Source organism: Mesorhizobium sp. B2-7-2, from assembly GCF_006440775.1.
In the GTDB taxonomy this organism is placed as follows: domain Bacteria; phylum Pseudomonadota; class Alphaproteobacteria; order Rhizobiales; family Rhizobiaceae; genus Mesorhizobium.
Window position 1 is genome coordinate 224,719 of sequence record NZ_VFTZ01000008.1, and the last position, 40,650, is coordinate 265,368.

The following is a 40,650-nucleotide window of genomic DNA, read 5'->3' on the forward strand; positions in this document are numbered from 1 at the left end:
CGCCGGACGCGGTCCTCCCGCACCTCGGCCGCCAGCACCGCGATCTCGAGAATGTCGGGCTCGGGCGTCCCGTCCGCCTTGGTCGCCAGTCCGCAGGCAAGCGCCACGGGCGCAAGGCACCTGATGTCGAGAGACCGGTCGCCGGCTATCGCCGGCCCTGTGCCGATCTCGCCAGGCTGGACAGGACGGTGGTTGAGGCATTCGACGAGCAGAGCCGCGCAGGCCGCCGCGACCTGGTCCGTCGATGCCGCGTCCGCCGTCGCGCCAGCCAGGAGATCCGCGTAGCGCTTGCGCATCGCGACATGCACGGCGGAAAAGCTCGCTTCGTGGACGCGCGGATTATCGATGCCGTAGCCGGCAAGGACCGCGCGGGTCAGATAGTACATGTCGCGCCTGAACTGACGCTCGCCGCCGATCTGCCGGTCTTCATCGCCATGCGGGAAATAGGCCCGCAGGCTTTTGACGGTCGTGCCGTCGACCTTGAGCGGCCGGGAATGCGGCACGAAGGATTCCGCGATCGTCAGCGCCTCGTCGACGGCGCTCGCGGCGTGGCCAAGCAGGCTGCGGCCAGGGAAGGGAGGCAAATTGCCGGCGATATCGTGCGAGGGGTCGCCGGCGCTGTCGTGGCGGTTCTGGCGGATGGCATCGCGCAGCTCCCGAAGCCGGTCCTTCAGGTTGGCGCGGACATCCTCGGAAATTTGTCGCAGCATTGCCAATTGCCTCGAAATGCTGAAGCCGGTCACGGCTTGGGCGCCAGTCGCCCTCTCTAGATTGTTCGTCTCGCTTGGTAGATCAATAGACGATATTTAACCAGCATGCAGAATCGGCGGGGCGGTGTCACCGCCGGGGTTGGAGGGGAAATTGGGCAGGCGACGGCAGGGCGAACCAGAAAACGGCAGGGCGGCGGCCGAGGCATCCGAGCAGGTCGTCAGCGAAAGCCGGACCGACCGCCTCAGGATCCGCGCCGCCTGGATGTATTTCGTCGAGCAGATGACGCAAAACGAGATCGCCGACGTGCTCGGCGTCGGCCGCGTCACCATCGTGCGCATGCTGGCGGAGGCGAGGGCACGCAACGAGGTGAAGATCTCCATCGAGAGCGAGCTTTTGGAGATCGTGCGGCTGGAGCGCGCGCTGGAAAGGACTTTCGGGCTGCAGCAGGCGCTGGTGGCGCCGCTCACCGACCCCAACGCCGATCCGATCCCGGCGATCGCCGCCAAGACCGGCATGTTCCTGTCCGATGCGATGAAATCCGGCATGCGGGTCGGCGTCGGCTGGGGCGTCACGCTGTTCAACACCTTGCCCTTCATCAGCGCCAAATCGCTCACCGATTTCAGCGTGATCTCGCTGCTCGGCGGCGTCGGCGTCGCGCGCCGGGTCAACCCGGCCGAGTTCGCCTGGCGCTTCGCCCAGATCTTCCAGGGCGACGGCTATCTGATGCCGACGCCTGCGGTCGTCGACAGCGTCGAGACAAAAATCGCGCTGGTCGAACGCTGCGGCCTGCAGGAGATTTTCGAGATGGCCGATGCGCTCGACGCCGTGCTGCTCAGCGTCGGCGGCATCGCTTCGGCCACCACCTTCTCGCGCGGCGGCTTCCTCAAGGAAGCCGACCGCGAGGCCTTGCTTGCGCGCGGCGCCGTCGGCGATCTCCTGTTTCATTTCTATGACCGCAACGGCGATCTGGTCGACCATCCCGTCAACAGCCATGTGATGTCGGTGGATGTCGACCGCCTGCGCAAGGCGCCGATCCGCATTCTCACCTCCGGCGGCGCGGAAAAGACCGAGGCGCTGCTCGGCGCCATGAACCTGATCGCGCCGACCATCCTGATCACCGACGAGGAAAGCGCGCGGCGCATGCTCTCGGCGCATGGCGTTTGAATCATGCGACGGAAGGGCTCGCTCGCTGCGGAATTGAGGAGCGCAGGTGCTTGCGGGCAGGTTCCTCCACCAGAATGAAGACGACGAGCGAGACGATGATCAGCAAAGGCTGATACAAAAGGCTCCCGACCCAATCCCATTCTCCAGTAAATATTATCGGAACCCACTTCCGGACCGGAATTTGCAGGATGTAGAGGGCATAGCTTGCATTGCCCAGCAGCACGAGCGGCTTGTACGACAGTGCGCGTCGGGTCTTGCCGTCATTCACGGCGCAGGTCGCAATCAACGCAACAAAGCCGATCACCGCGAACCCTCCTGTCACCGTGTATGTCGAGACAACCGTGGTGAGCGTAAACGCCATGGCCATCAAGGCGGCCAGGTCGCTGCGGAAGCGATCGAACGCGCCTGCCCTAAACAGCAGAGCGCAGACGATGCCGGTCATGAATTCGGGCAGCCTCAGCAGCGGGAGAGGCACCAGCTTCATCCAGTCGAACGCAAGGTAGCCGGTCGGTCCGAGACTCGGCAGACACATAACCATGAAAATCAGCACTGCGATTGCCAGGCTGATCCACAGGGCTCCAGTTGTAAGCCTCGAAAGCGCGGGAAGCAGCAACGGGAACATGAGATAGAAAAAGAACTCGATCGAAAGTGTCCAACCCGGAGAATTCCAGAAGAATCCGAGCATTGACGTCGGTGCGCCCCAGGCTTGAATAAGGCCAAGTGTCGCAAGCGACGCAAGCGGGAGATCGAAAGGCAGGCTTGACAGCGGCAAAGCCACGACAAGAGCAAGGATATAAACCGGATAAATTCTGGCAAATCTCGCTACGGCAAACCGTCGGACGTCGTCCCAATCGGACATCTTGTCGATGTAGGAATGGGTGAGGATGAACCCAGAAAGCAGGAAGAAGAACGAGACGCCGAGGTAGCCATTCTGCACGAAACTAGCGACGAGGTGTGGCGCTCCGTCGATGTTTGCCGAATGATAGGCAAGCACATAGAGAGCGGCGAAAAATCGCAAGCTGGTCAGCTGCGCCAGGTTCGATCCGGCTGAAGAAGGCTTCGGTTTCATACAGGGTGCCGTGGCTGTGAGCGCGAAGCGGTGCTCAGAACTGTCGATATTGCTTGGAATCCTATACGCCGAGCCGCATTAACAAACCCATTAACGCTCCACGCCGGTGTCAGCACTCGGCGCCATGGGGGAGAACCGAGGCGCTGCTCGGCGCCATGCACCTGACTGCGTCGACGATTCTGATCGCCGACGAAGAAGCGCACCGCATGCTCTACTGGCGGACGGACAACGATCTTCGGCCTCCTGGCCAGATAGATCTTCCGCTCGCGTGACAGCCCCCAAGCTTCTGCCGATAAGTCGCGGAACCACTCTAAAATCAACGAGAAGCTGTTTTTGGACCAAACGGTTGCCCAAAGAGCGGAAGCCATCGGCTCAACCTAAGAACTTGGGGGGAAGTTCTCTTTCAAATGGTCGGAGTGGCCGGATTCGAACCGACGACCCCTTGACCCCCAGTCAAGTGCGCTACCGGGCTGCGCTACACTCCGGACCGGGTGGCGATGTATCGTGATAAGGCGGTGCGGGTCAACCGAATTCGAAGCCCGGCCGACCAGCCGGGCCTGCTCTGTTGTGCGCCGACAGAAATCGCTAATGTCTCGCGAGCTACCCGGGGATCAGGAGATAGTGTCGTTGGCGAATGGCACGGTGCCAGGAACTCCTTATCACGCGGAGGGTGCCCGTAGCGCGATTGCCCGGATTCGCCCGCACTGGGCGCGGATGGGCATCACCAGGGTCGCCAATGTCACCGGGCTCGATCGCATAGGCATACCGGTGGTGATGGTATGTCGCCCCAACGCCCGGTCCCTGGCTGTTTCGCAAGGCAAGGGCATCGACCTGGAATCAGCCACGGCTTCGGGCCTTTTGGAAGCGGCGGAACTTTATCACGCCGAGCACATCGAGCGCCCGCTGAAGCTCGGCAGTATGGCTGAACTCTCCCGGTCGCACCGATTCGCTGAGATCGGCAGGCTGCCTCGCGTCACGGGCAAGGCATTCACTAAGGATATCGTGACGCTATGGATAGAAGGCCGGGAGATGATCTCCGGCGAGTCGCGCTGGTTGCCGTTCGAATCGGTGCGAGCCAACTTCACCGTCCCGCCGCCGCCTGGAAGCGGCTTCTTTGACTGCAGCAGCAACGGGCTCGCCTCTGGGAATACGGTCGACGAGGCGATTCATCATGGAATTTGCGAGATCGTCGAACGCGACGCGACTGCTCTGTGGAACCAACTGTCGTCGGCTCGGCGCCGGCGCACCAGTGTCGACCTCGGCAGCGCGCCGGACGGCCCGAGCCGTGAAGTGTTGAAGAAGCTGGAAAATGCAGACTTCGACGTTGCAGCGTGGGAAACGACCACTGACCTCGGCGTGCCGGCCTTTTTCTGCCTGATTGCCGATCGCCGGAACAGAAACGGCCACTACGGCATAGGGGCGGCAGCGCACCCGGTGCCGGAAACGGCCTTGCTGAAGGCGATCATCGAAGCCGCCCAGGTGCGTACGACCTACGTGTCCGCGGCAAGGGACGATCTGTCTATCGAGGAATATGGCGAAGAATATCGGGAGAAACGGCGCCGTCGCGCGGAGAGACTCCTAGCCGAGCGCTCCGCCACCAGGCAAATCGCCTCTGCCGAGGAAAGGGCAACACAGGACGTTGCGCAGAATGTGGCCTGGCTGATCGGAAGGTTGCAGGCGGCAGGTGCAAGCGAGGTCATCGCCGTCGATCTGGCCAAGGAGGATATCGGCCTGCCCGTAGTTCGCGTTGTGATACCTGGCCTTGAAGGGCCGGACGATCATGACGCCTATGTGCCGGGCGAGAGAGCTCGCCGTATGGCGGAAGAGGGACAATGAATCCCATCGTCTTCTGCGGGCCGAGTCTGCGCGCGCAAGACATTGTGCCTTACAATGGATTCGAATTCCGTCCGCCAGTGCGCCAAGGCGATCTTTATGCCGCCACCCGCGGTGGCCCGAGAGCGATCGGCGTCATCGACGGCTATTTCGATGGTCAGCCGGCGGTCTTGCACAAGGAAATACTCTGGGCCCTGACGCGCGGGATCGCGGTATTTGGCGCGTCAAGCATGGGAGCACTGCGCGCCGCGGAGTTGCACTCGTTCGGCATGCGCGGCGTCGGGCGCATCTTCGAAGCCTATCGCGACGGCGAGTTCACCGACGACGACGAGGTCGCGCTTATCCATGGCCCGCCGGAGACGGGATACATGCATCTGAGCGAACCGATGGTCAACATCCGCGCGACGCTCGATCAGGCGGTGGCGCAAAAGGTGATAGACATGTCAACAGGCGCGCGCTTGGCGACGTCGTCCAAGGCCAGGTTCTATTGGGATAGAACGTGGCTCAGCCTCCTGGCAGACGTCGGCGATCCCAAAAAGGCGGAGGAACTGGCGCTCTGGCTGCGAACAGGCAAGGTCGACAGGAAGCGCGAAGACGCGTTGGAACTGCTGAAGGAGATAGATGCGTTTGTCCGCAGCGGTGCCGCACAAGCGCCTCCTGACTTCCATTTCGAATGGACGGAAAACTGGCACAACGCGCCTTGGCGAAACCAAACAGCGTCGATAGATGCGAAAGCCACCGCGGAAGAGGATGCCATTCTCGACGAGCTCCGGCTGCGCGGCGACTATGCCCGGTTGCGCCGTGACGCGCTGCTTCGTCTGCTTGCCCGCGGCGAGCAAGCTGCTCCGGATCGCCAGGCCATCAAACGCGCCATGGGCGAGTTTCGCTCGCGGCGCAGGCTTATGCGGCAAGCGGACGTCGTCGATTGGGCGCGCGAGAACGGAACGGATATCGCGGCGATCGAGCGCATGATCGGGGATGATGCGGTTGTCGAGACGCTCGCGCGAGAGCGCGATGCCGAACTGCATCGAGCCATACTCGACCGATTGCGCGAACTCGGTCTCTACCCAGGCTACCGGGACAAGGCTCTGGTCAGGCAGCGATCACCGTCGCTTTCCGCGCCGGTGCCGCGTGCCCTGATCGCAGTCTGGTTTTTCGAGAGACGACTCGGCCGCGCCGTTCCTCGAGACATTGACGACTATGCCATCTCCATCGGATTGCCCGGCATCGACAGATTCTACGACCTGCTGGCTCATGAATATGCTTTCACGGCCGGCCGCAGCACGTCCGATGACTCTGGCCTGACCGGCGAAAACGGGCTAACTTGAAACCGCGTTCGCCGACGATATTGCAGCCAGTTTGACGTGCATGTCTTTGTCCGTCCGAGGGGGGCAAGCGTGACATCTGGAGAGGAAGGCTCTGCATTCAGGAATGGGACGCGCTTCCGGCTTTTCGCCCAAGCGCCGTTCCTCAAGGCTTTTCGTCGTCCTGAAATCGTGCTCGTGTCTTCGCCTGCGGGATCGGTCGGCCCTGGCCCGGGCGACGGGCGCATGTATGTCGTCGACCCCATTGGCAAGGCGTTTGCCTACGGTCTTGCGGAAAATGTCCGCGGCGACCCACTCTACTTGATGCCACCTTGGCGCGGCGACGTCTTTCCCCCGGCGTTTCCCGATCTCGATGGGCATTTCGATCACATCGGTTCGGACGATCCGACATTCGAGGCTGCGCATCTGTTCGGCTCGGTACGTTTCACGCTGGACGTGTGGGAGAAATATTTCGGCCATCCCATCGCCTGGCATTTCCAGCGCGACCTCGACCGCCTGGAACTGGTGATACAGCGCAATCTGCACGAAAACGCATTCATGGGTTACGGCTTTCTGGAGGTTGGCATCCACGAGACGACGGATGGCGAGATCGAGCCGTTCACCCTCAATTTCGACGTTGTCGCCCATGAGGTCGGCCACTGCGTCATCTATTCCACCATCGGCGTGCCCGACCCGGGGACGGCCAGCGCGGAATATTACGGCTTCCACGAATCCTCGGCCGACCTCGCCGCCCTTATCGCCGGCCTGCATTTCGAGTCCGTCATAGATGAGCTGCTGGAAACCAGTCACGGCAATCTCTACACACACAATCTCGTCAACCGCATCGCCGAGCTATCCTCCAACAGCCAGATCAGGCTCGCGGCCAACCCGCTGTCGATGCTGGATTTCGTCCAGGGCTGGAGCGACGAGCATGCGCTTGCCCAGCCGCTGACCGGCGCGATGTTCGACATCTTCGTCGACCTCTTCCATGAGGAGCTCGTGGCGCGCGGCCTGATCACCCAAAGCCAGGAAGACCTGTCCGACAGGCTGGAGGACAGCCTCGACTATTTCCGCGTCATCCAGCCGATGTTCGACGAAGCCTATGCCGCGTCGCCTTTGGCGTTTCGCGAGGCACTCGTCGCCTCGCGCGACGAGCTCGGCATGCTTCTCGCCGAAACCTGGCGGCGGCTTTCGCCGGACGATCTCAGCTATGCCAAGGTGGGGAACACGTTGCGCGCCGTCGACAGGCTGATGACGGGCGGACGCTGGCGTACAATCATCGACGTCAACCTAAACCGCCGCGCGATCGGTTTTGTGAGCGCCGGCCCCAAGATCAAGCCGTTCGGGCCCAAAAGCCACTTCGGTTTGCCGAGGGTATTCGTGCCGGCTCGTCATGGCGCTTGTTGTGCACGGCATCTGCGCGTTGCGAGACAGATGGGAACGCGAGACAGACTGGCCAGAAGCAGGGCCGGCGTTCTTTGAGTCAGATGAGGAGGAATGTCCAATGCCTTACGTCGTGACCGAAATCATGGACGACATTGAATTGTTGCAAGCCCATGTAGACAACATCTCCAAAAAACCAGGTAAGGTCGTAAGCGTATTATGGCGTGAAAGTGATCGCGCTTATGTTGTGACGCATGAGGTGGAAGCGGCTGAGAATAAAACAGAAGCCAGAAGGCCGCGCGATGCCAAGAAATAATGCTGTTTGATGTTAGACATATGATCCAGGAACCGGAGGGTTGCGGCTATGGTAGAGAGCCTTCTTAGCGTGTCGGGTGTTAATCTATTCGGCCATTTTGTAATCGATCTGCAGGTGGTGAACCCACTTCTAAATCCTATCGTCGCGCAGGTCGCGACTGCCAAGAACATACCGGCATTGACTGGCAACAAGGTCGTGAATGGTGTGCGTCTGGCGGATAAGAGCAAGATCGTTGTTTGGAAACAGAAGGTTCTGGACCAGATTGGCGTGTACACGGTCGGCGGCGCGGACGGTCGGTGGACCAAGGATGACACGCCTCCCGGTGCAATAATCCAGGTGACCGGCGGGAATAGCTTCGTCGGCTATTTCATGAAGCTCGAGGGCGGATTCGAATTCATCGGGCGCCGCCCGGGCGCGGCAAATCGAAGCGGCAAGAACAGACTGCTTGAGGACCAACTGCAAAACGGCAGGTTTGCGAGGATATATGGCTTCAGTTTTGAGGGAAGCTACTACGACCTCCCAAGGCCCATAATATTCCTTGTGCACGGTGATGGGGAGCTTGTCGCGGAGGATCTAGGCACGTTCAGTCCCGCCCGTTCGCCCAGTCCGACCGGACTGACAGGCCTTGCGGCAGCCGACTTCGACTTTGCCGATGGCTTGCGCGTCTGGTCCTACGACAAAGCCGACTACACAGTACGCATGGATGTCGAGACAGGCATGTTCGAGGATGTGTTGCTTGCAGCGATAATGGGCGGCGGCGGGCCGGGCGGCATGGACAGTGCCGGCATGAGCGCGCGCGGGATGAGTGCGAGGGGGATGAGCGCGCGTGGCATGAGCGCAAGGGGAATGAGCGCGCGCGGCATGAACGCCCGCGGCGGCGGCAATAGCGATTGACCTGCATGCGACGCGCCCCTGACGGGGCGCGTGCTCACGAGCCGAGGATTGGCCGCGGCTAGCGAGCGACCATGCGGAGCCTTGCCGCTCCCAGATCGCGCAGGCGTTGCATTAGAAGAAGCTAATTCCTTTAAATCTCAGCAATATTCCTTTGAGCACGTCTTTCTTTCCAGGATGCTGTTGGCGATTTCTGCGTGCTATGCTGCACTGCCCGGTGGTTGTTGGGAACACCGGCGGGAAGAGCAATGGTCACTAGCCGCTACGAGATGCTTAATCGAAAGCTGTCCGCGATCGTCTACGCGGACGTGCACGGCTACAGCAGACTCATGGACCAGGATGAGGCCGGAACGGTTGTCCGCCTGACCCGATCGCTCAGCTTCATACGCGGCCTTGTCGGCGACTATGGCGGTTCAGTTGTCGACACCGCCGGCGACGGCCTGGTGGCGCTGTTTCCTGGTGCAGCTTTGGCTTTGCGTTTCGCGATCGAGATGCAGCGGGAAATGTCCAACGAGGCGGTATGGTCGGGCGCCCAGGAACCTGTCGCATATCGAATCGGCATCACCGTTGGAGATACGATCGCCAGCGACGGTGAGATCTATGGCCACGGCATTAATTTGGCTGCGCGGATACAATCGCTGGCGCCGCCGCGCGGCATCTGCATCGCTGAATCCGTTCGCCAGATTGTTCGCAGTGATAGCGAGTGCTCGTTCCGCTCGCTGGGCAAGCAAAAGCTGAAAAACATTGCTGACGAGGTAGAGGTCTTCGCAGTCGATTTCGAATTGTCGCATGCCGAGCCCAGCGTCTCGGCTCTGCCATTCGCGCCTGCGCCCGAGCGCTTCGCCCCGGAGAGTTCGCTGGCAGTCCTGCCGCTCGAGAACGTTTCGGGCGATCCGGCGGACCTTCACTTGTGCCAAGGTGTCGTAGCCGACCTGATTTCCAATCTGTGCCGGTTCCGCAACCTCATGGTGATCGCGCGGCACTCGACACTGGCCGTTGCCGCGCGGACGCAATCGCTGCGCGAGATCGCCAATCAGCTCGGCGTTCGCTATCTCCTGTCGGGAAGCTTGCGTCGTGCGGGCAACCGTCTTCGGATTGCCATGGACCTGATTGAGGCGCAGACCGAGAATACGATCTGGTCGGAACGCTACGACGGCGGCATCGAGGACATCTTTGCCTTCCAGGACGACGTGACTGCGACGACCGCGTCGCGGCTGGCCGTGCATATCGACATGGCCGAGAAGCGACGATTGATATCGCAAAACCATCCCAATATTCATGCCTACGGCATGATCTTGCGCGGGCAGGATCTCAGCTTCCGCTTCCGTCCGGAGAGCAATTCACATGCCCGGCGGCTTTATGAGCAGGCACGCAATCTCGATCCTCGCTATGCCCGCAGCTATGCGGCCCTGTCGCGGACGTTCAACGTCGAATGGCGTTATGCCTGGACCAAGGATCCGGAAGGAGCGCTGAACGAGGCGTTGAACCTGGCAAATCTGGCCGTCCTGCATGACGATCTCGATGCGCGCGGCTATTCAGAGATGGGTTTGGCCCATCTCTACAAAAAGGAACATGATCCAGCGATCGCCGCCTATGAACGCGCTTTGCAACTCAATCCCAACGACGCCGATCTGCTGGCCGAAATGGGCGACTGCCTTGTCTATGTTCGCCAGGCGGAACGCTCCGTGCAACTACTCGAGCGGGCGATGCGGCTGAACCCCTACTATCCCGATGCTTATCTTTGGTATCTCGGCGACGCCTATTTCCAATTGGGCGAATATGAAAAGACCATAGAAACGTTGCAAAAGATGCGGGACGGCTCCGAGGGCCATCGGCTTATGGCAGCGAGCCATGCCCATCTCGGCAATGCCCGGGAAGCGGAAAGACATGCTCATGCGTTGTTGCAGGTGCACCCGAATTTTACCACCGAGCAGTGGCGTAAAGTGCCCCCGCACAAATATCCAGAGGACACTGAGCTGCTTGTCGATGGCCTGCTAAAAGCCGGGTTAAGGTAACACGGCCGCACGGCTCTTGCCCGAGACAGGTGGCGCGGTCACTGCCGGAACCAGCGCTTGCGCCAGCCGCAATTCCCGCTGGTGCCGGTACTCCAGCGCGATCGCGCCCCAGATCAGACCGAGCAGCAGGTAGAGATGGCGCCAGTGGTCGATGTCGATGAAGGTGCCGAGCCCGATATTGCCGAGATAGGCGACATAGGCGCAAAGCAGATAAGGCTGCCACGGCCGGTCGCGCAGAAGGATGCGGAAGCCGGCGCCGATCGTCCATAGCGTCAGCGTCAGGAACGAGACGAAGCCGAGCCAGCCATAATCCATCAACGCCTTCAGCCAGATGTCGTGCGTGTCCTCGCCATAGATCGTGCCGAAGACCAGCGGGCCGATGCCGAACGGGTGCTCCATCGCCAGCTGGAAGCCGATCGAATAGCGGGCGAAGCGGCCGAGCCGCGCCGAATCGTAGCTCTGCTCAAGCTGCGCGCGCTGTGTGAACATGTCCGACACGCCGGGTAACTGCAGGATGACGATGAGGGCGATGACCAGCAGCGCCGCGGCAGCGATCGTCATCACCACCACGCGCAGCCGGAACTTGCCGCTGGCGCTCTGCAGGAAGAGGCAGGCGGTGAGCAGCACCGCCGACACGGCGAACATGCCCCAGGCGCCGCGCGAGAACGAGAAGAAGATGCCGGCGGTGATGATGAGCAGCGGCACCGCCAGAAGCGGCATCCGCGACACCGGACCGGTCAAGAGCAGATAGAGCAGGTAGGTGCCGGGCAGCACCAGGAACGGCCCGAACACGTTCGGATCCTGGAAGGCACCGGCGGCGCGGTCGTATTTGGTGAACATTTCCGCGCCCGGAAACGCATGAAAGTAACCGGCGATGCCGAGCAGCGACGTCGCCACCGCCGACACGACATAGGCGATGAAGATCAATCGGTAGAGGCTCGGCTGGACCGAGGTCACCGAGGCGAAGAACACTGCGCTGAAGGCCAGAAACAGCGAGACGGAGAGATAGAGCGGCGTGTTGGCGAGGTCCGCCATCTGCGTCATCGCGATCATGCCGCCGATGTTCATTGCCACCAGAAGCACCAGCAGGGGCACGATCGCGCGCGAGATCCGAAGCCCGAACAGCGCCCAGACCGCGATCAGCCCGGCCATGTAGATTTCATAGGGCGCCGGCTCGCTGATGACGAAGCCGGAAAGCAGGATGCCGACGCCGATCGCCGCCGACGCAATCAGCGAGATCAGCTTGGCGTTGACCGACCACGGCGGCAACTGGTTGACAGCCTGCGGCTGCAACTGGTTGACCGCCTGTGGCGGCAACTGGTTGACAGCCTGTGGCTGCAACTGGCTGACAGCCTGCGGCTGCAACTCATGGGCGACGGCGCTCAATAGGCGTTTTCCGTGTTGAGCAGGCGGATCGGCGTCAGGAACAGGATGCGCAGGTCGAACAGCATCGACCAGTTCTCGATGTAATAGAGGTCGTATTCGGTGCGCATGCGGATCTTTTCGTTGGTGTCCATCTCGCCGCGCCATCCATTGATCTGCGCCCAGCCGGTGACGCCGGGCTTGACCTTGTGGCGGGCGAAGTAGCCGTCGACCACCTCGTTGTAGAGAAGGTTGTGCGACTGCGCGGCGATGGCATGCGGGCGCGGCCCGACCAGCGAAAGCGAGCCGAGCAGCGAGTTGAAGAACTGCGGCAGCTCGTCGATCGAGGTCTTGCGGATGAAGCGGCCGACGCGGGTGACGCGCGGATCGTTCTTGGTCACCGTCTGCTTGGCGGTCGGATCGGACCGGTCGGTGAACATCGAGCGGAACTTGTAGACTTCGATGATCTCGTTGTTGAAGCCGTGCCGCTTCTGCTTGAACAGCACCGGACCGTTGCTGTCGAGTTTGATGGCGATCGCGGTGGCGAGCATCACCGGCGAGAAGACAATGATCCCGATGAGCGAGAAGACGATATCGAAGGCGCGCTTGGCGACCGAATCCCAGTCGTTGATCGGCTTGTCGAAGATGTCGAGCATCGGCACCGAGCCGATATAGGAATAGGCGCGCGGCCGGAACTGCAGCGCGTTGGAATGCGCGGAGAGCCGGATATCGACCGGCAAAACCCAGAGTTTCTTCAGAAGCTGCAGCACGCGCGATTCGGCGGTCAGCGGCAGCGACACGATCAGCATGTCGATACGCGCGATGCGGGCGAATTCGATGAGCTCGGAGATGGTGCCGAGCTTCGGGTAGCCGGCGACGATCGGCGGCGAGCGCTTGTCGTTGCGGTCGTCGAAGATGCCGCAGATGCGGATGTCGTTATAGGGCTGCTTCTCGACCGAGCGGATCAGCTGCTCGGCCGCCTTGCCGCCGCCGACAATGAGCGCGCGGCGCTCCATGCGGCCGTCGCGCGCCCAGCGCCGGATGAGGCTCGACATCACCAGTCTCAGGCCGAAGATCAGCGCGAAGCCGGCCACGAACCAGGTGCCGAACAACAGGCGCGAATAGTCTTCCGACGCTTTGATGGCGAAGGCGGTGAGCGCCATCAGCGCGAAGCTGCCGGCCCAGACCAGCAGCACCCGGCCGAAATTCGCGAGGGGGCGCATCAGCGCCGCGACCTGGTAGCAATCGGTCACGTCGAGCAGCACCACGGCCAGGAACGACGTCGCCGCGATCGCCAGCGGATACTGCCAGGCCAGATAGCTGAAGAAGCCGACATAGTAGAAATAGACGCCGAGCCCAGACAGGAACAGCATCGCGAACTCGACCATGCGCAGCACGCCGCTGACCATGATCGGCGACATCGTATCGCGCCGGTACTGCGAAGCGACCTGGCGCGCCACATCGTTGATGCCGCCAGGCTTTTCGCCGTCGGCGGGAGCATCGTAGTTGCGCACCGCATCCATGGAAAAGCGGTGCGCGGGGTCGATCTCATTCATGGGAACTGTCCGCGAGCTTCGCGCAACTGCATAGCAAAAGAGAGCTAAGAAAGCCTTGAAACAACCGGTGGTTTTGGAGTTGTTGTGGCTCGCGGCCTATTTGTTCAGTGCCGCGAAATAGGCCTTCTCGATATCGGCGGCCATGACGTCCGCGCCGAATCGGGCCTTCAGCTCATCGGCTTGCGGCATCAGTTTTCGATAGCCGTCGAAGTCGCTGAGCGCCGAGCCCATTTTGGCGGCGAGCTGGGATGCGTCGGGGCGGATCAGGGCAGGGGAGCCTTCGCCGAAGATTTCCGGAATGCCGCCGACAGCGGTCGCGATCATCGGCATGCCGGCGGCTAAAGCCTCGAGCACGATATAGGGCATCGCCTCCGCGCGGGACGGCACGACGATCATCTCGGCCAGCGTGAAAGCATCTCTTGCCGGCATCGGCGGCAGGAAGCGGACCTGGTTCTTGAGACTGAGCCGCTCGACCTGCGCGTGATAGCGCGGCAGGTCGTCGCCATCGCCGACCATCACGGCACTTAAGGGGCGTCCGAGCTCATTGCCGGCCAGGGCCAGCGCATCGATGAAGATATCGGGGCCCTTCAGGTCGCGCATCATGCCGACGTACAGGAAATCGGCGGCATTCGCCGCCGACGTCACCGGTTCGAATTCGGCGGCGCGCAGGCCGTTATAGACAAGCGTGTTGGGTATGGGCGGCTCGCCGACCTTGCGGCGATAGGTGTTGCGCTCGTAGTCGGAAACGAACAGCAGGCAATCGGTGAAGCGCGCCATGAAGCGCTCCAGGCCGAAGAACAGCTTCCCCATCGCCGTCGTTTCGTCATAGTGGAGGGAGCCGCCATGCGGCGAATAGAGGCGGGCAACGCGAAACCTTGATACCCGCAACAGTGAGCCGAACAGCCGGGCATAGGCGCCACCCTTGGCGCCGTGCCCGTGCAGCACGTCCGGCCGCAATTCCTGGATGATTCGATAGGTGCGCCAGGCCGAGGCGAGGTCGCCCGGCCCGACATGACGCTGCATCGGCGTGCGATGGATGCCGAGCGCGAGGCGGTCCTTCATCGCCTCGAACAAGCGCTCCTCATAGTCGCCACCGGTGGTCGAGTCGCAGACGATTCCCACCGCATGGCCGGCGGCGACCTGCGCCTCGGTCAGGTCGCGCACGTGCCGGAAGATTCCTCCGACAGGTGAGCGAAAGCAGTGCACGATCCTGAGGTTCACCGCCACGACGGGTTTTTCAGAACAGCCGTTCGCGGACGTAGACGGTGTCGCCGGGCAGGAGCGGATCGGATGTCAGCACCCGCCCGGTCATCACCTTGCCGTTGATGTCGCGGGTAATGTCGACGCTCCCCTGATTGGCGCGCGGCGTGAAGCCGCCGGCGATGGCGACCGCCTTTTGCACGGTGAGTCCCGGCACGTAGGAATACTGCCCGGCAGCGCCCACTTCGCCCATGACGAAGATCGGCCGGTAGCGGTCGATTTCGACCGAAACGTCGGGATCGCGCAGATAGCCTTGGCGCAGCTTGTCGGCGATCGCCTTTTCCAATTGCTGCGCGGTGTGGCCGCGCGCCGGCACCGCGCCGACCAGCGGAAAGGACAGATAGCCGGACTGGTCGACGCTGTAGGTGTTGGTCAACCCGTCCTGCTCGAACACCGTGACGCGGACGCGGTCGCCGGCGCCGAGTCGGTAGGGCTGATCGAGCACCTCGTGAAAGGCGGCGGGTGTCGGGCGGTAGCTCGAACAGCCGGTGAGCAGCGACAGGGCAAGCAAAGCGCGAAAGAGGGAAGCAGTGCTTTTCATGACCGGCCAGGAACCTTCTTCGCTCTTGCCGCAAGCCGCGGCACAACCCCAGGAAAGTGCGACCGTTATCATCCTGTTAGGGTTAATGGGCGGTAAAGGAGCTCGGTCCGGGAGACCGGAGATCGGTAAAAACCAAATTGTTCTATTGCTTTCGCGCAATCTTCTTTGAGTGCTATCTAATAAGCATTCATTCTGATCTTAACGGGTGAGTTACCATAGTTCTTTACGGTCCAGCCTCGACTCAAAGTTCGGAGCAGGATGCATGTCCGTCCAGTCAGCGGCCGCAGACGTCGATGTCGATCTGAGACAGCTTTTCGCGAGCCTTGCGAGGAACTGGCTGCGCATTGTTTTTGTGACGCTTCTGGTCGCCGGGCTGGCCTTCGCCTTCGCCTGGCTCGCGACGCCCTATTATAAGGCGACAGCCAAGCTGGAGATCGGCTCGCGCGAATCGGAATACACCCGGCCGCCGGGCACCAACGATGACGACAAGCCGATTCTCGACGAGCAGGGCGTGGCCACCCAGGTCCAGATCATTTCCTCGCCCGACATCCTCAAGCAGGTGGCGACCAAGCTCAACCTGGACAAGTTGCCGGAGTTCGACGAAACGCTGAAAATGTCGTCGCTCGGGCGTGTGCTTGTGCTCGTAGGCTTGAAAAGCGATCCCTTCGATATCCCGCCGGACGAGCGTGTGCTGAACGCCATGCACGACAAGCTCAATGTCTACGCCGTTGAAAAGACGCGCGCGATCGCGATCGAGTTCGCCTCGAAGGATCCCAAGCTTGCTGCAGCGGTCGCGAATGGCATTGCCGAGGCCTATATCGCCTCGAAGGGCGACGCCAAGCTCGAATCGAACGCCGCCGCGACCAACTTTCTGGCGCCCGAAATCGCCGATCTGCAGAATCGTGTGAGGGATGCCGAGGCCAAGGTCGCGGCGTTCCGCGCCCAGTCCGACCTGCTGATGGGCGGCAACAATTCGGTGCTTCCGACCCAGCAGCTCTCTGAGCTGTCGAGCGAATTGTCGCGTGTGCGCGCCAGCCGCGCCGCGGCTGAGGCGAGTGCCGAGAGCGTGCGCCGGGCGCTGCAGAATGGCGGTTCGCTGGACAGCGTGCCGGAAGTCCTGTCTTCCGAGTTAATCCAGCGTCTGCGCGAGCGTCAGGTGGAGCTGAGGGCCAATATCGCCGATCTTTCCACAACCCTGCTCGACAACCATCCGCGCATCCGGGCGCTGAAGTCGCAGCTTGCCGACCTCGACGGCCAGATTCGCAATGAGGCGCAAAAGATCATCCGGGGGCTGTCGGCCCAGGCTCAGACGGCGAAGGCCCGCGAGGATCAGCTGATCGCGGACGTCAACACCTTGAAGGCCGCGTCAGCGCGCGCCGGCGAGCAGCAGGTGCAGCTGGATGCCTTGCAGCGCGACGCGAACGTTCAGCGCCAACAGCTTGAATCCTATATGGCAAGTTACAATGCGGTAGCCTCGCGCAAGGATCGCAGATACTCGCCTGTGGCGGCGAGCCTGATCGCGCAGGCCCAGGTGCCGTCGCAACCTTATTTCCCGAAGATCGGGCCGATCACCGGGGCCGCCGCCGCCGCTTCGCTGCTGCTGATGGCGATCGGCACGCTGCTTGGCGAGCTGTTCTCGGGCCGCGCCATGCGTCCGTCCGCCGGCGCCCGTTTCACCGATATCGAGCAGGTGGCGATGCCTGCGGCTCGCACCGAGCCGGTTGTAGCCGAAATCGAGGACGACCACGGTCCTTTCGCGCCCTATGAGGCGGCCATGGCCAGCGAGCGACGGCCGGAGAGGCAGCCGCCGATCGCGCAGAATGAGACATTTGAAGCCGACACCGTTGCGGCAGGGCAACCAATGCCCGAGCCGGAACCCAAACCGGGTCCGTCCAGGCTCGGCGAGATCGACGTCGACAAGGCTGCCGAGAAGCTGATCGCTTCCGGCGCGGCGCGTGCGATCTTCGTGTCGCCGGAAGGCGACGAAGCGGCCGCGTCCGCCGTGCTCGTGGCGCGTGAAGTATCCGACGCCGGCCTGCGCGTGCTGCTGCTTGACCTCACGGCATCGGGCGCCGCATCGCGGCCGATGCTGGATTCGAGCCTTTTCCCGGGCATCACCAATCTGCTTGCTTCCGAAGCGCAGTTCAGCGACGTCATCCACCCCGATCTTTATTCGGATGCGCATGTCATTCCGGTCGGCACCGCCGACCCTGTCCGCGCCATGCGCGCCGCTGACCGGCTGCCCATCATCATGCAGTCGCTGACCACGGCCTACGATCTCGTCGTGGTCGAATGCGGTCCGGCCGACGCGCAAGGCATCGGCCGCCTGGTCGGCGACGGCACCGAAGTCTTCCTGTCCATGCTGGAAGCCGACGACCAGGTGACGCAGGCCGCGGTCAAGCTGATCGAGAACGGCTATCCGGACGTCACGCTGGTCACGCCGGTCGGCCATGAGCCGGGAGATCCATTGCCCGGACGCCGGTCGGCTGCATAAGGCTGCGGGCCAATAGGGCTGTTCTGCACGCTTACGAACGCCTCGAGATGCTGGGAGCAGAGGCCGGGACCGCGACGTATCGAGCACGGTTCAGTGGATGCGGGGCATGATAATCCTCGGGCTACAGGACCGGCCCGGGCATTCTCGGCGGCTCCCGCACTTTACATCGGCGGCAAAGCACCTAGTTCTGATGTTTCGCGCTACGCACCTTCATGCGTGGATGATCGACAGCGGGACCGTGAACCCTAGGCCGGCCCCCCAAACTCCCAAAAGGATGGCTGTTATGACACAGGCCAAGAACGGCGACACTGTACGCATCAACTACACCGGGCGTCTGGTCGACGGCACCCAATTCGATTCTTCCGGCGGTGAACCGTTGCAGTTTACACTGGGTGAAGGACAGGTAATTCCTGGTCTCGAAACGCATGTGGAGGGCATGGAAGTCGGCACGAAAAGCACCGTCACCGTTCCCGCCGACGATGCCTATGGCCCCCATCACCCCGAAGCGGTGGTAACCATCGACCGCGCCAGCGTGCCGGCAAACATCAACGTCGATGTTGGCGCCCGATTGCAGGCTCGCAGCCGCGAGGGCCGTCCCATGCAAGTGACGGTCATCGGCGTGGACGACGCCAGCGTCAAGCTCGACGGCAATCATCCGTTGGCCGGAAAGGACCTGGTGTTCGACGTTGAACTGGTCGAGATCGTTCAGGCGGCGTAGTCTGGGTCGCAGTTAAGTGCGCTGCCAAGAATCTTGCCGTTGAGCACGACGATTCCGTTGACCTCTGGAAAAGGCTTCCCGCATGGCCCTTCGGCGAAGGATCAAAGGGACCGCGCATATCAAGGCGCGCGATCGGTCAAGGCGTTGGCCCCTTCCTGCCCGGCGCAATGCGCGCAGCAATAGATGACATCGCCCTGCTCGACGCCATGCCCCATGATCCGTACCCTGCAATGCGGGCAGGTCGGCGCAAGCTTCTGGACAGCGCACTCGAAGCTGTCAAACGTGTAGGTTTGCCCGCCCAGGCTCACCAGGAATGCCTTGTCATAGTCGTTGCCGCACTGGTCGCACTTAGCCATAGCCATATCTCCTTCCGAGTGCGAAAACCTCTCGGCACTCGATAGGTTCCGTCGGGTCCTCTGGGTCTCGGCCCGTTTGCCCGCATCGCCTGGGGCGCGACGGCGATTGTGCGACTCTTGCCAGCCTAGAGCGTTTCACCGTTTCACGGAAACGGCGAACCGCTCTATCTCTTTGTTTTTACGCAATTCCGGACGGAAAACCGCTCACACTTTTCCTGGAATTGCTCTAGCTGTCGTCCTCGACCGCGGCGGGCGCCGCCTGTCCGGCAGCCTTGCGGCGCAGCATCTTGGTCAGCTTCCAGACCGTCGGGTTGTTCTTGATGAAGGCCTTCGCGCGCGCGCCTTGCCGCATCGTCGTCGCCAATGCGCGGCCTTTAAGTGTCAGCGGCGCAAGCACCTCGAAATGCTGGACCTCGATGTCGCACCAGAGCCGCTTGTAAGGCTCGTCGCCGACCGAGAAGTCATACACATCGAAGCCGAGCTCGCAGGCTTCCTGGATGTTGTCGAAGAACAGGAAGTCGCCCGGGCTGGTGGACGAGAGATCGTCCTCGGCGATAGCGCCGAACTCGCAGATCAGCCGCTTGCCGGACCGGCTGGAGCCGGTCACCGCGCGCAGCTTGCCCGCCACGTCCAAGCCGTGCAGCAGGAAGGGCGGCTTTTCCTCGGCCAGCGCATCGGCGAAAAGCGCCCGGAAGAAGTCGCGTACTTGCCTGTCGCCGAAGACATTGGCGATGCCCATCTTGGCGAAACGCACCTCCTTCATCTCGAGGAAGGCATCGAGCAGCTTATCGACCTCCTCGCGGGTGCGGGCCTCGATGCGGCGGAAGGCGCCGACAGCCTCGAACTTGCGCGTCTGCGAGCGGTGCTTCTTGCGTTTGCGCTTGCCGCTCGCGCGCGACAGCAGCGCGTCGAACCCGCCGTCGAGATCGACCGCAAGCGCAAGGTTCGGACTTGGAAAGCCGGGCAGCGCGGCCAGCGGGTTGGCGACGCCGTCGAGGTCTGGCAGCAGCCTTTCCAGCGAGATCAGGTCGATATCCGGCCGCGCCCGCGCGATTGCCTGGAACATCGAGCGGATTGCCCGGCCGTCGATAGCAGGCAGGAAACGCGGGTCGGCGGCGACGAAATTGCCGTTGGCGTGGCGCCCGCCGGCGAAACGGGCAACATTGAACGGGCCGCTTCGCACGATCTCCAGGGCCAGCGACAGCGCCGGGCGGCCATCGCTGGAGAGCGTCGCGACAACCATGTCGGCGCCGGTCGCGGCCGCCCAGTTGCTCACCCAGGATGCGCTTTGCGCCGGCGCGAACAGCGCCGAGGCGCAGAATTGCACGTAGTCGGCAACGCCGGTGCCGTCGCTTGCGGTCGCAGTCCACCGGTCCTGGTCGGCTAGCACCGGGCGCGCGGAAGCCTCATTGGCCGCGACCCGATTGCCGTCAAATGACGCGGTGGCGTCAACCATCCCTCAATCCTTAAGACGTATTGGTTGCAACCTGGGGTTCGCATGGGCGAATGTCGTGCTTGAATAAGCCTAGGCGCAAAAGGTGAAGGAATGATCGACGGGGGCGATGCAATCCGGAAACTGGCGCTGAACCTTGCCCGCTACTCCGGCCTTGCGCCTCTGGCGCGGCCGTTTGTCGGCGGCATCGGCGCTATCCTGATGCTGCACCGCGTCACCGCGGCACCGGAGAAGCCGAACAGCGTCAATCGGCATCTGAACATCGCTCCCACTTTCCTCGACAGGCTGATCTCGGACATGAAGGGGCGTGGTTATGCCTTTGTTTCCCTTGATGAAGCGATCGAACGCATCAAGACGGGCGGGAAAGGCGGCCAGTTCGCCACGATCACTGCCGACGACGCCTATCGCGACAACATGACCGAGGCTCTTCCGATCCTGGAAAAACACGGCGCGCCGATCGCCATCTACGTCGCCCCGGGCCTGATCGACGGCGCCGTCGATCTCTGGTGGGACGTGATCGAGGACATCGTCGACACCAGCTCGCGCCTGACGCTGACGATGGCGGGCAAGTCGACGACGATCGATTGCTCGACACAGGGCCGAAAGATCCAGGCCGTCGCGCGGCTGAACGCCTGGCTGACCTTGGAAGTCCCCGAGGAGGAGCAGGGCGCAGCGCTGCGCGAGCTCGCCCGTTCGACTGGGTTCAAAATCGGCTCGGGCCGCCCATGCACGTTGATGAACTGGGATGAGCTTCGCATCATGGCCGCGCACCCGTTGGTGACCATCGGTGCGCACACCGTCAACCATCGGAACTTGAAGCGGCTGTCCGAGGCCGATGCGCGCCATGAGATCGGCGATGTCCGCCGCATCCTCAAGGAAAAGCTTGGCGAGGAGCCGCGTCATCTGGCTTATCCTTACGGCTATGCCAGCGCCGTCGATTGCCGCGAGGTGGGCTTCGCCCGCGATGCAGGCTATGCCTCGGCGGTGACCACGCGGCATGGAGTGCTGCGCCCCGAGCATGCCGGCTTCCTGCACGCGCTGCCGCGCATCTCCGTCAATGGCCGCTATCAGAGCCTTGCGCATATCCGCACGATGCTGTCCGGCATCACGACGCCGCTGGCCAATGCGGGCAAGATGGTCGTTACGGTCTAGGCCTGCCTAGCGCTTGCCTGACGCCGGTTAGGATCAGCCCTTCGGGCGCGGCTCGATGATCAGCCATTTGATGATGGCCATGGCCGGCAGGACCCAGAGAAAGCCGCTGAGCAGGAAGAACAGGAGATGCGCCGTGGGCCCGTATTCGGCGAGCCTGGTGACCGCGATGGCGGAGGCGATCAGCGCGTAGAAGACGACCAGCGCCACCAGCAATATAGTTCCGATCAGCTTTTTCAGGCGAATGGGCATGTTGCGGTTCCGTTGACTCGCCCCGCTTAGGCCGAATGACAAGAGGGCGCAACCGTCGCGGCCCGGCGCGACGGCGTGCCGCGCTGTCCAGTCTTGCCAGTTGAGCGGCCTTGGTCCACCAATCGCGCGTTTCAACCGCCGGGAAAGCGAAATGGCTGCCATCACCGCCACGGCTCCCTATGCCGCACGCGACCGCGATCTCCACAACCGCGCTTTGGTGCGCGGTTGGCTCTACGTCGTGCTGCTGGTGCTGGTCGCGCTGGTGCTGGTCGGCGGTTCCACGCGTCTCACCGGCTCGGGGCTGTCGATCACCGAGTGGCAGCCGATCCACGGCGTCATCCCGCCGCTCAACGACGCCGAATGGCAGGAAGAGTTCCAGCGCTACCAGCAGATCCCGCAATATGCCGAGATCAACAAGGGCATGAGCGTCGAGGATTTCAAATCGATCTTCTGGTGGGAGTGGGCGCACCGCATCCTGGCGCGCAGCGTCGGGGTGGTCTTTGCCTTGCCGCTGCTGTTCTTCTGGGCGACGCGCCGCATCGAACGCGGCCTCGGGCTGAAGCTCCTCGGCATCCTTCTGCTCGGCGGACTGCAAGGCGCCATCGGCTGGTGGATGGTAGCTTCGGGCCTAGTCGACCGCGTCTCGGTCAGCCAATACCGGCTGGCGACGCATCTGACGCTTGCCGCGCTGATCTTCACGGCGACAATGGTGGTGGCGCGCGGCCTGGCGCCGCATTCCGAGCCGGCCGCCGACCGGTCGACGCAGCGGCTCGCCGGCGTCATCGTGCTGCTGACGCTGATCCAGATCTATCTCGGCGGGCTGGTCGCGGGGCTGCACGCGGGCCTTTCCTACAACACATGGCCGCTGATGGATGGAAAGGTGATCCCCTCCGATCTGCTTCTTCTGAAGCCCGCCTGGCTGAACTTCTTTGAAAACCCGAAGACGGTGCAGTTCGTCCATCGGCTGGGCGCCTATGCGATCTTTGTCGTGGCGCTCTGGCATATGATCGCGACGTGGCGGCGCCAGCCCGGCACCACCCATGCCCGCCGGGCCACGCTTCTGTTCGCGCTGGTGGTCGTCCAGGCCTCGATCGGCATCGGCACGCTATTGATGCAGGTGCCGCTGCACATGGCGTTGACGCATCAGACGATCGCGCTTGTGTTGCTTGGCTTCGCTGCCGCGCATTGGCGCGGCACCAAGGGCGCCTATCCGCTGCCGACCGATATACGCGTCAGAGGCTGAGGCGAACCTTGCGGATCGCCTCGGCGGCAGCAAGCTCCAGGTTTACGACCGCTCAGTGCTTGATGCCGAGCATCAGGTCGAGGTTCTGCACCGCGGCGCCCGACGCGCCCTTGCCGAGATTGTCGTAGACGGCCATCAGCAGCGCCTGCGCCCTCTCGTCATTGGCGAACACATAGACCTTCATCCGGTTGGTGCCGTTATAGATCTCCGGATCGATCTCCGGGATGCGCTCCATATGGGTGTAGGGCGCGACCTCGACTACGCCGCCATCGATCGACGCATAGTGGTCGGCAATCGCCGCGTGAAGCTCGGCGCCGGTCGGCACCCGGTCGAGACCGCCGAGCTGCAGCGGCACCACGGTGATCATGCCCTGCGCGAAATTGCCCACGGCCGGCTGCATGATCGGGTCGTGCGACAGCTTTGCATAGGTGCGGAGTTCTGGCACATGCTTGTGCTGCAGCGTCAGCCCGTAGGGCAGGAACTCGGGCGCGTCCTCGCCTTTTCCGACATAGTCCTCGATCATCGGCCGGCCGCCGCCTGAATAGCCGGAAATGCCGTTGACGGTCACCGGGAAGTCGGCAGGCAGCAGGGCGGCCGCAACCAGCGGCCGCAGCGTCGCGATCGGCCCTTGCGGCCAGCAGCCCGGATTGGCGACGCGTCGCGCGCTGCCGATCTTCTTCGCCTGGTCCTTGTCCATTTCGGCGAAGCCATACTCCCACCCCTCGGCCACGCGATGCGCGGTCGAGGCGTCGATCACCTTGGTTGTATCGTTCGCAATCAGCGACACGCTTTCCTTGGCCGCCGCATCCGGCAGGCAAAGGATCGCGACATCGGCCGCGTTGAGGAACTCGGCGCGGGCGGCAGTCTCCTTGCGGCGTTCCGTCGGGATGGAGATGATCTCCAGGTCGCCACGGTCGGCCAGCAGCGCCCTAATCTGCAGGCCTGTCGTGCCGTGTTCGCCGTCAATGAAGATTTTCGGTTTCATCGCTTGCCAAATTCCTCGCGATTCCAATGTCATATGCCGTAGGCGTGATTTGCCGCGGCATGATTGCCGTTGCTCAGTTCGTCGAGCCGCGCCTTTCGCTCCGCCAGCAGACCGAGATAATGCATGGCGATGATCGATCCGGCGATTGCCGTTATATCGGCATGATCATAGGCCGGCGCAACCTCCACGATGTCGGCCCCGACGATGTCGATCTGGCCGAGTTGGCGCAGCGTCGACAGCATCTTGGCCGAGGAGGGGCCGCCTGCCACCGGTGTGCCGGTGCCGGGCGCGAAGGCCGGGTCGAGACAGTCGATGTCAAAGGTGAGATAAGTCTTCTTGCCACCGGTGCGCTCGACGATCGCATAGGCGATGTCGGAGGCGCGCATCTCCTCGACCTCATGGCCGTAGAGGATCTTGATGCCGAACGTGTCGGGCGCATGCGTGCGGATGCCGACCTGGATCGAGCGATCGGGGTCGATGATGCCCTCCCTCACCGCGCGGGCGACGAAGGAGCCATGATCGATGCGCTTGCCGTCGTCGGGCCAGGTGTCCTGATGCGCGTCGAACTGCACCAGCGCAAGCGGCCCGTGGATCGCGGCATGCGCCTTGAGCAGCGGCCAGGTGACGAAATGGTCGCCGCCCAGCGTCAAAAGGAACGCGCCTGATTTCAGGATTTTGGCCGCCTCGCGCTCGATCGTGCCGGGAGTCTTCTGGTGATTGCCGCTGTCGAGCAGGCAATCGCCATAGTCCACCACTGAAAGATGCTCGAAGAGGTCGCGCGAGAATGGATATTGCGGATCGTTGTCGAGGATCGCCGAGGCGCGGCGGATCGCCTGCGGTCCGAAGCGGGCGCCGGGCCGGTTGGTGACGGCGGCGTCGAAGGGAATGCCCCACACGACCGCGTCCGCGCCCTTCACGTCTTTCGTATATTTGCGCCGCATGAACGACAGCGCGCCGGCATAGGTCGGCTCGAACGACGCGCCCGTCTTGGAGCGGGCGATGAAGGCATGGTCGATCTCATTGTTCGCCATTAGGAATCCTCGGTTTCGTCGGGGCAGCCACAACTACAGAACCGGCACGCAACATGCCAGTCACAGCTTGCGGAAACGAAGCTGCGCTCGGCGAGTGCCACGGCAACACAGGACCTGTATCATTATGGCTGAGACCGCCTTGCTTAATCTTGCATCCGCGCCCGCCGCGACCCGTGTCGGCACGACGGCCGGAGAGCGTTTCCTGGTGCTGGATTCCTGGCGCGGCATCTGCGCGCTGCTGGTGGCGCTGTTCCACTTCCCGACCTCCTCGATAGTGTCGCAGAGCGCCTTTGTCGGCGGCTCTTACCTGTTCGTCGATTTCTTCTTCGTGCTCTCCGGCTTCGTCATTGCCAGCGCCTATGGCGGGCGGCTCGCCGGGCAGGACGACCTTGCACGGTTCGCGCTCGTGCGTTTCGGCCGCATCTATCCGCTGCATCTCCTGATGCTCGCCGCCTTCGCCGGCTTCGAGGCGCTGCGGCTCGTGCTGCCGGCGCTTCACGGAACGGGCCCGGCGCCCTTCACCGCAGGCTTCGACCTGAAGAGCCTGGTCGCCAACCTTTTCCTTCTGCAGGGCATGGGTGTTGAGGATCATCTGAGCTGGAACGCGCCGAGCTGGAGCATCTCGGCCGAGTTCTTCACCTATCTGCTTTTCGCCGCCGTCGTGCTCACCGCCGGCCAGCGTGCCTGGATATGGCTCGTCGCCGCAGCCGTGACGGCGCCGCTTTTCCTGCTCGCGGTCTCGACGCGCCATATGGACGTGTCCTTCGATTTCGGCTTCATCCGCTGTCTTTACGGCTTCTCGCTCGGCGCGCTGCTTGCCTGGTTTCAGCACGATTCCATTGCAGAGGCGCGACAGGCGCTGAGCGGCGGGGCAGGGCGCCTCGCCTGGACGCTGGCCGAGCTGGCGATGATCGTCGTGATCGCGCTGTTCGTTTCGGTGGCGGGAACGAATGACGCCGGCATTGCCGCACCGGTCGTCTTCGCGCTGGCGCTTTATCTCTTTGCCCATGAGGGCGGGTGGGTCAGCTTGGCCTTGCGCAGCCGGCCGATGCTGCTGCTCGGCTCGCTCTCCTATTCGATCTACATGGTCCATATCTTCGTCCAGGCCCGCATGATCAATGTCGGCGGCCTGATCGAACGCAAGCTTGGGCTCGGCATAGTCGGCGACCTGATGCTGCGCGGCGACCATGCGACCGGCTTCGGCACCGGCTCGCCCTGGATCGGCTTCGCGGCTTTGGCCGCGATGTTGATCGCCGTCATCGCCGCGTCATGGTTCACATGGCGCTTCGTCGAAATGCCGGCGCTGGCCTGGTTCCGCCGCCTTTCCAAGCGGATTTGATCCAAAAACTAGCCGGCTTCGTTCACTGCGCTGTCATGGGCATCGCCTAACCGGGTCCCAACCCGGAACGGAGCGATTCCCCGATGCGAACACTCTGGCTGAGCCTTGCCTTTTCCGCCGCCCTTGCCACCGTTGCGGGGCAAAGCTTAGCCGGTGAAAGCCGGGCCAGCCAGATTCTCGACCGCTTCGAGCATGCCAACCAGTGGCGTGACCATGTGATGATCGCCGCGCATCGCGCCGGCAGCATGCAGGCCGGCAAGACGCTTTACGCCGAGAATTCGCTGGCCGCGGTCGAGGGCTCGATCGCGATCGGCGCCGAGATCGTCGAGGTCGACGTCCGGCGCGCGAAAGACGGCGAGTTCGTCATCATGCATGACAGCTGGCTCGACCGCACGACCACGTGCAAGGGCGAGGTGGTGAAATACACGCTGGCCGAGCTTAAGAAATGCCGGCTGGTCGTCGAGGGCACGGGCGCCGTCACCAAAGAGACTGTATCGACACTGCGCGAGATGCTGCTGACGACCAGGGACCGGATCCTGATCAATCTCGACAACAAGCTGGAGGTGACCGACCTGCCTAGCATGGTCGCGGAGGCGCGCGATCTCGGCATGGCCGATCAGGTGATCGTCAAGGAGAATCTCTGGAACCGGCAGCGCATCGATGCCGCGAGCGCGGCGATTACCCAGGCCGGTGGCGGCTTCCAGTTCATGCCGATCCTTGCCGACGACGCCGTGCATGATGCAGTTTTCGCCAGCGAGGTCGACAAGGCCTTCGCGCCGCGCGCCGTCGAATTGATCACTTGGCGCAACGGCGCCGAGACGCTGACATCGACCGGCGGACCGCTGTTCAGCACCCGCATGCGGGCGGAAGCGGCGCGGGGCGACTGGCACCTCTGGGCCGACACCTACGCCGTCGTCAACAAGCCGGGCGGCTTCCTCGCCGGCGGTCGCGGCGACGAGCTTGCCGTCGCCGCCAGCCTGCCGCGCGAAGCCTGGGGTTTCTGGGTCGACCGCGGCGCCACCATCATCCAGACCGACGAGCCGAAGGCGGCAATCGCGTGGCTGACGGCCAATGGTTATCGCGTGCCTTACACGACGGACATCAAGCAGGCTGAGCCGGCGCATACGGCGAGCATCAATTAGAGCGCGGCGCTGGAGCGAATAATCTCCCCCCTTAAGGGGGAGATGCCCGGCAGGGCAGAGGGGGGGGCGCTGACCCGCCGGCATCTCAGCTTACAGCAATACGCTTTTCGTCAGTTGTGGCCCTTCGCAGGTAACGGAGATTAGCGTTCCTTCGCGCCCCCCTCTGGCCTGCCGGCCATCTCCCCCACAAGGGGGGAGATCAGCTAATCGTCCATCACGCCGCCTTCGCCACGCCTTTCAACTCGCCGAGCACATCCCCCGACAGCTCGAGCTCCGCCGCCGCCAGATTCTCGCGCAGATGCTCGACCGACGACGTGCCCGGGATCAAGAGGATGTTCGGCGAACGCTGCAGCAGCCACGCCAGCGCCACCTGCATCGGCGTCGCTCCAAGCCGTTCCGCCACCCTCGACAGGGTCAAGGACTGCAGTGGACTGAACCCGCCGAGCGGAAAGAACGGCACATAAGCGATGCCGTCGCGCGCGAGCTCATCGATCAGCGCGTCATCGTTTCGGTGCGCGAGGTTGTACTGGTTCTGCACGCAGACGATCTCGCAGATCTTGCGGCCTTCCGCGATCTGCGCGCGGGTTACGTTGCTCAAGCCGATATGGCGTACCAGGCCTTTGCGCTGAAGCTCGGCAAGCTTGGTGACCTGCGCCTCGATGGAGCCCTCCGCTGGGCCGTGCACCCCGAACATGATGCGCAGATTGACGACGTCCATCACCTCGAGGCCAAGGTTGCGAAGATTATCGTGCACGGCCTGTTCGAGCTCATCAGCTGTAAAAGCCGGCAGCCAGGAGCCGTCTTCCCCACGACGGGCGCCGATCTTGGTGACGATGGTGAGGTCGTCGGGGTAGGGCGATAGCGCCTCCCGGATCAGCTTGTTGGTGACGTACGGACCGTAGTAGTCGCTGGTGTCGATATGGTTCACGCCTTGCGCTATCGCTTCGCGCAGTACGGCGATGGCCGCGCCCTGGTCCTTCGGCGGACCGTACACGCCTTTGCCCGCCAGCTGCATGGCGCCATAGCCGAGCCGATGCACCGAGCGGTCGCCGAGTTTATAAGTACCGGATTTGTCTACACTGGACATTGTTGCTCTCCTTCGCTGTCGGCGAGGGAGATAAGGGATGGCTGCTGTCCTGATAACCGGGTATAACCAGCACGACCTGTGCGGAAATAAGAACAATGGCGGCTGATCTCAACGACCTCCAGGCATTCATGGCCGTCGCTCGCGCCGGCGGCTTTCGCGAAGCGGCCCGCGTGACTGCAGGCAGCGCGTCAGTGCTCAGCGAAGCTGTCCGTCGTCTGGAAACCCAGCTTGGTGTGCGGCTCTTCAATCGTACCACACGCAGTGTTGCGTTGACCGAGGCAGGCGCCAGCCTGCTGGCGCGTCTTGGCCCCGCGCTGGGTGAGGTGGAGGCCGCGCTCGATGTGGTGAACGGCTTTCGTGACCGGCCTGCCGGCACCTTGCGTCTCAACGTGCCGATAAGCGCCTCGCGGCTGGTGCTGCCGAAGATCGTTCCGGGATTTCTCGCTGCATATCCGGCCATCCGGCTGGAGGTGATCGCGGAGGAGAACTTTGTCGACCTGCTGGTGGCCGGCTGCGATGCGGGCATCCGCTATGACGAACGGCTGGAGCAGGACATGATTGCTGTGCCGATCGGGCCGCGCACGCAGCGTTTCACCACCTCGGCCGCGCCAGCCTATCTCGATCGGCACGGCCGGCCGCAACACCCGCGTGACCTGCTTGGGCACGCGTGCGTGCGCGGTCGCTTTCCCAGCGGGGTCATGACGCCCTGGGAATTCGAGCGCGACGGCGAGGTGGTGCGGGTCGATACCACGGGGCCGTTGGTCGTCAGCATCGGCGGCGGCGTCGATCTCGCCATCGATGCGGCGATCGCCGGCGTCGGCATGCTTTGGCTCTTCGAGGACTGGGTGCGCCCGTATTTCGACAGCGGCATCCTGGAACCTGTGCTCGAGCCGTGGTGGCAAAGCTTCTCGGGGCCGTTTCTCTACTATCCCGGGCGGCGGCTGGTGCCGGCGCCGCTGCGCGCCTTTATCGACTACATCAAGACGCCGATAGGGCACTGGTAGCAGAAAAAAAAAAGACCGCCCGGAGGCGGCCTTTTCGAAATGCTTGGACTTCGCGGCGCTTAGCGCTTCGAGAACTTGCCCCCAAGCGCTCCTTAGCGCTTGGAAAACTGGAAAGAGCGGCGGGCCTTCGCCTTGCCGTACTTCTTGCGCTCGACCACGCGGCTGTCGCGGGTCAGGAAGCCGCCCTTCTTGAGCACCGGGCGCAGGCCCGGCTCGTAATAGGTCAGCGCCTTGGAGATGCCGTGACGCACCGCACCGGCCTGGCCGGAGAGGCCGCCGCCGATGACGGTGGCGACGATGTCGTATTGACCGGCGCGGTTGGCCGCGACGATCGGCTGGTTGAGGATCATCTGCAGCACCGGACGCGCGAAATAGCTCGCGAATTCCTTGTCGTTGACGGTTATCTTGCCGGAGCCCGGCTTCACCCAGACGCGCGCGATGGCGTTCTTGCGCTTGCCGGTGGCATAGGCGCGGCCCGACTTGTCGAGCTTCTGGACATGCACGGGCGCGGCCGGCTGCGCGGCGATGGTGCCGAGTTCTGCGAGCGAGGAAAGCTCAGCCATTACGAAGCCCTCTTGTTCTTGGAGTTCAGCTTGGCCACGTCGAGCGTGACGGGCTGCTGGGCGGTGTGCGGATGCTCGGCGCCTGCATAGACGCGGAGATTCTTCATCTGGCGGCGGCCGAGCGGGCCGCGCGGGATCATGCGCTCGACGGCCTTCTCGACGACACGCTCGGGGAAACGGCCCTCGAGCAGCTGGCGCGCGGTGCGCTCCTTGATGCCGCCGGGGTGGCCGGTGTGCCAGTAATAAACCTTGTCGGTGTACTTCTTGCCGGTGAACACCACCTTGTCGGCATTGATGACGATGACATTGTCGCCGTCATCGACATGCGGGGTGAAGGTGGGCTTGTGCTTGCCGCGCAGATGGTTGGCGATGACGGTGGCCAGACGACCGACGACGAGACCTTCGGCGTCGATCAGCACCCACTTCTTCACCACATCCGCAGGCTTCTGCGAAAAGGTAGCCATGTTTTGCTCTCGGGTTTGACCTTTCCCGTCCAGGAGGGACAGGAGAAGGCGTTTCTTGTTGCTTGGATTGACGGGATGACCGGAGCCGCTCCGCCAATAACAAAACGGCGGCCTTTGCGGGCCGCTGCTTCGGGTGGGCTTATAGGCGAGGGTGTTTGGTGCGTCAAGGTAACGGAAAACGAGTTCGTCCAATAAAATGTGGCAAAAACAATGGATTAGAGGAAAGGTATTATTTTACCACACGATAAAATCGGCGCTGACGGTCCCCGCTAGTTCCCCGACATAGGGATTTTGAAAGGTTTGCGGGTTTGTCTTGGCGTAAGATTTTCCACTCATTTCCGTGTAATCAGCGCAAACGCCGCCCCAACGTCGTCATTCTATGGCGGAGCAAGGAGCGAAGCGACGCGGCGCAGACCATAGAATCCATGCCGCGACTTGGAAGCGCCGCCACGGTGCAGAATTCTGCTCCGTTGCACCCCTTGGCGAAGGTAATGGCATGGATTCCAGGGTCTTCGCGACGGAGCTTCGCTCCTGCTCCGCCCTGGAATGACGATCGCGATGGGGCGTTTCGGCCAATCTCCAACGCGTGCCACCTGCCAACGCAAAACAGAGTTGACCGAAGCCGACCGGTCAAAATCCTTGTGCAGTGCCGCTAGTGTTTGGCTTCGATTTCCTTGCGGGCAGCGCTCGAGAGAAATGCAGATCTGGTAATACCGCGCTCGCGCGGCGGCATCGATCGCGCGCAGGACACCGCGTTCGAACGTCACGTTCGCCCTGACCACGGCGCTGTCATTGTCGATCAGCGGCACCGAGACCAAGTAAGCTCCTTCCGACAGCGCAGCACGGATTTCGGGAAGCGACACGATCGCCTCGTGGCTGGAGGGCTCAGGCACGGACATGTCCTCGGCCCAAAGCTGCAGAGCTTCGACCGCATTCGGCACGATATCTTCCGGCACGTCCGCAGCCGAAAAGCAGCCCGGAATGTCGGGGAAGCGAACACCAAACGCGCTGTCGGCATCCTTTTCAACCAGGGCGAAGTAATTCTTCATTGCAGTCTCCCGATTGCGCGCACGATTTAAGTCACTCGAATCCGGCCTGCCTGCTTGGCGATCGCGCGAGCGGTGCCGACTGGTAGGTCTTTCTCCGGGTGCGGAACGACAAGCACTATGGTGCCTTTGCGGAATTTGTGATGCGAGCCCCAGACTGAGATCAGTTCGAAGCCGTCGTCCCTCAGCCGCTTTAATGATGCGGCAACTGTCACGCTCGATCAAATGCCAACCTATGCGCATCCGTTGCGGCATCAACCTGGGGAGTACTTCCTCGGGATCGAATAGGTCCCAGTGGCGTGCGCGACGGTATGTCCGTCCGGGCCGGCGACGATGTCGATGTCGAACACCATTAGGCTCTTGCCGAGCTTCAGGATGCGGCAATGGCCGTCGATCGGACCGGCTTCGGCCTTGCGCATGAAATTGATGTCGAGGTTGACCGTCACCGAAAGCGCGTCCGGGCCGGCATGGCTAAGCACGCAGACATAGCCGCCGATGTCGGCCAGCGTGAACAGCGCCGGACCGGACACCGTGCCGCCGGGCCGCAGATGCCGCTCGTCGGCGTTCAGCCGCACCGTGCAGCCGCCCGGAAACACGTCGATCGCCTCATAGGAGGTGAAATTGTCGTTGAGCTGCGGATAGACGCTTGCCATCAGTGCATTGACTTCCGCCGCGTTGAGCATTGGCTTCAGATCGCTTTGGGCGGGCATGGCGGCGTCCTATATGAATGAGCAGTTCCGGGCGGTGCGCCTGGACCAAACGGTGCGACGGAGAAAACACGTCTCGCGGCTGTTCTTCAACCGGCAGCGTGCTAGTTCTGTTGCTCCATAAGCGCGAGGTTTTTGAAAGTGGCCGAAGTCGTCGCCATCAAGCCCGCCGTCGCCGACGGCCCCGTTCTTGTCAGCCAGGACAAGGACATCTTGCGCCTCACGATCGCCAGCCCGCCGGCCAATGCGCTGTCGCTGGCGACGATGGCGGCGCTGCAGGCCGAATTCGATCGCGTTAAGACCGACAAGTCCGTGCGCGTCATCATCCTGGCGGCGTCGGGAAAAGTGTTCTGTGCCGGCCATGATCTCAAGGAAATGACGGCACACCGCGCCGAGCCGGATCGGGGCAAGTCCTTCTTCGAAAGGACCTTCGCGGCTTGCGCGAACCTGATGCAGACGATCGTGCGCCACCCGAAGCCGGTGATCGCAGAGGTCGACGGCCTTGCCACCGCCGCCGGCCTGCAACTGGTCGCCAGCTGCGACCTTGCCATCGCTTCGCACGAGGCGAGTTTCTGCACGCCCGGCGTCAACATCGGCCTGTTCTGCTCGACGCCGATGGTGGCGCTGTCGCGCAACGTCTCGCGCAAGCAGGCGATGGAAATGCTGCTCACCGGCGAGACGATCGACGCGGCGACCGCAAAGGAGTTCGGGCTGATCAACCGCATCGTGCCGCGCGAATATCTGATTCAGGTTGTCAACAAATATGCGCAAACCATTGCATCCAAATCGTCTTTGGTGATCAAGACTGGCAAGGAGGCTTTTTATGCCCAGGCCGAAATGGGGCTGGCCGATGCTTACGCCCATACCGGCCGCGTGATGGTGGAAAACATGCTGGCGCGCGACGCCGAGGAAGGCATCGGTGCCTTTATCGGCAAGCGCAAGCCCGAATGGACCGACGAGTAGCCGGCTTGAATGGAACCGAGCCATTCCATCGCTGAAGGTTCGACGTGGCTGCCCGCAAGCAACTGACGCGGCTGAAAGCGCCCTATCTCAAGCGCATCCTGCTTGAACCGTCGCGCGTCGCGGATTGGGAGCAATATCCGTGGAACCTGCCGATCTTCCACACCCGCGAATTCGAGTTTGAATTCACAAGCGCCATCACCATCATTGTCGGCGAGAACGGCACCGGGAAATCGACACTGCTCGAAGCCATCGGCGCGCTGGCCGGCTATGACGAGGCCGGCGGCGGCAAGGGCTACCGTCCGGTCGACCATTCCATTGCCATCGACAAGAGCGGCGCGTCCCTCGCCGGCACGCTGCGCGGCCATTGGCTGCCGAAAGTCACCGCCGGCTGGTTCTTCCGGGCTGAATCCTTCTATTCTGTCGCCCGCTATCTCGACCGAGCCGCGCTCGAAGATCCGTTCAGGCCGCCGCCGCCCGATTTCCTGTCATGGTCGCATGGCGAGGGCTTTATCCGCTTCTTCGAGGAGCGTTGCCGCAGGCAGGGCATCTACATCCTCGACGAACCCGAAAGCGCGCTGTCGCCGACGCGCCAGATCGAACTGCTGAAACTGCTTCAACGCATGGAGCAATCGGGCACCGCACAGGTGATCATGGCAACGCATTCGCCGCTGCTGATGGCTTGCCCGAACGCACGGCTCTTCCGCATCGGCCGCTTCGGCCTCGACCTGATCGATTTTCAGGACACCGATCATTTTCGCATGATGCGCGACTTCTGCAGCGATCCGGCTGCCTTTCTCGCCGAAGCGCTGTATGAGGTCGAACCATGAATCACGATACCTACGACAACAGCTACATCGCCGGCATCCTGAATTCGGTGAAGACGATCGCCATGGTCGGCGCTTCGCCCAACGATGTGCGGCCAAGCTATTTCGTGCTGAAATATCTTTTAGCCAAGGGCTTTTCGGTGCTCCCGATCAATCCCGGCCATGCCGGCAAGGAAATCCTTGGCCGCACTGTCTACGCCAGCCTCGCCGACCTGCCGCAGCCGGTCGACATGGTCGACATCTTTCGCGCTTCCTCGGCGGTGCCCGGCATCGTCGATCAGGTGCTGCAGCTCGACCCGCTGCCCAAGGTCGTCTGGATGCAGCTTGGCGTGCGCAACGATGAGGCGGCTGCCCGCGCCGAAGCTGTCGGCATCAAGGTGGTGATGAACCGCTGCCCGAAGATCGAATACGGCAAGCTGTCCGGCGAGATCGGCTGGACCGGCGTCAACTCCGGCGTTCTGTCGTCGAAAAAACCCCTGATGCGCCAAGGATTTCAGAGCTTCGGCGTAAGACAGAAATAAGCATGCGGTAGTTCGCGCAAAATTATTCCGGGACGAAATGGATTTTCCCGGGCGTTCGTCGTAGATCGCGCCCCGAACGGTATTTTCTTCTTTGCATTCCCGGCCGCGCTTCGCCAAGAATGCCCGGCGATTTTCGAACGTTAGGAGAGGGATTTCGATGACCCGTACGCCTGGTTTCAGCACTTTAGCCGTTCATGCAGGCGCAAAGCCCGATCCGGCGACCGGCGCCCGCGCCACGCCGATCTACCAGACCACCTCCTTCGTCTTCGACGATGCCGATCATGCCGCCTCGCTGTTCGGGCTGAAGGCCTTCGGCAACATCTACACGCGCATCATGAATCCGACCCAGGCGGTTCTCGAGGAACGCGTCGCGGCGCTCGAAGGCGGCACCGCGGCACTTGCCGTCGCCTCGGGCCACGCCGCGCAGGTCATCGTCTTCCACAATCTGATGCAGCCGGGCGACAACTTCGTCGCCGCCAACAAGCTTTATGGCGGCTCGATCAACCAGTTCGGCCATGCCTTCAAGAACTTCGGCTGGGAAGTTCGCTGGGCAGAAGCAAACGATCCGGCGACTTTCGAGAGCCAGATCGACGAAAGGACCAAGGCGATCTTCATAGAGAGCCTTGCCAATCCCGGCGGCATCTTCGTCGACATCGAGAAGATCGGCGACATCGCCCGCAAGCACGGCCTGCCGCTGATCGTCGACAACACGCTGGCCTCGCCCTATCTGGTGCGGCCCATCGAGCACGGCGCCGACATCGTCGTGCATTCGCTGACCAAGTTCATCGGCGGCCACGGCAATTCGATCGGCGGCGTCATCGTCGATGGCGGCACCTTCGACTGGTCGAAGTCCGGCAAATACCCGATGCTGTCGGAGCCGCGCCCTGAATATGGCGGCCTCGTCCTGCACGAGACTTTCGGCAACTTCGCCTTCGCGATTGCCGCCCGCGTGCTTGGTCTGCGCGACATCGGCCCGGCGATCTCGCCCTTCAACGCCTTCCTGATCCTGACCGGCCTGGAGACGCTGCCGCTGCGCATGCAGCGTCATTGCGACAATGCCGCGAGCGTTGCCGGCTGGCTGTCGAACCATCCCAAGGTTGCCTGGGTGAACTATCCCGGCCTGCCAAGCGACAAGAACAACGCGCTGCAGAAGAAATATTCGCCGCAGGGTGCTGGCGCGGTGTTCACCTTCGGCCTCAAGGGCGGCTACGAGGCCGGCATCAAATTCGTCGAGGCGCTCGAACTGTTCTCGCACCTCGCCAATGTCGGCGACACCAAATCGCTGGTCATCCATCCGGCCTCGACCACGCATCGCCAGCTTTCCGACGAGCAGAAGGTCAAGGCCGGCGCCGGACCTGACACCGTCCGCCTTTCGGTCGGCATCGAGGACGTCAACGATATCGTTGCCGATCTCGAGCAGGCGCTCAGCAAGGTCTGATATGTCGGCCTTTCTTGCGCTCAACACCGATACCGTCGAACCTGAGGCCGGCGCGCCGCTGCCGGACCGTGTGATTTCGGGCGATCCCAAATTCCGCACCTGGAATGTCGAGGAGCGCGACGGCGGCCTCTATGCCGGCATCTGGGAAGCGACGCCAGGCAAATGGCGCATCGTCTATGACGAATGGGAGTTTTGCCACATTCTGTCCGGCGTCTCGGTGATCGCCGAGGACGGCGGCAAGGCCCGCACCGTGCGGGCCGGCGACAGTTTCGTGCTGCGGCCAGGGTTTAAAGGCACATGGGAAGTGCTCGAGGCGACGCGCAAGGAATATGTGATCCGGCTTTGAGTGGGTTTCCGGTTGGCGAAGGCCTATCGCCTCGTCATTCCATGGCGAAGCAAGGAGCGAAGCGAAGCGCGCAGACCATGGAATCCATGCCGCGACGTTAAGACGGCCATCACGGTGCAGAATTCTGCACCGCCGCATCCTTCGGCTAAAATAACGGCATAGATCCCCGGGTCTGCGCTCCGCTTCGCGTCGCTACGCCCGAGGATGACGAAGTCGGCTACGCCTCGCTCAGAAACTGACAGTCACCCGCTCCAACCCATGAAAATGATAGGTGTCGCGGAAGCGCGGTGTCTCGGCCAAATGCAGCTTCGGCAGCCGATCGAACAGCGTCTTCAATGACACCTGCAGCTCCAGCCTGGCTAGCGGCGCGCCGATGCAGAAATGGATGCCGGCGCCGAAGGAGACGTTCTTCTGATCCATGCGGGCCGGACTGAAGGTGTCGGGCTCGGCAAAGGCAAGCGGATCGTGGTTGGCCATACCGAGCAGCAGCGCGACCATCTCTCCGGGTTTGACCAGGATGCCCGGCGAAACTTCCATCTCTTCATAAGCGTAGCGCAAAAACATGTGCAGCGGCGCATCGTAGCGCAGGCATTCCTCGACCGTCGCGACGTTTTTCTCCGGCGTTTCGAAGAAACGCCGTGGATCCCCGCCTTGCGTCAGGATCGAGCGCACCGCATTGCCGGTCTGGTGCACGGTTGCCTCATGGCCGGCATTGAGTAGAAGGATCGCCGAGGAAACCAGCTCGTCTTCCGAGAGCTTTTGGCCGTTCTCCTGGGCTGAGATCAAGAGCGACAGCAGATCGTCGCCGGGTTTCTTGCGCCGCTCCGCAATATAGCCGCGCAGGAAGTCGGAAAAATCGCGTGCTGCGCGGTTCGCCGTCTCCTCGGTCTCGCGCGTGCGGCCATGCATATACATGGCGACCATCTGGTGCGACCAGTCGAGCAGTTGCGGCCCCATTTCGACCGGAACGCCGAGCATTTCGGCGATGATGGTGATCGGCAAGGGCGAGGCGTAAGCGGGCAGAAGGTCGACGCCGTTTGGCTCGAAGCGGTCGACCAGCTCGTTGGCCAAAGCCTCGATGCGTGGCCTGAGCCGCTCGACCTGACGCGAGACGAAGGCGCGATTGACCAGCGTTCTGAGCCGCGTATGCACCGGCGGCTCGAGTTCCAGCATGGAATTGGCCTCGATGGCGTCGAAGGCCGCGAGATGCGAGCGGTCGCCGCCGATGCCGCGGCTGTCGGGAATTCCGGCCGGGTTCTGCCGGCCGAAACGGCGGTCGCGCAGCATGCGGTTAACGTCATCGAAGCCGCCAAAGCACCAGAACCCATAATCTTCCCAGAAGAAGGCGTTGGCTGTGCCATGCAGGAAGCCGTAGGCCTCGTAAGGGTTCTGCACGAAGGCTGGCTCATGCGGATCGAGACGCAGGCGGCGGCTTTTTGGATCAAACTCGAGATAGGCAGGCATCAAATCGGTCATCCCAGACCATTAGCGCGCCTTGTCGACGCGATGCCAGACCGTATTTTGGCCTGTGAAGTCGAGGCGTTGAGCCAGACGAGCGGCGTAGGCATTGCGAGCTGTCTAAGGCCGGGTCGCTCAAGGCCGGCAATAATGTTTCGACGGCGACACCGCTCCGGTTTGATAGCCGGCTAAATGATAGAGCGTCGCGTCAGTGGCCCGTCTTCAAGATGCTCGCCACCTTCGCGGCAATCGCCGCGTCAAGCGCCGGCCAGTTCGCGAGCAGCTCGCGGGGAAAGCGATAGGTGAGGCTGAGATCGTCGCCGACCTGGATGTCGCGCTCGCAGGGCGCCAAGGATTCCTCCGCGCTCGGGCCGCTCAGGCAGCGGGCGACGAACGGATCCTTGCCGGGACGCTCGGCAACAGCCAGCACTTCGTTGAGATAGCCTGATTTTTCCGTGAAGGCGTAAACCGTCGTGCCGCCCGGGCCGGGCGTGCCCGGCTTTTCGATCAGGGCGCTGTAGATGGGCGCGAAACGGCCGCTCATGTCGCGCGACATCATGCGCGGCTCGAACGACAGGAAGATAATCTTCCTGGTCTTCGCATGGTTGAAGTCGTCGCGCGCGGCCGTGCTGTAGCCGTCCATTTCGGGATAGCGCAGATAGAGGTCGAGCCGCGAGGCGATGCCGTCGCGCCTGGCCTGGTCGAAGCGGATGAAGTTTGCCGGCACGCTGATGAGATTGTTGCCCATGACGATCTGGCGCACCGTCGTGTCATCCGTATAGCCGGCCATGGCGATCGATCGTCCAAGCCATTTGCCGCCGACGCTGATGGCAATCGAAAGCAGCGCCAGCGCCGCGAAGATATAAAAGACCCGCTTCATCAAGGTCGAGTTGACGACCTCGAAGTCCGCGCTCTCGGCAACATTTGCCTCTCTCATCTGCTCTTCCCCGATCCGCCCACCTGTCTTTCGGCGGCACAGCCTGCGCGGCATGGCTCTTGCAGCGCGGTGGCACGACTGTGCGTTTTCATGGTAAACGGTTGGTAAACATGGATCCCGTTGTGCTTGTTCTTTACGCTTTCGCGGTTGGTCTAACGGCTTGCGGACTGGCCGGATCGGCCATGGAATTGCTGGCTGGCCGGCGCCTGGCCTTTGCTGAACCCTATGTTTCGCCCGTCCATATCCTGCGTTCGCTCGCGGTAACGGCCTGCGCCGGGCCGTTCATGCTCACCAACGAGGCCTTGGCCGCCCGGCGCGAGGGTCGCATCGGCACCATTGCGCTGTTGTCCTGCGGCTGCACGGCCATCGCCTGGGCGCTGGCGCTAGGCGTCGTCCTCATCGCCATTGCATCCTGGGCGACAGCCAACTTAGGGTCTTTCGAATTCGCTGGTTGAGACGATTCGGAGACGAACAATGCCGGTCTATGCGATCGATGGGAAAGCGCCTGAGTTCGAGGACGTCGATACGAACTGGATCGCGCCAGACGCCACGTTGATCGGCAATATCCGGATCGGCCGCAATGTCGGCTTCTGGTTCGGCGTCGTCGTCCGCGGCGACGGTGAACCGATCATCATCGGCGCCGACACCAATGTGCAGGAACACACGATCATGCACACCGATCCGGGCTTTCCATTGACCATCGGCGAAGGCTGCACGATCGGCCACCGCGCTCTGCTGCATGGCTGCACGATCGGCGACAACAGCCTGATCGGCATGGGCACCATCGTGCTGAACGGCGCCAGGATCGGCAACAACTCGCTGGTCGGCGCCGGCGCCCTGGTGACCGAAAACAAGGTTTTTCCGGACAATTCGCTGATCGTCGGCTCGCCCGCCAAGGTGATAAGGACGCTGGACGAAGCGGCGATCGAGCGGCTGCGCGTCTCGGCGGCGCACTATGTGGCCAATGCCAAACGCTTCAAGGCCAAGCTCAAGACGGTGTGACGGCGGCGGGCAGCAACTCCGCCTGTTTTCATCCGCGGCGGCTGTTCATCGCTTCACGCAGCAGAAGAGCGCCGGCTTCGAAACCGGCCTCCTCCGCGCCTTCCAGCGCCGTTTCGTAGTCGTCGATCCGGGTCCGCAGCGACGGGTCCGCGCCTGACAGGAGCAGCAGATGGATCGCCTCGGCGTCGCGCCGGGACACTGCGTAGTGCAGGGGAGTCCAGTCGTTCAAGCCGCGCATATCCGGGTCGGCGCCATGCGCGAGCAGGATATGGATGACGTCCAGCCGGTCAGGCCGTTCCGTCGACAGCGCGGCAATGATCGAGGGAAACCCGGCCGGGTCCTCATAATTCGGATTCGACCCGGCATCGAGCAAGGCGGTGACGAACGCGGCCGGGCTCCAATAGATCGCATATTCCAGCGGATGGCCAAGGCCGAGCTCGAACGGCATCCGCTCGTCGAACCAGCGCGCTGAGCCGCCGAGCGCCTTGCCAAGGCCCTCGAAGTCAGCCGCCTTGAAGGCGTCGTCGATAGCCTTGAAAAGGCGGTGTCTGGCGCCGCGATCCTCAGGGACTTCCAGCATCGCCTTCATCCGCAACGAACAAGCCATACTGCTCCCATCCGCCTCGGCGGGGAAGGGCGTGCCGATCATGGCGCGACCGAAATGGCGGAGCCGGCCCCGGGGACAGGGGCCGGCTCCTAAAACCCGGTCGTTGGGGACGGGGA

Annotated in this window: 40 protein-coding genes, 1 tRNA gene and 1 pseudogene (1 of these 42 only partly in view); 21 read left to right on the top strand and 21 right to left on the bottom strand. The window is 62.7% G+C overall.

Going from position 1 to position 40,650, the window contains the following annotated elements:
* Window positions 1–710: the 5' portion of a hypothetical protein gene (locus FJ425_RS13860; protein ID WP_140636886.1), read on the bottom strand. It extends 73 nt beyond the left edge of the window; only the first 710 of its 783 coding nucleotides appear in the window; the start codon lies at window positions 708–710; its stop codon lies off the left edge, out of view.
* Window positions 711–861: 151 nt separating this feature from the next.
* Between FJ425_RS13860 and FJ425_RS13865 the strand changes: the two genes are divergently transcribed.
* Window positions 862–1,875: a sugar-binding transcriptional regulator gene (locus FJ425_RS13865; RefSeq protein ID WP_140636884.1), complete on the top strand. Its 1,014-nt coding sequence runs from the start codon at window positions 862–864 to the stop codon at window positions 1,873–1,875.
* A 1-nt stretch (window position 1,876) separates the two neighbouring features.
* Here the strand turns inward: FJ425_RS13865 and FJ425_RS13870 are convergent, their stop codons facing one another.
* Both FJ425_RS13870 and FJ425_RS13875 read right to left on the bottom strand, forming a co-directional pair.
* Window positions 1,877–2,944 (bottom strand): acyltransferase, encoded by a 1,068-nt coding sequence (locus FJ425_RS13870; RefSeq protein ID WP_140724175.1) that lies wholly within the window; start codon window positions 2,942–2,944, stop codon window positions 1,877–1,879.
* Window positions 2,945–3,352: 408 nt separating this feature from the next.
* Window positions 3,353–3,429 (bottom strand) — tRNA-Pro (locus FJ425_RS13875).
* A 142-nt stretch (window positions 3,430–3,571) separates the two neighbouring features.
* Between FJ425_RS13875 and FJ425_RS13880 the strand changes: the two genes are divergently transcribed.
* The 6 genes from FJ425_RS13880 to FJ425_RS13905 all read left to right on the top strand — a co-directional run bounded on the left by FJ425_RS13880 (window position 3,572) and on the right by FJ425_RS13905 (window position 10,686).
* The gene (locus FJ425_RS13880) at window positions 3,572–4,780 is read left to right on the top strand and encodes a YcaO-like family protein (RefSeq protein WP_181175911.1); all 1,209 of its coding nucleotides are present in this window, start codon (window positions 3,572–3,574) and stop codon (window positions 4,778–4,780) included.
* Window positions 4,777–6,105, top strand: a complete 1,329-nt coding sequence (locus FJ425_RS13885) for a TfuA-like protein (protein WP_140724182.1) — start codon at window positions 4,777–4,779, stop codon at window positions 6,103–6,105. Before FJ425_RS13880 ends, FJ425_RS13885 begins: the two co-directional genes overlap by 4 nt.
* Window positions 6,106–6,279: 174 nt before the next feature.
* Complete coding sequence (locus tag FJ425_RS13890; RefSeq protein WP_181175913.1) at window positions 6,280–7,563, top strand: hypothetical protein; 1,284 nt, start codon at window positions 6,280–6,282, stop codon at window positions 7,561–7,563.
* Between the two features lie 22 nt (window positions 7,564–7,585).
* On the top strand, window positions 7,586–7,780 hold the full coding sequence (locus FJ425_RS32005; RefSeq protein WP_246673638.1) for a hypothetical protein: 195 nt from the start codon (window positions 7,586–7,588) through the stop codon (window positions 7,778–7,780).
* Window positions 7,781–7,828: 48 nt separating this feature from the next.
* Window positions 7,829–8,674: a hypothetical protein gene (locus FJ425_RS31545; protein WP_181175915.1), complete on the top strand. Its 846-nt coding sequence runs from the start codon at window positions 7,829–7,831 to the stop codon at window positions 8,672–8,674.
* Window positions 8,675–8,919: 245 nt separating this feature from the next.
* Window positions 8,920–10,686: a tetratricopeptide repeat protein gene (locus FJ425_RS13905; protein ID WP_210241691.1), complete on the top strand. Its 1,767-nt coding sequence runs from the start codon at window positions 8,920–8,922 to the stop codon at window positions 10,684–10,686.
* Here the strand turns inward: FJ425_RS13905 and FJ425_RS13910 are convergent.
* The 4 genes from FJ425_RS13910 to FJ425_RS13925 form a co-directional block, all read right to left on the bottom strand.
* On the bottom strand, window positions 10,678–11,901 hold the full coding sequence (locus FJ425_RS13910) for an O-antigen ligase family protein (protein WP_246677934.1): 1,224 nt from the start codon (window positions 11,899–11,901) through the stop codon (window positions 10,678–10,680). The genes FJ425_RS13905 and FJ425_RS13910 overlap by 9 nt on opposite strands.
* A gap of 167 nt (window positions 11,902–12,068) precedes the next feature.
* Window positions 12,069–13,604, bottom strand: coding sequence for an undecaprenyl-phosphate glucose phosphotransferase (locus FJ425_RS13915; protein WP_140724188.1), 1,536 nt, complete (start codon window positions 13,602–13,604; stop codon window positions 12,069–12,071).
* 96 nt (window positions 13,605–13,700) lie between these two features.
* On the bottom strand, window positions 13,701–14,831 hold the full coding sequence (locus tag FJ425_RS13920; protein ID WP_140724191.1) for a glycosyltransferase family 4 protein: 1,131 nt from the start codon (window positions 14,829–14,831) through the stop codon (window positions 13,701–13,703).
* Between the two features lie 10 nt (window positions 14,832–14,841).
* Window positions 14,842–15,405, bottom strand: coding sequence for a polysaccharide biosynthesis/export family protein (locus FJ425_RS13925; RefSeq protein WP_140541319.1), 564 nt, complete (start codon window positions 15,403–15,405; stop codon window positions 14,842–14,844).
* 262 nt (window positions 15,406–15,667) lie between these two features.
* Between FJ425_RS13925 and FJ425_RS13930 the strand changes: the two genes are divergently transcribed.
* A complete protein-coding gene (locus FJ425_RS13930) occupies window positions 15,668–17,899 on the top strand; it encodes an exopolysaccharide transport family protein (RefSeq protein ID WP_140724194.1) in 2,232 nt (743 codons plus the stop codon).
* Between the two features lie 283 nt (window positions 17,900–18,182).
* Window positions 18,183–18,617, top strand: coding sequence for a peptidylprolyl isomerase (locus FJ425_RS13935; RefSeq protein ID WP_140724196.1), 435 nt, complete (start codon window positions 18,183–18,185; stop codon window positions 18,615–18,617).
* 119 nt (window positions 18,618–18,736) lie between these two features.
* Here FJ425_RS13935 and FJ425_RS13940 read toward each other — a convergent pair whose 3' ends face one another.
* Window positions 18,737–18,973, bottom strand: a complete 237-nt coding sequence (locus FJ425_RS13940; RefSeq protein WP_073989633.1) for a hypothetical protein — start codon at window positions 18,971–18,973, stop codon at window positions 18,737–18,739.
* A gap of 226 nt (window positions 18,974–19,199) precedes the next feature.
* The gene (locus tag FJ425_RS13945) at window positions 19,200–20,429 is read right to left on the bottom strand and encodes a GNAT family N-acetyltransferase (protein ID WP_140724199.1); all 1,230 of its coding nucleotides are present in this window, start codon (window positions 20,427–20,429) and stop codon (window positions 19,200–19,202) included.
* Window positions 20,430–20,519: 90 nt separating this feature from the next.
* On the opposite strand from FJ425_RS13945, the gene FJ425_RS13950 reads away from it, so the two are divergent.
* Window positions 20,520–21,578, top strand: coding sequence for a polysaccharide deacetylase family protein (locus tag FJ425_RS13950; protein ID WP_140724202.1), 1,059 nt, complete (start codon window positions 20,520–20,522; stop codon window positions 21,576–21,578).
* A gap of 33 nt (window positions 21,579–21,611) precedes the next feature.
* On the opposite strand, the gene FJ425_RS13955 is transcribed toward FJ425_RS13950, so the two are convergent.
* Complete coding sequence (locus FJ425_RS13955; protein ID WP_140541324.1) at window positions 21,612–21,827, bottom strand: DUF2842 domain-containing protein; 216 nt, start codon at window positions 21,825–21,827, stop codon at window positions 21,612–21,614.
* Between the two features lie 151 nt (window positions 21,828–21,978).
* Here FJ425_RS13955 and FJ425_RS13960 point away from each other — a divergent pair, with 151 nt between their 5' ends.
* Window positions 21,979–23,070, top strand: coding sequence for a COX15/CtaA family protein (locus tag FJ425_RS13960; RefSeq protein ID WP_140541325.1), 1,092 nt, complete (start codon window positions 21,979–21,981; stop codon window positions 23,068–23,070).
* A 52-nt stretch (window positions 23,071–23,122) separates the two neighbouring features.
* Here the strand turns inward: FJ425_RS13960 and argC are convergent, their stop codons facing one another.
* Both argC and speB read right to left on the bottom strand, forming a co-directional pair.
* Complete coding sequence (argC, locus tag FJ425_RS13965) at window positions 23,123–24,055, bottom strand: N-acetyl-gamma-glutamyl-phosphate reductase (RefSeq protein ID WP_140541326.1); 933 nt, start codon at window positions 24,053–24,055, stop codon at window positions 23,123–23,125.
* A gap of 29 nt (window positions 24,056–24,084) precedes the next feature.
* A complete protein-coding gene (gene speB / locus FJ425_RS13970; RefSeq protein ID WP_140541327.1) occupies window positions 24,085–25,086 on the bottom strand; it encodes an agmatinase in 1,002 nt (333 codons plus the stop codon).
* A gap of 124 nt (window positions 25,087–25,210) precedes the next feature.
* Here speB and FJ425_RS13975 point away from each other — a divergent pair, with 124 nt between their 5' ends.
* Complete coding sequence (locus FJ425_RS13975) at window positions 25,211–26,425, top strand: acyltransferase (RefSeq protein ID WP_140724205.1); 1,215 nt, start codon at window positions 25,211–25,213, stop codon at window positions 26,423–26,425.
* Window positions 26,426–26,508: 83 nt separating this feature from the next.
* Window positions 26,509–27,567, top strand: coding sequence for a glycerophosphodiester phosphodiesterase family protein (locus tag FJ425_RS13980; protein ID WP_140724208.1), 1,059 nt, complete (start codon window positions 26,509–26,511; stop codon window positions 27,565–27,567).
* 214 nt (window positions 27,568–27,781) lie between these two features.
* On the opposite strand, the gene FJ425_RS13985 is transcribed toward FJ425_RS13980, so the two are convergent.
* Window positions 27,782–28,654 carry an aldo/keto reductase family oxidoreductase gene (locus FJ425_RS13985; RefSeq protein WP_140724211.1) on the bottom strand — a complete coding sequence of 291 codons (873 nt, stop codon included), beginning with the start codon at window positions 28,652–28,654 and terminating at the stop codon, window positions 27,782–27,784.
* A gap of 95 nt (window positions 28,655–28,749) precedes the next feature.
* Between FJ425_RS13985 and FJ425_RS13990 the strand changes: the two genes are divergently transcribed.
* Window positions 28,750–29,658, top strand: a complete 909-nt coding sequence (locus tag FJ425_RS13990) for a LysR family transcriptional regulator (protein WP_140724213.1) — start codon at window positions 28,750–28,752, stop codon at window positions 29,656–29,658.
* A gap of 92 nt (window positions 29,659–29,750) precedes the next feature.
* Here the strand turns inward: FJ425_RS13990 and rpsI are convergent, their stop codons facing one another.
* The 5 genes and pseudogenes from rpsI to FJ425_RS14015 form a co-directional block, all read right to left on the bottom strand.
* The gene (rpsI, locus tag FJ425_RS13995; protein ID WP_140636836.1) at window positions 29,751–30,221 is read right to left on the bottom strand and encodes a 30S ribosomal protein S9; all 471 of its coding nucleotides are present in this window, start codon (window positions 30,219–30,221) and stop codon (window positions 29,751–29,753) included.
* Window positions 30,221–30,685: a 50S ribosomal protein L13 gene (rplM, locus tag FJ425_RS14000; protein ID WP_040983169.1), complete on the bottom strand. Its 465-nt coding sequence runs from the start codon at window positions 30,683–30,685 to the stop codon at window positions 30,221–30,223. The genes rpsI and rplM overlap by 1 nt, the downstream gene beginning before the upstream one ends.
* Window positions 30,686–31,337: 652 nt before the next feature.
* A pseudogene (locus FJ425_RS14005) lies at window positions 31,338–31,734 on the bottom strand (type II toxin-antitoxin system HicB family antitoxin).
* A gap of 26 nt (window positions 31,735–31,760) precedes the next feature.
* The gene (locus FJ425_RS14010; RefSeq protein ID WP_210241692.1) at window positions 31,761–31,946 is read right to left on the bottom strand and encodes a type II toxin-antitoxin system HicA family toxin; all 186 of its coding nucleotides are present in this window, start codon (window positions 31,944–31,946) and stop codon (window positions 31,761–31,763) included.
* Window positions 31,947–31,985: 39 nt separating this feature from the next.
* Window positions 31,986–32,441, bottom strand: coding sequence for a PaaI family thioesterase (locus FJ425_RS14015; protein ID WP_140724215.1), 456 nt, complete (start codon window positions 32,439–32,441; stop codon window positions 31,986–31,988).
* Between the two features lie 138 nt (window positions 32,442–32,579).
* Here FJ425_RS14015 and FJ425_RS14020 point away from each other — a divergent pair, with 138 nt between their 5' ends.
* The 5 genes from FJ425_RS14020 to FJ425_RS14040 all read left to right on the top strand — a co-directional run bounded on the left by FJ425_RS14020 (window position 32,580) and on the right by FJ425_RS14040 (window position 36,530).
* Entirely contained in the window at window positions 32,580–33,401 is an 822-nt protein-coding gene (locus FJ425_RS14020; protein ID WP_140724218.1) for an enoyl-CoA hydratase, read from the top strand.
* A gap of 44 nt (window positions 33,402–33,445) precedes the next feature.
* Window positions 33,446–34,228 carry an AAA family ATPase gene (locus tag FJ425_RS14025; protein WP_140724221.1) on the top strand — a complete coding sequence of 261 codons (783 nt, stop codon included), beginning with the start codon at window positions 33,446–33,448 and terminating at the stop codon, window positions 34,226–34,228.
* Window positions 34,225–34,746, top strand: a complete 522-nt coding sequence (locus FJ425_RS14030; protein ID WP_140724223.1) for a CoA-binding protein — start codon at window positions 34,225–34,227, stop codon at window positions 34,744–34,746. The genes FJ425_RS14025 and FJ425_RS14030 overlap by 4 nt, the downstream gene beginning before the upstream one ends.
* A 157-nt stretch (window positions 34,747–34,903) precedes the next feature.
* Entirely contained in the window at window positions 34,904–36,184 is a 1,281-nt protein-coding gene (locus tag FJ425_RS14035; protein ID WP_140724226.1) for an O-acetylhomoserine aminocarboxypropyltransferase, read from the top strand.
* A 1-nt stretch (window position 36,185) separates the two neighbouring features.
* Complete coding sequence (locus FJ425_RS14040) at window positions 36,186–36,530, top strand: cupin domain-containing protein (RefSeq protein WP_140724229.1); 345 nt, start codon at window positions 36,186–36,188, stop codon at window positions 36,528–36,530.
* A gap of 228 nt (window positions 36,531–36,758) precedes the next feature.
* Here the strand turns inward: FJ425_RS14040 and FJ425_RS14045 are convergent, their stop codons facing one another.
* Window positions 36,759–38,006 carry a cytochrome P450 gene (locus tag FJ425_RS14045; RefSeq protein WP_140724232.1) on the bottom strand — a complete coding sequence of 416 codons (1,248 nt, stop codon included), beginning with the start codon at window positions 38,004–38,006 and terminating at the stop codon, window positions 36,759–36,761.
* Window positions 38,007–38,196: 190 nt separating this feature from the next.
* Window positions 38,197–38,925: a hypothetical protein gene (locus FJ425_RS14050; RefSeq protein WP_140724235.1), complete on the bottom strand. Its 729-nt coding sequence runs from the start codon at window positions 38,923–38,925 to the stop codon at window positions 38,197–38,199.
* A gap of 110 nt (window positions 38,926–39,035) precedes the next feature.
* On the opposite strand from FJ425_RS14050, the gene FJ425_RS14055 reads away from it, so the two are divergent.
* A complete protein-coding gene (locus FJ425_RS14055; protein WP_140724276.1) occupies window positions 39,036–39,380 on the top strand; it encodes a hypothetical protein in 345 nt (114 codons plus the stop codon).
* A gap of 19 nt (window positions 39,381–39,399) precedes the next feature.
* The gene (locus tag FJ425_RS14060) at window positions 39,400–39,927 is read left to right on the top strand and encodes a gamma carbonic anhydrase family protein (RefSeq protein ID WP_140724238.1); all 528 of its coding nucleotides are present in this window, start codon (window positions 39,400–39,402) and stop codon (window positions 39,925–39,927) included.
* A gap of 28 nt (window positions 39,928–39,955) precedes the next feature.
* On the opposite strand, the gene FJ425_RS14065 is transcribed toward FJ425_RS14060, so the two are convergent.
* The coding region (locus tag FJ425_RS14065; protein WP_348643156.1) for an ankyrin repeat domain-containing protein at window positions 39,956–40,650 on the bottom strand (695 nt) is incomplete at its 5' end.

Excerpts from the sequence above, each read along its gene's own strand:
- FJ425_RS13955 (WP_140541324.1), bottom strand. The coding sequence starts at position 21,827 with ATGCCCATTCGCCTGAAAAAGCTGATCGGAACTATATTGCTGGTGGCG.
- FJ425_RS13935 (WP_140724196.1), top strand. The coding sequence starts at position 18,183 with ATGACACAGGCCAAGAACGGCGACACTGTACGCATCAACTACACCGGG.
- FJ425_RS13980 (WP_140724208.1), top strand. The coding sequence starts at position 26,509 with ATGCGAACACTCTGGCTGAGCCTTGCCTTTTCCGCCGCCCTTGCCACC.
- rplM (WP_040983169.1), bottom strand. The coding sequence starts at position 30,685 with ATGGCTACCTTTTCGCAGAAGCCTGCGGATGTGGTGAAGAAGTGGGTG.
- FJ425_RS13945 (WP_140724199.1), bottom strand. The coding sequence starts at position 20,429 with ATGGTTGACGCCACCGCGTCATTTGACGGCAATCGGGTCGCGGCCAAT.
- FJ425_RS13950 (WP_140724202.1), top strand. The coding sequence starts at position 20,520 with ATGATCGACGGGGGCGATGCAATCCGGAAACTGGCGCTGAACCTTGCC.
- FJ425_RS13940 (WP_073989633.1), bottom strand. The coding sequence starts at position 18,973 with ATGGCTAAGTGCGACCAGTGCGGCAACGACTATGACAAGGCATTCCTG.
- FJ425_RS32005 (WP_246673638.1), top strand. The coding sequence starts at position 7,586 with ATGCCTTACGTCGTGACCGAAATCATGGACGACATTGAATTGTTGCAA.
- FJ425_RS31545 (WP_181175915.1), top strand. The coding sequence starts at position 7,829 with ATGGTAGAGAGCCTTCTTAGCGTGTCGGGTGTTAATCTATTCGGCCAT.
- rpsI (WP_140636836.1), bottom strand. The coding sequence starts at position 30,221 with ATGGCTGAGCTTTCCTCGCTCGCAGAACTCGGCACCATCGCCGCGCAG.
- FJ425_RS14015 (WP_140724215.1), bottom strand. The coding sequence starts at position 32,441 with ATGCCCGCCCAAAGCGATCTGAAGCCAATGCTCAACGCGGCGGAAGTC.
- FJ425_RS14035 (WP_140724226.1), top strand. The coding sequence starts at position 34,904 with ATGACCCGTACGCCTGGTTTCAGCACTTTAGCCGTTCATGCAGGCGCA.
- FJ425_RS13870 (WP_140724175.1), bottom strand. The coding sequence starts at position 2,944 with ATGAAACCGAAGCCTTCTTCAGCCGGATCGAACCTGGCGCAGCTGACC.
- speB (WP_140541327.1), bottom strand. The coding sequence starts at position 25,086 with ATGGCGAACAATGAGATCGACCATGCCTTCATCGCCCGCTCCAAGACG.
- FJ425_RS14050 (WP_140724235.1), bottom strand. The coding sequence starts at position 38,925 with ATGAGAGAGGCAAATGTTGCCGAGAGCGCGGACTTCGAGGTCGTCAAC.
- FJ425_RS13925 (WP_140541319.1), bottom strand. The coding sequence starts at position 15,405 with ATGAAAAGCACTGCTTCCCTCTTTCGCGCTTTGCTTGCCCTGTCGCTG.
- FJ425_RS14040 (WP_140724229.1), top strand. The coding sequence starts at position 36,186 with ATGTCGGCCTTTCTTGCGCTCAACACCGATACCGTCGAACCTGAGGCC.
- FJ425_RS13960 (WP_140541325.1), top strand. The coding sequence starts at position 21,979 with ATGGCTGCCATCACCGCCACGGCTCCCTATGCCGCACGCGACCGCGAT.
- FJ425_RS13985 (WP_140724211.1), bottom strand. The coding sequence starts at position 28,654 with ATGTCCAGTGTAGACAAATCCGGTACTTATAAACTCGGCGACCGCTCG.
- FJ425_RS14055 (WP_140724276.1), top strand. The coding sequence starts at position 39,036 with ATGGATCCCGTTGTGCTTGTTCTTTACGCTTTCGCGGTTGGTCTAACG.
- FJ425_RS14060 (WP_140724238.1), top strand. The coding sequence starts at position 39,400 with ATGCCGGTCTATGCGATCGATGGGAAAGCGCCTGAGTTCGAGGACGTC.
- FJ425_RS13915 (WP_140724188.1), bottom strand. The coding sequence starts at position 13,604 with ATGAATGAGATCGACCCCGCGCACCGCTTTTCCATGGATGCGGTGCGC.
- FJ425_RS13885 (WP_140724182.1), top strand. The coding sequence starts at position 4,777 with ATGAATCCCATCGTCTTCTGCGGGCCGAGTCTGCGCGCGCAAGACATT.
- FJ425_RS14030 (WP_140724223.1), top strand. The coding sequence starts at position 34,225 with ATGAATCACGATACCTACGACAACAGCTACATCGCCGGCATCCTGAAT.
- FJ425_RS13930 (WP_140724194.1), top strand. The coding sequence starts at position 15,668 with ATGTCCGTCCAGTCAGCGGCCGCAGACGTCGATGTCGATCTGAGACAG.
- FJ425_RS13975 (WP_140724205.1), top strand. The coding sequence starts at position 25,211 with ATGGCTGAGACCGCCTTGCTTAATCTTGCATCCGCGCCCGCCGCGACC.
- FJ425_RS13990 (WP_140724213.1), top strand. The coding sequence starts at position 28,750 with ATGGCGGCTGATCTCAACGACCTCCAGGCATTCATGGCCGTCGCTCGC.
- FJ425_RS14045 (WP_140724232.1), bottom strand. The coding sequence starts at position 38,006 with ATGACCGATTTGATGCCTGCCTATCTCGAGTTTGATCCAAAAAGCCGC.
- argC (WP_140541326.1), bottom strand. The coding sequence starts at position 24,055 with ATGAAACCGAAAATCTTCATTGACGGCGAACACGGCACGACAGGCCTG.
- FJ425_RS13905 (WP_210241691.1), top strand. The coding sequence starts at position 8,920 with ATGGTCACTAGCCGCTACGAGATGCTTAATCGAAAGCTGTCCGCGATC.